The organism is Bradyrhizobium manausense (genome assembly GCF_018129685.1).
Classification (GTDB): Bacteria; Pseudomonadota; Alphaproteobacteria; order Rhizobiales; family Xanthobacteraceae; genus Bradyrhizobium; species Bradyrhizobium manausense_D.
This window is the reverse complement of the sequence record NZ_JAFCLG010000002.1, coordinates 112,716-160,000: the sequence shown is the minus strand read 5'-3', so window position 1 is coordinate 160,000 and position 47,285 is coordinate 112,716. Positions and strand designations below refer to the sequence as shown.

Below are 47,285 nucleotides of genomic sequence, written 5' to 3'. Positions count from 1 at the left end.
ACCACGCTCCCACCGGGTTGTGATCATTCGGCCATGATCGCCCGCTAGCAGGGACGCGCGGAGTTCATACGGAGTTCATTTCGAGTTCCCTAGTTTCGTGAGCGTCCGGATCTTTCACGCCCAATCGTCCGCCACCAAAACCAGCAATCCCCCTTTGGAGGAGACTTCCATGCCCGCATTGCTTCGTCCCGCCCTCACCGCGTTCGGCGTCGCGTGCCTCGTGTCCATCACCGCGCTCGGCTCCTCCGGCGCCGCGTTCGCGCAGGCCAAGCAGCAGCCGGCGCCCGCGCAACAGGCTGCACCTGCGCAGGCGCCCGCGCTCAAGCAGATCGCGCTGACCGACAAGCAGCTCGACGGCGTGCTCGCCGCGCAAAAGGACATGGATGCGATCACCGAGAAGCTGCCGGAGAACACCGCGCCCGATGCGAAGGTGATCGCCCAGCTCGACGGCGTCGCCAAGAAGCACGGCTTCGCCAGCTATGACGAGTACAACAACGTCGTCGACAACATCAGCCTCGTGCTCGGCGGCTTCGATCCCGCGACCAAGAAATATGTCGGCAACGAAGCCGTTCTCAAATCGCAGATCGCGCAGGTCGAGGCCGACAAGAAGATGCCGGCCAAGGACAAGAAGGAAGCGCTCGACGAGCTCAACGAGGCGCTGAAGAACCCGGCGCCCGCGATCGAGAACAAGGCCAACATCGATCTCGTCGGCAAGTACTACGACAAGCTGATTGCCGCGCTGGGCGACGATCAGAACTAAGGTCTTCGCGTGGTAGGCCGACCCGCGCCTTGCTCACAAAGGTGTCGTCCTGGCGGAAGCCAGGATCCATGACCCTAAAGCATGATGTGTTTTGGTGGAATCGATGCGAGCCGCGAACTCGGTTCACCTCTCCCGCAGGGAGAGGTCGGATCGCATCGAAGATGCGATCCGGGTGAGGGGTTTCGGTCTCACTGGGTGCCGCGGCCCCTCACCCGGATTGCTCAGGCGCGCAATTGCGCGCCATAGCAATCCGACCTCTCCCCGTCGGGGAGAGGTGATCCCGGACGCCGATCGAACCTCACTCCACCGCGCTTTAGGGAGCAGTCGTCACGCGAAGTGGTAACCCCGAGTCTTCGCCAAACTGCTCCCTGTGGTCATGGATCCCGGATCGGCGCTCCGCTTCGCGCGCTTGTCCAGGACGACCGCAAGGGGGGTGCTTGAACCGCTTGCCCCAAACAAAAAAGCCCCGGAGAACCCCTCCGGGGCTTTCGTCGTTTCGGCCCCTCCGCGCGACCCGCCCCAAATTGAATTATCCTAACGCCTGGGGCATCCTGATTGCATGATTTTGATTTGTATTCTTGCGGCAGCCATTTCCGCCCTCGCGCTGACCGAACGGAGCGTTGAACATCTGCCGTTTGCGGTCGCAGCTCTTCTCGTCAATGCCGCTTTGCTGCTGCTGTTCCTCGGCGATCTCGAGCGGGCGATCCTGCTGTCCGGAATGCTGGCCGTCGCCATCGCCAGCCTATCGTCAGTCAAATTCAATCACAGCGCGCTCAAGCTGACCGTTCCAGATTTGCCTCTGGCGTTTGCGGGCACCGTGCCCTTTTTCGTGCTGCAATACCCGCGCATGATGCTGGGTGTTCTGGCAGGAACCGCGTTGTTCGCCTGCGCTTGTAGCGCAGTTGTGCTTTACGCTGCCGGCCCTCCGATCCCCGTCGCGCTTCGAATTTCCGTGTTCCTTCTTGCGCTCTTTGGCCTTGTAAAGGCGTCCGCATCAGAGGGCGTCAGGTCTTTGCCGCAGACTTTGTCGCAGGGGCGGTGCTTCTACGCGACCTTCATCGCCTCGCTGGTCGATCCGGTCTGCTGGCGGCAGTTCGGCGGGCTGGCTTTGAGCGACATCGCGAGCGAACCGCTGCCACTGCGGGAAGCCACGCCTGCGCGTTCCGCTGTTTTTCCAGACATTATCGTGATCCAGCACGAGTCCGTGTTCGACCCGCGCATTTTCGGCCTGCCGATCGAGCCTGTCGTCGAAGCCTTCCTGTCCCCGTCGTCAGGGGAATTCGGGTGCCTGAACGTCGACATCTTTGGCGGAGGTTCGTGGCAATCCGAATTCAGCCTGCTGACCGGTCTTTCGAGCGCCAGCTTCGGTTCGAGCGCCTACTACCTCTTCCAGAAGGGCGCCGGCCGTTTTCACAGCAGCCTGCCGCGTTCGCTTGCGTCGCTCGGCTACAAGACGACGCTCATCTCCAGCTGCCGCCGCGCCTTTCTCAGCTACGATAAATTCTATGGCTCCATCGGCATCGAGGAGCGTATCTTTGCCGACGAACTTCCTCCGCCATTCGATCTCAGGCGCTTCGAGGCAACGAACTCCGACGCCGTGTTTCTGGATGCGGTCGTCAATGCCTATGCCAAAAGGGTGGCCCACGACGCGGCCCCGAGATTTCTTTATGCGCTGACCAACTTCAACCACGGTCCGCATGACAGGCAGCTCGTGCCATCGGGTCAATTCGAGAAGGAGCGCGCCTTTGCCATGGCCGGCTTTCCCGATGCTGGATACGCCGAGTACTACGCGCGGCTGGCAGAGACTGCGTCCACCTGGCAAAGGCTGAGGGCCAGGCTGGCAAGCAGCTTCCCCGAACGGCCCGTTCTCATCGTGCACTACGGGGACCATCAACCGGTGCTGACGAAACGGATCGATCGGCAGTTGAAGCGACCAAGCGATGGGCGGCGCCCGTTCCGTACATTCTACGCGATAGAGGCCTTGAATATCCCCGACTTCAGCCCCGGAAGGAGCGCCGACCTCGATATCGCCTTCCTCGGCACTGTTGCTCTGCAGCGGGCGGGCATTGCGCTGGATCCGATCTTTGCCACCCGCGCGAGCCTGCTGGACGATTGCAGAGAAGCCTACTTCGCGTCAGCCTCCGAACGAAAGCGTCGCTTCCATCGCACGCTGGTGGATCTGGGCTTGATCGACCTCGTGCCAAGCGCCCAGATTCAGAGGTAAAATTTATGGATGTCAACCGACGACTCGACGCCCAATTTGGCGAAGTTTTTCGCGAGCCAGTCGTCCGCGCATTTTCGCCCCTGGTCGCGAAGAAACATCAGAAATTCCCAATCGGCGTTGTACTTGCTGGTGGGACTAAGTGCACCCATGAATTCGTCGTCGGCGATGCTGTGGATCAGCACATGTTTCAGCCCTCCATCGACGAGGCGTTTTTGCGTGACGAGATTGGTGACGAAACTGACTGCCCGCATCTCCCGCATGAGCGACGAATTGAAGCTGATCTCGTTGATGCGATTCAAGATATCGACGGCGGTGCGCGGCACCTCGTTACGAAACAACGGATTGATATGAACGACGACAATGTCGGTGCTCTTGCAGTCGTAGATCAGCGGGAAGAGCGCCGGGTTTCCCATATAGCCGCCGTCCCAATACGCTTCGCCGTCGATCTCGACCGCGTGAAACATCGTGGGAAGGCATGCCGAAGCCATCACGGCAGAGATTGAAATTTCCTTCCCGGCGAAGACCTTTACCTTGCCAGTACGGACGTTTGTCGCAGAGAGAAAGAGCTTGACCGGAGAGTCCGGGCGCCTCAGCACGTCAAAATCGATCGATTGCTCGACGACTTCACGAAGTGGATTATAGTCGGTGGGGTTGAACTCGTATGGCGATAGCACGCGCGTAACGAAGCCCATGAGGGAGAACACCGGCGACCATGCCAGCTTGTGGTCCCCGAGCATTCTGTCGATGGGACTTGGTTGCAACGGGCCCAGCCTGGCCGCGTCGCTGACGCGCTTCCAGTAGTCGGCGAGCGCCTTGCGTGCCCCATCGCGACCGCCGATCGCAAGCCCATAGGCAAACACCGCCGCATTCATCGCCCCGGCGCTGGTCGCGCTGAGCCCCTCGAAGGCAAGGCCGTTCTCGTCCAGGAGTCGGTCGAGTACCCCCCAGGTAAACGCCCCGTGAGCTCCGCCCCCTTGGAGGGCAAGATTGATGGTCCTGGAGAATGCCGGTTCGTGATCGGCGCTCCCAGCTGCCTCGGGCGTTTCCGCCGACTTCCGCTCTGAAGTAGCTTCCATTGCCGAACCGCAACCCTGATCGCCCGCAATGCACAAAGAATTCTTGACGACAATTGGAATATTCGCAGGTGCAGAAACGAGCGTCGATCGACGTCAATCACACGAGTACGCATACCACAAATAGACGGCGGCCGACGCGACGCTCGCCGCTATTTTTCCAGGTTGAAGGGCGACAGTCGCTCCCCGTTGGATCGAAGCGATCTCTGGCATGCGCTCGTTGCCTCGAACCCCGTCCATGTAAATGGCGGCCTGGCCGACATCAAACTTCGGCCGAGCCGCAGCGTCCCGAACTGTGGATGCCTGGTTGCTATGTCGCGAATGCCGCCTCCATCGCCTTTCTTGTCCTGATCGTCTCGTCGTTCGCGTCGAACTCCACATCGCTCCAGCGCACGATCTCGCCATGGGCGATGTCGTGCTTCAGCTTGACGCGATGGGCGAGGCCGATCGGCAGGGCGCCGGCCTTCAGGCTCGCGGCCGCCGGCACCAGTCTGCCCCACACGGTGTAGCCGCCTTCGCCGTCGAGCATCTCGCCGGCGCGCAGATTTCGCTTGGCCACGGAGGCGACGTCGCCGCGGAAGCCGTGGGGCTGGCCGGTCGGCTCGCCGCGCAATGCGGCCGACAGGATCGAGATGTTCAGCTCGAGCCCGATCAGATGATAGGGCTTGTACATCGCGGCGAAACAGCCGCTTGCATCGGTCTTCAAGCCGTATTGCTTGAAGCAGTCGGCGGCGTAGTCGTTCGGCGCCTCCAGCACGACATAGACGCCCCAGCGCAAGTCGCGAAACACCGGCCGGCCATCGCGTTCGAGCGAGGAGACGACTTCGACGACACCCGACCGTTCCAGCACGCCGCCTCTGCTGCGCGGCCGCATGATGTGCGGCAGGTCGTCGACGCCGCAGGGCGGAAACAGCAGGCCCTCCGCAGGCACGTCGAGCCCGCAGGCATTCGCGATCGCCGCCATCTCGATCGCGGATTTGGTGCCGTCGAGGAAGGAGTTGAACATCTGCGGATTCATGCCGGCCGACTGCGCTTCGCCGGCGGTGAGCCCGTAATGCTGCCAGACGCCGTCAGGCGTCACGTCGTGATATCCAGGCAGATATTTCGTGCCCTTGCCGGCGGCAACGACGCGAAAGCCGGTGGCGCGGGCCCAGTCCACCATCTCGGCCGTCAGCGCCGGCTGGTCGCCATAGGCGAGCGAATAGACCACGCCCGCCTTGCGCGCCTCCTCGGCGAGCAGGGGGCCCGCCAGCACGTCGGCCTCGACATTGACCATCACCACATGCTTGCCGGCCGCGATCGCGGCGCGCGCGTGGCGGATGCCGACGGCCGGATTGCCGGTCGCCTCCACCACCACATCCATCGCGCCGCCCGCGATGGCGCGTGCGCCGTCATCGGTGAAGACGGTGGCGGCGATCCGCTCGGCGCTCCATCCGACGGTGCGGCAGGCCTCGCGCGCCCGGTCGCGGTCGATGTCGACGATGATGGGGACCTCGAGCCCCGGCGTGTGCGGCACCTGCGCCAGGAACATCGAGCCGAATTTGCCCGCGCCGATCAGCGCGACACGAACGGGCTTTCCGGCGGAGGCGCGGGCCTGAAGGAGACGGAAGAGATTCATGGGGATGTCCGTAATCCAGCGTTGCTGATGCGGCTTGCGTTCACCTCTCCCCGGAGGGGAGAGGTCGGTTTGCGCTCGGAGATGCAAAGCATCGTCCGGAGCAAACCGGGTGAGGGGCCGCAGCTCCGACGAGGGACCATAATCCCTCACCCGGCGCTACGCGCCGACCTCTCCCAATGGGAGAGGTGGACCGCGTCCGGGGCACGAGACCTGTCTTACTCCGCCGCCTGCCGCGGCGCCCGCGCGAGCCGCAGCAGCGCATCATCATCCACGGTCTTGATCGGCGTGAAATCGCGATGCGCGATATATTCGGGGCGCGTCGGGGTGCGGATGTAATTCGAGACCGCGTTCAAGGTCAGATACACGATCTTGCGCGGATAGGGCGTGATGTTGCCGGCCGAGCCGTGCACCAGATTGCCATGGAACATCAGCATGCCGCCGGGCTTACCGGTCGGCGCGACGATGCCGCCCTGCTTGACGAGACGCGTCACCGTGTCTTCGTCCAGCGTCCACAACGGATACGACGTCGTCGAGAGGTCATGCGAGGCCTGGAGGTCGCCGGCATTCTGGCTGCGCGGCACCAGCATCAGGGGGCCGTTGATCGGCATCACCTCGTCGAGGAAGATCGCGATGTTCATCGCGCGCGGCTCCGGCATGCCGTCGTCGCGCTTCCAGGTGCCGTAATCCTGGTGCCACTGCCAGACGTCGCCGGTGAAAGCCGATTTCGCGTTGATCTTGAACTGATGCATGTAGACGGGCTCGCCGAACAGCTGCTCGACCGGCTCGATCATGCGCGGATGCGCGCCGAGAATGCCGAAGGCCTCGTTGTAGAGATGCGCGGCAAAGGCCGTGCGCGGCGCGCCGCTCTTCTCGCGCCAGACTTCCGGCCGGTTGGCGTCATAGATGCCGACCGCCTCGCGCGCGAGGAGGTCGACCTCCTCTTGGGCAAACAACTCGGGGAGGAACAGCCAGCCCTCGCGATGAAAGAACTCCAATTGCTCCTGAGACAGTTTCATGGGTCGTCCTCCTCGGTTTGTTTGTTTTGTCTTCTCTCTCGTCATGCCCGGGCTTGTCCCGGGCATCCACGTTCTTCGAGCGTCGAATAGAGACGTGGATGGCCGGGTCAAGCCCGGCCATGACGGCGCGGGCGCAAACGATTAAGCCGCCACCTCGTCCGTCGCCCTCAATCTCTCCTCAGTCATCCGTCCGGCCGTCTGCGCATGGACCAGCGCGGCGCGCTCGGCAGCATCGGCGTTGCCGGCGAGAATGTGCTTTGCGATATCGGCGTGCTCGGCCCAGGCGCTGCCGCGATAGTCGAGCTCGGAGAGCACCGTCGCCATCGAACGGCGCATATGCGGCCATTGCGGCGTGATCGTTTCCTCGATCACGGGATTGCCGGCGAGGTGGTAGATGGCGCAGTGAAATTCGACATCGAGCGCAATCAGATCAGCGAGCGCGGTCTTGCGATCGATGCGACGGCCCGCGGCGAGCGCCGCCTCGAGCCGCGCGCGTCCAGCCGCATCGGTTGCGGCACGCATGGCGGCGAGCCGCGCCGCGAGCGCATCGATGGCGCCGCGCACCTCGTAGAGCTGACGGATGCGCGCGGGATCGAGCTGGGTGACTTCAAAGCCGCGCTTGCCGCTTTCGGCCACCAGACCCTGACGGTGCAACAGGTGCAGCGCGTGCGACACCGGCTGGCGCGACACGCCGAGCTTGTCGGCGAGCTCGTTCTGCCGGATGCGCTGGCCGGGCTGCAACGTGCGATCGGAGATCGCCTCCAGGATCCGGGCATAGACCTGGTCGATCAGGTTCGGCAGCGGGTCGAGAGGGATCACGCCGGCAGCTCCGAAAAGAGAATACGGAATTCCGTATTCGACGCTATGGCGATGCGCCTGATGGGTCAAGAACTACTCAAGTACCGTTAGGCCACTCTAGGTTCGAGCGGCCTAAGCCATTGATATTGCTCAGGCCGGCTACTGTGCATGGGGTTGTTTTCGCTGATGTGAGGCAGGCACCCGGCCAGCTACTCCGCCAGGAACCGGTTCACGACCTCGCCGAACTCCTGCGGCGCCTGCTCGAACATCCAGTGTCCGGCATTCTCGATCACCGCCGTCCTGCTGCCGGCGATGTGCTGCGCGAGCACGCGCCAGATCACCGAGAGGCTGCCAGTGGTCGCGCCGCCGCCGATCAACAGCGTCGGCGTCTTGATCGCTTGCGCATCCGCCAGCGTGTAGGGCCGCCGCTGCTCGTTGATCTGGCCGAGGAAGGTGAGCGTGTTGTCGCGCAACTGCTGCTTGGCCGCGGCCGGCACGCGCCGCCACGCGCCGTCGCCCTCGATGCCCTCGTAGAAGGTCCGCAGCGCGCCCTCGACATCGCCGGCGCGGATCAGCTCGACCGCGCGGATCGTCTTTGCGGCGAGCGGAGGATGCGACGGCGTGCCCTCCGGCAGCGGCAGGCTGGCATCGAGATCGCCGCCCGGCTCTGCCAGCACCAGCTTGCGCAGCAGATCCGGCCGCGCCTGCGCGACGCGAAACGCGATGTGGCCGCCGCGCGAGTGGCCCATCAGGTTGACCGGCCCGGGCGTGACCTGCGCGATGAAGGCGATCGTGTCGGCGACGTGCTGCGCCATTTTGTAGTCGTCACCGATGGCGTCCCAATGTTCGGGGAAGAAGTGCCGCAGGCTGACCGAGATCACGCGATGGTTCTTCGAGAGCGGGCCGAGCACCGAATACCAGGTGCGGAAATCACCTAACGTGCCGTGCACGCAGACCAGCGGATCGCCCTCGCCGATTTCGAGATAGGCCATGTCGTAACCGTTGACGCGAAAGCTCTGCATGATCAGCTCGCCAGGAAATCCAGCACCACTTCGGAATATTTCTGCGGCGCCTGCTCGAACATCGGATGCGTCGCGTTCGGGATGATCGCCGTCCTGGAATAGGGTACGTGCGCGGCCAGCGCATGCAACACCTTCGGCAGCAGGCCCTTGGTCCGCTCGCCCAGGATGAACAGCGTCGGCATCTTGATCGCTTCCGCATCCGACTTCGAGAACGGCGGACGGTTGTCGCGGACCTGACCGATCAGGGTGGTGGCGTTGTCGCGCAGGTTCTGCTTCACCATCGCCGGCAGCCGCGGCCATGTGCCGGCGCCTTCCAACGTGTCGACGAAGACGGCAAGCCCGCCATCGACATCGCCTGCCGCGATTTTTTCGGCCGAGGCCGTGAACCGGGCCAGCAGCGGCGAGGGGCCGCCAACATAATCCGGATCGAGGCTCGCATCGAGCTCGCCGCCGGGCTCGGCAAGGATGAGCCGGCGGAGCAGGTCCGGTCGCTGCTGCGCGACGCGGAAGCTGACGTGCCCGCCGCGGGAATGTCCCATCAAATCGACCGGACCGAAGTCGAGCTTCTCGATGAAGGCGATGACGTCGCTGACATGCTGTGCGATCGAATAGGTGTCGCCGACACCGTCCCACTGCGCCGGGAAGAAGTGCCGGAGGCTCGGGACGATCATCCGGTGCCGCTGCGACAGCGGCCCGAGCAGGCAGCCCCAGACGCGGAAATCATTGAGCGAGCCGTGCACGCAGACCAGCGGCGGGCGGCCCCGGTCTTCGCCCACGTCGAGATAGCGCATGTCGTATCCATTGACGTGGAGGCTTTGCATTCTTGGCTCTCGGAAGTATTGGATCGCGGAAAGGTGTGCGGAACTCCTGTGCAAGATTCCCGGAAACCGGGTGGATCGCAACTATTTCCAAGCCTAGATTTGCACCGAGATCACAATGGGGGCATGCGAAGGCGCCAGTCCAGGAACCCAGTCATGACCGACCAGCATTTTGCCCTGTTCGACACCAGGATCGGCCTCTGCGCCATCGCCTGGGGCCCGCGCGGCATCAACGGCACGCAGCTGCCGATGGGCGGCGAGCAGAAGATCCGCACCCGCATCAGCCAGCGCCATGCCGACGCGACCGAGGCCGAGCCGACACCCGAGGTGCAGCAGGCGATCGATCGCATCGTCAAGCTGCTTGCGGGCGAGCCCGATGACCTCACCGATATCCCGCTCGATCTCGACGGCGTGCCCGCGTTCAACCGCGGCGTCTACGAGATCGCGCGCGCGATTCCGCCCGGCAAGACCATCACCTATGGTGATATTGCAAAACAGCTCGGCGGCGTCCAGCTCTCGCGCGACGTCGGCCAGGCGCTCGGCCGCAACCCGTGCCCGATCGTCGTGCCCTGCCATCGCGTGCTTGCAGCCGGCAACAAGCCCGGTGGCTTCTCGGCGAATGGCGGCGTGGTGACCAAGCTGAAAATGCTCGAGATCGAGGGTGCGCTGGTGAACCACACGCCGAGCTTGTTTGATTGAGGCCTTAAATCTTCGCCGCCGTCTTCGGCCAATATCTGTCGCGCAGATGCCGCTTCACCAGCTTGCCGGTCGGCGTACGCGGCAACTCCGCTTCGAAATCGATCGAGCGGGGACACTTGATCGCTGACAGCCGCGTCTTGCAGTAGGCGATCAGGTCCGCTTCCAGAGCCTTGCCGGCGCGCTTCATGTCGTGCGGCTGCACCACCGCTTTCACTTCTTCGCCCATCTCCTCGTTCGGCACGCCGAACACGGCGACGTCGGCGATCTCGGGGTGGGTGATCAGCACGTCCTCGGTCTCCTGCGGGTAGATGTTCACGCCGCCCGAAATGATCATGTAGGACTTGCGGTCGGTGAGGAACAGAAAGCCGTCCTTGTCGAGATAGCCGACATCGCCGAGCGTCGACCAGCCCTTGGCGTTGTAGGCCTTCTTCGTCTTTTCAGGATCGTTGTGATAGGTGAAGGCAGGCGCATCGGCGAAGTACACGGTACCGATCTCGCCGACGGGCTGCTCCTCGTCATTCTCGTCCAGGATTTTGATCTTGCCGACCACGGCGCGGCCGACGCTGCCACGATGCTCCAGCCATTGCTGCGAGTTGCAGACGGTGACGCCGTTGCCCTCGGAGCCCGCGTAATACTCGATCAGGATCGGCCCCCACCATTCGATCATTTTTGCTTTCACATCGACCGGGCAGGGCGCGGCGGCGTGGATCGCGCCTTTCAGCGTCGAGACGTCGTAACGGCTGCGGACCTCGTCCGGCAGCTTCAGCATGCGCACGAACATGGTCGGTACGAGCTGGGACTGGGTGACCTTGTGCTTTTCAACCAGCCTCAGGAAATCCTCGGCGTCAAAATGCTCCATGATGATGGATGTGCCACCGAGCACGATCGCCATCATGTTGAAGCGCAGCGGGGCCGCGTGATAGAGCGGCGCCGGCGACAGATAGATGCTCTCGGCGTTCATTCCGCACATGTCGGCGCAGAGCACGCGCAGGAACGCGTTCGGCACGTCGATGGCGTTGCCTTCGAACGCCTTCTTGATTCCCTTGGGACGGCCGGTGGTGCCTGACGAATACAGCATGTCGTAGCCGGCGACCTCGTCCGCGATTGGCGTTGTCGGCTGGGCGGCAGCTTCCTTGTCGTAGGAGCGGAAGCCGGGCAGAGGTTCATCGACCATGTAGAAGATCGGCTCGTCCGGCGCGCCCTTGACCAGGTCCTTGATCTGGTCGGCGCATTTCGGCGTGGTGATCACGACCTTGGCGCCGCAATCGCCGATGATGTAGTCGATCTCGTCCTGCTTCAGATAGCGGCTGATCGCGGTGTAATAGAGCCCGCTGCGTTGTGCGGCCCAGCAGATCTCCATGAAGGCAAGGCGGTTCTCCATCAGCAGCGCGATGTGATCGCCGGCCTTCAGGCCAAGCGAACGAAACAGGTTTGCGCCCTGGTTGGAGAGCTCATCGAGCTCGCGATAGCTGATCGCCTTGCCGGTCCCGGCCATCTGGTAGGCGATCTTGTCGGGCGTGGTGCGGGCGTGGATAGAGGGGTGGGTCATGAAAGTTGGTCTCGCAAAACCAAAGGTGTCATCCCGGCGAAGGCCGGGATCCATAACCACCGAGTCGGATTGTTGAAATGCGATGTCGCCCCAGCTCGCCCTAACCACAAACATTTGTGGCTATGGATCCCGGCCTTCGCCGGGACGACACCTTCAGTGTGGCAACGCCTGTGCGATGCAACGACAGCCTACAGCCGCTCCACGATCGTCACGTTGGCCATGCCGCCGCCTTCGCACATGGTCTGAAGGCCGTAGCGCTTGCCGCGCTGGTGCAGGGCGTGGACCAGCGTCGTCATCAGCTTGGTGCCGGAGCCGCCGAGCGGATGGCCGAGCGCGATGGCGCCGCCATTGACGTTGAGCCTGCTGGGATCGGCGCCGGTGGTCTTCAGCCAGCCGGTCGGCACCGAGGCGAAGGCCTCGTTGACCTCGAACAGGTCGATGTCGTCGATCTTCATGCCGGCCTTCTCCAGCGCCTTCTTGGTGGCTTGCAGGGGAGCGTCGAGCATGATGACGGGGTCGCCGCCGGTCATGGTCATGTGGTGAATGCGCGCGAGCGGCTTCACGCCGAGCTGCTTGAGGCCGCGCTCGTTGACGACCATCACGCCGGAAGCGCCGTCGCAGATCTGGCTGGCGCTGGCAGCAGTGAGCTTGCCGTTCTCGGCGATCAGCTTGACGCCCTTGATGCCGTCGAGCGTGACGTCGAAGCGGATGCCCTCGTCGATGTGGTGGGTGTCCTTGCTGCCGTCGGCCCTGACGATCTCGAGCGGCACGATCTCCTTCTTGAAGTGGCCGGCCTGCGTCGCCGCGATCGCACGCTGATGGCTGTTGTAGGAGTATTCGTCGAGGTCGTCCTTTGACAGGCCATACTTCTCCGCCATCATCTCGGCGCCGGTGAATTGGCTGAACACGATATTGGGATACTTCGCCTCGATGCCCGGGCTCTTGTAGGTGCCGAAACCGTTCTTGGCGGGCAATTGCGAGGACAGTCCCATCGGCACGCGCGTCATCGATTCCACGCCGGCGGCGATCACCACGTCCATCGTGCCTGACATGACGGCTTGTGCCGCGAAGTGCAGCGCCTGCTGCGAGGAGCCGCACTGGCGGTCGATCGAGGTGCCCGGCACGCTCTCGGGCAGTTTCGATGCCATGATCGCGTTGCGCGCGACGTTGTTGGACTGTTCACCGACTTGCATCACGCAGCCCATGATCACGTCCTCGACCAACGCGGGATCGACCTTGGTGCGATCAACCAGCTCGTCCAGCACCTTCGCGGCGAGATCGGCCGGATGCCAGCCGGCGAGGCGGCCCCCCTTGCGCCCGCCCGCGGTGCGCGCAGCGGCGACGATATAAGCCTCGGCCATTTCGGTCTCTCCCATGATTGTTCTGAATTGGGTTGTCGGAGTTTTAAGGGCCTGGATATCGTTTAGTCAATCGATCAATTAACTCTTGTGGGGAGGCGCTGCTTGGGCTTATCTGCGAGCCGCTTCAAGGCGAGAACAAGGGATATCCGTGACGACCAGCGTACCGAACCGGCTCCCCAGCGGAAAGAATTCCACGGCAGAGAAATTGCTCGTGGCCGCGAGTGAGCTGATGATCGAACGCTCCTCGATCGAGATTTCGCTCTCCGACATCGCCCAGAAGTCGGGCGCCAACGCTGCGCTGGTCAAATATCATTTCGGCAACAAGGACGGGCTGCTGCTGGCGCTGCTCGCGCGGGATGCTGCGACCGAAATGTCCAACCTCGAATATCTGCTGGCGCAGCCGATCACGTCGACCGCGAAGCTGAAGCTTCACATCGCGGGCATCATCCGCGCCTATCACCGGTTCCCCTACATGAACCGGCTGATCCACTATCTCCTGCACGAGAGCGTTGCGGGCTCGGCGGACGAAGTCTCGAAGTTCTTCGTCGCGCCGCTGCTCGACTTTCATCGCCGTCTGCTTGCCGAAGGCGTCAGCCGCGGCGAGTTCCGCCAGACCGATCCGGTACTGTTTTACACCAGCCTGATCGGCGCCTGCGATCACCTGTTCTTCGGCCGGCACGCAATGTCTCGCGCGACCGGCGTCGGCCCGGTCACCGACGAAGTCTGCCGGCAATACATCAAGCACATGGAAACGCTGATCTGCGGCGGCATCCTCGCGCAAGCCGAGGACGCCGTCGTGGCCGGATAATCCGGCCGAAGCACTACAAGTCTAGAGAAGAAACGCCCAAGGAAAGGTTGAAGCGATGGAATTGAAAGACGTAGCCGTTCTCATCACCGGTGGTGGTTCGGGCCTCGGTGAAGCCACCGCCCGCGCCATGGCCGCCAAGGGCGCCAAGATCGGTGTGATCGATCAGAACAAGGAGAATGCCGAGAAGGTCGCCGCCGAAGTGAAGGGCATCGCGCTTCACGCCGATGTCACCAGCGAAGAGCAGATCAAGGCCGCGATCGCCAAGGCGGAAGGCGCGCATGGTGTTGCCCGCGTGCTGATGAACTGCGCCGGCATCGGCGGCTCGCAGCGCATCGTCGGCCGCGATGGCGTCTATCCGCTCGAAAAGTTCGCGCGCATCATCAACGTCAACCTGATCGGCACGTTCAACTGCCTGCGTCTGTTCGCCGAGCGTCTCGTCACCATCGAGCCTGTCGGCGAAGAGCGCGGCGTCATCATCAACACCGCTTCGGTCGCCGCCTACGAAGGTCAGATCGGCCAGATCGCCTATTCGGCCTCCAAGGGGGGCGTCGTCGGCCTGACCCTGCCGGCCGCGCGAGACCTCGCCAGCCAGAAGATCCGCGTCAACACCATCGCGCCCGGCCTGTTCTTCACGCCGCTGCTGATGGGTCTCAACGAGGAAGCCCGCAAGAGCCTGGGGGCCCAGGTGCCGCATCCTTCGCGTCTCGGCGATGCCAAGGAATACGGCGCGCTCGCCGTGCACATCGTCGAGAACGCAATGCTCAACGGCGAGACCATCCGCCTCGACGGCGCGATTCGTATGGCTCCGCGGTAGGCGGTGGCTTTTCACCCTCCCCTGGAGGGGGAGGGTCGGCGCGAAGCGCCGTGGTGGGGTGATCTCTCCACTCGGGCACTGTTCGATGGGGAAACACCGTCACCCCACCCCGCTCGCGCTGCGCGCGATCGACCCTCCCCCTCCAGGGGAGGGTGAAAGACCGGCGCCAGACTCGCATAAAGGACGCTCGCATGTCCCAACCGCTGCTGATCGAGCATCACGACGGCGTCGACCGGGTGACGCTCAATCGCCCTGACAGCCTCAATGCGCTCGATCCTGCGCTGATCGATGCGCTCAACGCTTATTTCCAGGGCCTCCAGCGCAACCGCGATACGCGCGTTGTCGTGTTGAAGGGGGCCGGCAGGAATTTTTGCGCAGGTCTCGACCTCAAGGCCGCGATGGCGCGCCGGGCCGGGCAGCAGGAGCCGCCAGGCGTGACCGAGTCGCTCGATTCACAACGTCGCATCGCCGACATCGTCATGCTGATGCGGCGCTGTCCGCAGCCGATCCTGTCGCTGGTGCAGGGCGCGGCGGCCGGCGGCGGTTTTGCGCTGGCGCTTGCTTCCGACATTCGCATTGCCACGAGGTCGGCGCGGATGAATTGTGCCTTCATCAAGCTCGGCCTTGGCGGCTGCGACATCGGCACCAGCTACTTTCTGCCGCGGCTCGTCGGCGTCTCCGTGGCCTCCGAACTGATCCTCACCGGGCGCTTCATCGGCGCCGAGCGCGCGCTTGCGGTCGGGCTTGTCTCCGAAGTTGTCGACGAAGACAGGCTCGACGAAGCTGCCGAGCCCTATGTCGACGCAATGATGACGGCCTCGCCCGTGGGACTGCGCCTGTCAAAGGAATGTCTCAACATCAGCGTCGATGCGGGGTCGCTGGAAGCCGTTATCGCGATGGAGGACCGCAACCAGGTCCTGTGCAGCCGCTCCGAGGAATTTTCTGAAGGCATCAGGGCCTTCCTTGAGAAGCGAAAGCCTGTCTATATCAAGCGCTGAACAACGAAGATCCGCAAAGGACACTAATTCCGGGAGACGCAAAATGAGTGGAAGCGCGGCGGCGGTGATGGCGAAGCCCGCCTTTCGCAAGGTCGAGTGGCTCGCGCGCGACATCGATGTCGCGCGGCGCGCTGATGGCACGGTGGTGCTGAAGTCGCGCATTCCCCTGCAGGCATATGAGAGGCATCTTCCGGCTTCGCTCGCGAAATGGGCCAGGCAAGCGCCTGAGCGCATCTGGCTTGCACAGCGCGGCGGTCCCAACCGCGAATGGCGCAAGGTGTCCTATGGCGACGCCAAGCGCGCCGTGGATGCGCTGACGCAGGCGCTGCTCAATCTCAAACTCGACGGGCGTCCGGTCGCGATCCTCTCCGGCAATTCGATCGAGCACGCGCTGATGACGCAGGCTGCGATGCAGGCGCGTGTCCCGGCGGCGCCGGTGTCGCCGGCCTACTCCTTGATGAGCCACGATCACGTCAAGCTGAAGTATCTCTTTGATCTGATCAAGCCGGCCGTGGTGATGGTGCAGGACGGCCCGACCTTCGAGAAGGCGCTGAAGGCGCTCGATCTCACCGGCGTCACCGTCGTTCACGTGGTTCGGCCCTGCGATGGCATCAAGAGCGTCAGCTTTGCCGATCTGGCGGCGACGCAGGTGACCAACGACGTTGAGGAGTCGATCGCGAGGATCACGCCCGACACCGTCGGCAAGCTACTGTTCACGTCGGGCTCGACCGGCATGCCCAAGGCCGTCATCAACACGCAACGCATGATGTGCGCCAATGCGGCGATGATGATGCAGGTGCGGCCGCGCACGCCTGGCGGCCCGCTGCCGGTGGTGCTCGATTGGATGCCGTGGAATCACACCATGGGCGGCAACGCCGCATTCCATCCGGTGCTGGTCGACGGCGGCACGCTTTACATCGACGACGGCCGGCCGATGCCGGGCCAGCTCGAAGAGACCATCAGGAATCTGCGCGAGATATCGCCGACCTATTACGCCAACGTGCCGGCCGGCTACGCCGCGCTTGCGGCCGCGATGGAGAAGGATGACGCGCTGTGCCGTTCCTTCTTCAGGAACCTCGCGATCATGGCCTATGGCGGTGCGCGATTGCCCGACGATCTCTACGACCGCATGCAGGCGCTCGCCGTGAAGACCACGGGTGAGCGCATCGTGTTCTACACCGGCTGGGGCTCGACCGAGACCGCGCCGACCTCAACAGGCACTTACTGGGACACCGAGCGCGTCGGGCTGATCGGCCTGCCGTTCCCCGGCGTCGAGTTGAAGATGGTGCCGTGCGGCACGAAATACGAGCTGCGGCTGCGCGGCGTCAACGTCACGCCCGGCTATTTCGGCCAGCCCGATCTGACCAAGAAGATGTTCGACGAGGAAGGCTTCTACTGCATCGGCGATGCAGGGATCTTCGTCGACGAGACCGATCCGGTGAAGGGCATCATCTTCGCCGGTCGCGTTGTCGAAGACTTCAAGCTCACCACCGGCACCTTTGTCCATGTTGGATCGCTCCGCACCGACGCGATCGCGGCTGCGACGCCCGTCGTGCATGACGCGCTGGTCGCAGGACAGGATCGCGCCTTCATCGGCCTCTTGGCGTGGCCGAATTTGCATGCCTGCCGGCAACTCGTCGGAAATCCCGAGCTGAGTTTCGAGGATGCGGTGAAGCATCCCGAGGTCATCGCCTGCTTCAGGCGCGGGCTGGAGGCCCACAACAAAGAATGCGAAGGCGCCAGCAGCCGCATCATCGCCCGCGCGATGCTGATGGCGGAGCCGCCTTCGATCGACGGCAATGAGCTCACCGACAAGGGCTACATCAACCAGCGCGCCGGCCTCGAACGCCGCGCCGCGCTGGTGGAGCGGCTTTATGCGGACAAGCCGGATCAGGATGTGATCGTGCTGCGATGAAAACGACTGAATTCGTCATTCCGGGGCGCCGCGTAGCGGCGAACCTGGAATCCCGAGATGAGTGAATGACTTCTAGATTCCGGGTTCGCGACTGCGTCACGCCCCGGAATGACAGCAAGAAAAAGGTAGCCCGCCATGAACTTCGATTTCTCCGACGACCAGAAGCAGCTCCGCGACCAGGCGCGCAAATTCCTCGCCGAGAAATGCCCGCCCAAGGCGGTGCGCGTCGTGCTCGATGGCAAGGCGCCCTACGACAAGGAGCTTTGGAAGGGCCTCGCCGAGATGGGCTTCCTCGGTGTCGCGATCCCCGAGGAGTTTGGCGGCGCGGGCGCCGGCCACCTCGAGCTCTGCGTCATCGCGGAAGAGATGGGGCGGGCGAATGCGGCGGTGCCGTTCTCTTCCACCGTCTATCTCGCGGCCGAAGCGCTGCTGATCGCCGGCAGCGATGCGCAAAAGAAGAAGTGGCTCCCCGCGATCGCCTCGGGCGAAGCGATCGGCACGCTGGCGCTGTTCGAGGGCAAGGGCAATCCGGCGCCCAAGAACGTCAAGCTCACGGCGGCCAACGGCGTGCTCAACGGCGTCAAGAAGCCGGTCGCCGATGGCGCGATCGCCGACTTCGCGGTGGTCGCGGCGCGCACGGGATCGAGCGGACGCGACGGTGACATCTCGCTGTTCCTGGTCGATCTCAAGGCCGGCGGTGTCGAGGTGAAGAGCCTCACCAATCTCGATCCGACCCGCGGACAGGCCGAGATTACCTTCACGAACTGCAAGGCGGAGCCGCTCGGCGCTGCGGGCGAAGGCTGGAGCATCCTCACGCAGGTGCTCGATCGTGCTGCGGTGCTCTGCGCCTTCGAGCAGGTCGGCGGCGCCGACCGCGCGCTGGAGATGGGCCGCGATTACGCGCTGGACCGCATCGCCTTCGGCCGCCAGATCGGTTCGTTCCAGGCGATCAAGCACATGCTCGCCGACATGTATGTCTCGGCGACGCTGGCGCGCTCTAACAGCTATTACGGCGCCTGGGCGCTTTCGACCAATGCGGCCGAGTTGCCGGAAGCTGCCGCTGCCGCGCGCATCAGCGCGACGCAGGCGTTCCAGCACTGTGCCAAGAACAACATCCAGGTTCACGGCGGTATGGGTTTCACCTGGGAGTTCGACTGCCATATGTACTATCGCCGCGCCAATGCGATGGCGCTCGGCCTCGGCAGCCTGTCCTATTGGGAAGACCAGCTGATCGACCGCATGCGCAAGAAGAACGCGGCGTAATGACAGATGCGTAAGGTGGGTTAGCCGAGCGGATTGCGCGCAGCGCAAACCGCTTGGCGTAACCCACCGTCGGCCGGCAATGCTCGATAGAATTGGTGGATTACGCCTTCGGCAACTCCACCCTACGGAAGACAGAGAAGCATCATGAACTTCGACGACACCCCGCAGGAAGCCGAGTTTCGTGCCACTGCGCGCGCCTGGATCGACGCCAACGCGCCCAAGCAGTACGAAGAAGAGCTGCGCAAATCCTCGCTCGGCCGCACCGTGCTCAAGAACGCTGACATTCTCGAGGTGGCAAAGGCCTGGCAGAAGAGGAAGGCCGACGCCGGCTGGGCCTGCCTGCACTGGCCGAAGGAATATGGCGGCCGCGGATCGTCGCCGATCGAGCGGGTGATCTGGCAGCAGGAAGAGGGGCCGTACGGCCAGCTCTCCCGCATGTTCATCATCGGCCACGGGATGTGCGGGCCGACCATGATGGCGTTCGCGCGCGAGGAGCACAAGCGCACCTATCTGCCGCCGCTCGCATCCGGCGAAAAGGTCTGGTGCCAGCTGTTCTCGGAGCCGGCCGGCGGCTCTGATGTCGCGGGCCTGCGCACGCGTGCCGAGAAGGATGGCGACGAGTGGGTGATCAACGGCCAGAAGATCTGGACCTCGGGCGCGCATTATTCCGATTACGGCATCCTGCTCACGCGAACAGATCCAACCGTCCCCAAGCACAAGGGCCTCACCATGTTCTTCCTGGACATGAAGAGTCCTGGCGTCGAGGTGCGGCCGATCAAGCAGGCGAGCGGTGCCTCCGACTTCAACGAGGTGTATTTCACCAACGTCCGCATTCCCGACCACCAGCGTCTCGGCGAAGTCGGTGACGGCTGGAACGTCTCGCTGACCACGCTCATGAACGAGCGCAGCGCGATCGGCGCGGCCGTCTCGACCGGTTTCCCGGAGCTGTTCGAATACTGCTCCAGCCTGATGCTCGACGACGGCCCGGCGATCGAGGATCGCGCGGTGCGCTCGAAGCTGGCGAATTGGGCAGTGAAGGCGAGCGGGCTGAAATACACCAGCATGCGTGCGATCTCCGCGTTGTCGAAGGGCGAGCGGCCGGGACCGGAAAATTCCATCGGCAAGCTGGTCGCGGGTTCGATGATCCAGGATGTTGCGGCTTATGCTCTGGACTTGCAGGGCGCGAGCGGCGTGGTCAGCGGCGAGGATGCCGAGCTCGCCGGCCGCTTCCAGGCGATGCTGCTGCGCGCGCCGGGCACGCGTGTCGAAGGCGGCACCGACGAGATCATGCGCAACATCATCGCCGAGCGGGTGCTGGGCCTGCCCGGCGATATCAGGGTCGACAAGGACGTGCCGTTCAACAAGATACCGACGAAGGGAAGATGAATCGTAGGGTGGGTTAGCCTCGCGGATGCGCGAAGCGCAATCCACCAAGCGTAACCCACCATTGGCTGCAACGACGCGCAACAGAAGTGGTGGGTTACGCCTTCGGCTAACCCACCCTACGTACCGAGCAAGGATTGAGAGGTTCGCCATGAATTTCGACGACACCCCGCAGGAAGCCGCATTCCGCGAAACCGCGCGCAAATGGATCGCCGCCAACGCCCCGAAGCAGTTCGAGCAGGAACTGTCGAAGTCTTCGCTCGGCCGCATCCGGCTCGCCAATCACGACATGGTCGAGGTCGGCAAGGCCTGGCAGAAGAAGAAGGCGGAAGGCGGCTGGGCCTGCCTGCACTGGCCGAAGGAATATGGCGGCCGCGGCGCGACGCCGATCGAGCGGGTGATCTGGCAGCAGGAAGAGGGCGTTTACGGCAAGCTGACGCAGCCGTTCCAGATCGGCGAGGGCATGTGCGGCCCGACCGTGATGGCCTGGGGCAGCGAAGATGCCAAACGCCGGTACTTACCGAAGCTGGCTGCGGGCGAGGAAATCTGGTGCCAGTTGTTCTCCGAGCCCTCGGCCGGCTCCGACGTTGCGGGCTTGCGCACGCGCGCTGAGAAGCAGGGCGATCATTGGGTCGTCAACGGCCAGAAGATATGGACCTCGGGCGCGCATTATTCCGATTACGGCCTGTTGATCGCGCGCACCGATCCCAACGTGCCCAAGCACAAGGGCCTCACCATGTTCTTCCTGGACATGAAAAGCCCGGGGGTCGAAGTGCGGCCGATCAAGCAGGCCAACGGCATGCAGGAGTTCAACGAGGTCTATTTCACCGACGTGGTGATCCCTGACAGCCAGCGGCTCGGGGCCGTCGGCGAGGGCTGGAGCGTGTCGCTGACCACGCTGATGAACGAGCGCATGTCGATCGGCGCGCGGCTTGCGACCGGCGTGCCCGAGATGTTCGAGTTCTGCTCGAACCTGATGCTGGAGGACGGGCTCGCCATCGACGATCCCGCCGTGCGCTCCAGGCTTGCGAGCTGGGCCGTGAAGTCGAGCGGGCTGAAATACACCAGCTACCGCGCGATCTCGGCGTTGTCGAAGGGCGAGCGGCCAGGGCCGGAAAATTCCATCGGCAAGCTGGTCTCCGGCATGATGCTGCAGGACATCGCGGCCTATGCGATGGATCTGCAGGGCGCGGCCGGTGTTCTCACAGGCAGCGACGAGGAGACGGTGCACGGCCAGTTCCAGCAGATGCTGTTGTCCTCGCCCTCGATGCGCATCGCCGGCGGCACCGACGAGATCCTGCGCAACATCATCGCCGAGCGCGTGCTGGGCCTGCCCGGCGACATCAGGGTCGACAAGGACGTGCCGTACAACAAGATCCCGACCAAGGGGCGTTGATCTCGTAGGGTGGGCAAAGGCGCGCTCTTCGCGCGCCGTGCCCACCTCTCCTTTCGAAAATGTACAAGGTGGTGGGCACGCTCCGCTTTGCCCACCCTACGAAGAAGGCAGCGCCATGGATGCGAAGTCGCCCAACACTCACTCAACCGAAGACCGCATCGGCGTGCTCGAAGAGCTCCTCAACGAGCGCTACTCCGTTCGCGCCTTCCTCCCCAAGGAGGTCGATCGCGCCACCATCGAGCATGTGCTCACCACGGCGCAACGCACGGCGTCCTGGTGCAACAGCCAGCCCTGGCAGGTCGTCATCGCCAGCGGCGAGGCCAAGGAACGCTTCCGTCAGCTGATCTACAAGGAGGCGTCAGGCGGCCTCGGCGACGATTACGATTTCACGCCGCCGCGCGAATATGTTGGGGTCTATCTCGAGCGCCGCCGCGAAAGCGGCTTTCAGCTCTACAACACGCTCGGTATCGCGCGTGGCGACAGAAGCGCTTACGCAAAACAGGCGCTGGAGAACTACAATTTCTTCGGTGCCCCTCATGTCGCGATCATTCATACCGCCGAGCCGCTCGGCATCTACGGTGCGATCGATTGCGGCGCCTATGTGTCGAACTTCATGCTCGCCGCCCAGGCGCTTGGGCTGGGCACGATTCCGCAGGCCGCGCTCGCGCGCCATTCCGGCCTGATCCGCCGCCACTTCAATCTGGCCGATGACCGCCGCGTCGTCTGCGGCATTTCGTTCGGCTACGCGGACAACGCCCATAAGGTCAACAGCTACCGCACCTCGCGGGCGTCAGTCGCCGACACGGTGACATTCGTCGAGACATGACCGGGCGAGCATCGCCTGGCCACACGCGTGCGACGGCGGCCGCGCGAACGGCCGCCTTCGCGAGCTGTCCCTTCGGTCGATTGACCCGCTATCCGCCGCTGCCGCCGATCACGGCGCGCACGGTCTCGTCGGGCCCGAAATCCTCGGCGCCGTCGACATAGAGCAGCGCGGCGAGCTTCGAGCGCGCGCGGTTGACGCGGCTCTTGATGGTGCCGACGGCACAGCCGCAGATCGACGCCGCGTCCTCGTAGGAGAAGCCGGACGCGCCAACCAGGATGAGCGCTTCGCGCTGGTCCTGCGGCAGCTTCTCGAGCGCGGTACGAAACTCCTCGAACTCGAGATGGGCGTTCTGCGAGGGCTGCGTCTTCAGCGTCTTGGCGTAGTTGCCCTCGGCGTCCTCGACTTCGCGCCGACGCTTGCGATAGTCGGAACGGAACAGATTGCGCAGGATCGTGAACAGCCACGCCGGCAGGTTGGAGCCGGGCTGAAACGAGTCGATGTTGGCGAGCGCGCGGAGCAAAGTCTCCTGCACCAGATCATCGGCGCGGTCCGCATTGCCGCTGAGCGAGATCGCGAACGCGCGCAAGCTCGGTACTGCCGCGAGGATGTCGTCACGCAGGGAGTTCGTGAGAGGCATTAGTCCCTCCCATGGTTGTTGTCGTTGGAGCCCCCGGCACCATTTTCATCCTGAGATCCGCCTCCCGGCGCATCAAGTTTCTTGATCAGTTCCGCGAACCGGTCGGGGACCCCCTGCCGTACGACGTCGTCGTACATGGCGCGCAATTGGTGCCCGATCCGGGATTGGATCTCCGGAGTGAGGCCTCCCTTGCCGGGGGTCGTGCTTTTGCTGGCTTGAGACTTGAGATCTTTCATGACCTGTTCCACGTTTCCCCGAGTTAAGTGACTGCAAAATAGAGAAGTTTTCTCAACCGGGAGCCGTTCCCTGGACAATCTCAATTCCAGCTTCGACAAAAAGTTCCCCCACCCAGGGAACTTTTCTTGAGCTGGGGCGTCATCAGCCCCAGTAGGGGAACCCGGGCCTCCTCTCGCAGTTCCTGATTTTGATGGTTTGGCCTGAAATGAATGGAGTGGGGATGTCCCGTTCACAGCTCGTTGCTGAACACTTGCCATTGTTGCGCCGGTATGCGCGCGCCCTGACGGGCAGCCAGGCCTCCGGCGACGCCTATGTCGCAGCCATGTTGGAAGCCATGCTGGGAGATCCCTCGGTGCTCGACGAGAGCCACGGGCCGCGGGCCGGCTTGTTCCGGCTGTTCACCCAGATCTGGAATTCGGTCTCGGTCAATGACGATGCCGAAGTGGCAACCCTGCCAATGCCGCCGGAGCGGCGGCTCTCGAACATCACGCCGCTGCCGCGTCAGGCCTTCCTGCTGCTCTCGCTCGAGGGCTTTTCGGAAGAGGAAGTCGCCTTTGTCCTCGGCACCGATGTTGCCGAGACGCGCCGGCTTGCCGATGCCGCCGGCCGCGAGATGGCGGCGGAAATCGCTACCGACGTCCTGATCATCGAGGACGAGACCTTCATCGCCATGGACCTCGAGAGTCTGGTGAAGAATCTCGGCCACAATGTCGTCGGCGTCGCGCGCACCCACGCTGATGCGGTGGCGCTGGCCAAGAACAAGCGGCCGGGCCTGATCCTCGCCGACATCCAGCTCGCCGACGGCTCCTCGGGCCTGGATGCCGTCAACGAGCTGCTGCGCACCTTCGAGGTGCCGGTGGTGTTCATCACCGCCTATCCCGAGCGCTTCCTCACCGGCGAGCGCCCCGAGCCGGCATTCCTGATCTCAAAGCCGTTCCAGCCCGCGATGGTGTCGGCGGTGGCGAGCCAGGCGTTGTTCTTCCAGCGCAACTCGCGCAACCGTGCGCCGAAGGCGCCGGCGGCGTAAAGCGCTGGCGAACCAAATCTTGCGACAACGATAATCCGGCGTGCTGAAAGGCGCGCCGGATTTTTCTTGGCCGTTTCTTGGCCGTTTCTTGGCCGTTCGAGCCGCTTGACGGGCGTCTCGTTCGCCACTCATACCTTGCGCATCGCCCCGACGTGGAGATGTGCCCATGGACCAGCAACTGCTCGACCGCCTCGCCATTCGCGATCTCGTCGAGAACTGGGCGGTGTGGCGTGACGCCGGTGACTGGGAGCGCTTTGCCACCGTCTGGCATGAAGAGGGCTGGATGTCCGCCACCTGGTTTCAGGGGCCGGCGCGGGATTTCATGCGCGTCAGCCAGGAAGGCTTCGCCAAGGGCGTGCGCATCCTGCATTTCCTCGGCGGCACCAGCATTGACCTTTCAGGGGAGCGGGCCATTGCGCAGACCAAGATGACGATCTCGCAGCGGGCCCTGGTGCACGACGTGCTCTGCGACGTTGTCTGCACCGGGCGCTTCTATGATTTCCTGGAGAAGCGGCAGAACCAATCAGGTATTGGCCAATGGGGCATCGTCCGCCGCCAGCCGATCTACGAGAAGGACCGCATCGACCCGGTCGATCCCGCAGCAGAGCTTCGCCTCGACAGCCAAGCGCTCGCAGCGCTGCCCGAAGGCTACCGCCATCTCGCCTATATGCAGGAGCTGATCGGCTACAAGGTCAAGCGCGACATGCCGGGCCTGATCGGCCCCGAGGTCGAGAAGCTCTACGGCGAGGGGCGGGAGTGGCTGGCTGGGAAGGGAAAGTGAGCCCCAGACAAAAGTAAGGCGCGACTGGCATCACCACAGTCGCGCCCTACGTCGCCGGCTTATGGGGCAGGGGGAATAGCCGGCTGCTGAGACGACTCCCGGGCGCGGGAGTCGTTCCAGGCGCCTGCAAAATTTTTCTGGAGCGGTGTCTTTTTCGCACACGGTTAAGTGATCTTAACGCCTGGGAAACTCGGGGCCTCCCTTCACGTTGTTCCCGCGATCGCCATGGGGCGAGGGACCGACAACCATGCTGCAGATTCAAAAGGTATTCTTTGGTGCCGTCGCCATCGCTGCGACGCTTGGCGCCGTTCAGGTGGGCGCCGTCCAACTGGCCTCCGGGCACGATCTGGCCGACCGCTGGGAAGCGCTGGCTGATCAGCCGGGCCAGACCTCGGGTCGCAATGTGGCAAGTCATAACGTCAATCGCACCGGCAAGTCCGACCGCCTTGCCGAGATGAAGCCTTCAGCGGTTCCCACCCGCACCGTCTCGATGCGGCTGAACGACCTGCCCGATACGTCGGTGCTGCTTCGCGTCCAAGGGGCCATCGAGACCGGTAATGCCAAGCCGGCGCCGACGCTGCTGAAGACGGGCCGCAAGCCGACGATCGCCTGCGAGCCGATGGTCAGCTCCCTGACAGAGGTGGCAAAACTGCTGCAGCCCGGCCGCTGCGTGACCTGATCCGCGTCGGCCTTCGCGCAAGAGCGCTCTCCCCTGAGGACGGCGAATTTGCGTGTCCACTTGATCCCCTATCCCATCGCGCTATATCCGGGCTTTCTCCCATTGATTGACCGGGTAAACGCATGACGACGTCCGATACGGCCACGCATACGCAGCCTTTCCAGGCCGAGGTTTCCGAACTGCTGCACCTGATGGTGCATTCCGTCTATTCGGAGACCGACATCTTCCTCCGTGAGCTCGTCTCCAACGCCTCTGATGCCTGCGACAAGCTGCGCTACGAGGCGATCGCCAATCCGGCCCTGCTGGGCGAGGGCGACGCGCTCAAGATCCGCATTACCCCGAACAAGACAGCTGCGACGCTTGTCATCGCCGACAACGGCATCGGCATGGAGCGGCAGGAGCTGATCGACCATCTCGGCACCATCGCCCGCTCCGGCACCAAGGCCTTCGTGTCGAAGCTGAAGGAGGCCAAGGACGGTCTCGGCCTGATCGGCCAGTTCGGCGTCGGCTTCTATTCCGCCTTCATGGTCGCCGAGAAGATCGTCGTCATCAGCCGCCGCGCCGGCGAAAGCGACGTCTGGACCTGGACGTCGTCAGGCGGCTCCGGCTTCGAGATCGCGCGTGCCGGCGAGGACGAGGCGGCACGCGTGGCACGCGGCACCGAGATCATCCTGCACCTGAAGGATGACGCGAAGAAATATCTCGAAAAATACGAGATCGAGCGCATCGTCAGCGCCTATTCCGACAACATTCTCTTCCCGATCGAACTGGTGCCGGAAGAGGGCGAGCCGCGCCAGATCAATTCGGCGAGCGCGCTGTGGCAGCGTTCGAAATCGGAGCTGACGGCGGAAGACTACAAGAAGGCCTATCAGCAGATCGCCTCCGCCTTCGACGATCCCGCGATGACGCTGCATTATCGCGCAGAGGGGCGTTATTCCTACGCCGTGCTGCTGTTTGCGCCGTCGACGAAGCCGTTCGACCTGTTCGAGCCGAACCGCAAGGGCCGCGTCAAGCTCTATGTCCGCCGTGTCTTCATAACCGACGATGCGGACCTTTTGCCGGGCTATCTTCGTTTCATCCGCGGCGTCGTCGACAGCGAGGACCTTCCGCTCAACATCTCGCGCGAGATGCTGCAGAACAACCCGCAGCTGGCGCAGATCCGCAAGGCGGTGGCGACCCGCGTCGTCAACGAGCTCGAAACCCTCGCCGAGAAGGACGCCGAGAATTTCACAAAAATCTGGGACGCCTTCGGTGCCGTGCTGAAAGAGGGCATCTACGAGGATTTCGAGCGCCGCGAGAAGCTGCTGGCGCTGTCGCGCTTCACCACCACTTCAGGCGAGAAGCGCGCGCTCAAGGACGTCGTCGCCGATTTCAAGCCCAACCAGACCGAGATCTATTATCTGGTCGGTGAGAGCATCGAGCGGCTGAAGTCCAGCCCGCGGCTGGAAGCCGCGGCCGCGCGGGGCATCGAGGTGCTGCTGCTGTCCGATCCGGTCGACGCCTTCTGGACTTCCATGCCGACGGAGTTCGAGGGCAAGCCGCTGAAGTCGCTCAGTCAGGGCGACCTCAATCTCGACCTGATCCCGCGCGTCGACGACAAGGACGAGGCGAAGAAGGACGAGCCCGCGGCAGACGAGGCCGCCACCATCGCCGTCATCAAGGCGGCGCTCGGCGAGCGCGTCAGCGATGTCAAGGCCTCGACGCGCCTGACCAGCTCCGCCTCCTGCCTTGTCGCCGACAGCCAGGGTCCGAGCCGCGAGCTCGAGCGCATCCTGGCGCAGCAGAACCGCGGCATGCGTACCAAGCCGATCCTGGAGATCAATCTGCGCCACCCGATGGTTGCGGCGATCACCAAGGCCCAGGCGGGTTCCAAGACGGTCGACGATCTCAGCCTGCTCCTGCTCGAACAGGCGCAGATCCTGGATGGCGAACTGCCGGAGGATCCGGCCGCATTTGCTGCGCGGCTGAACCGTCTCGTTCTGCAGGGGCTGGGCGGCTAGCCGGTGCAGTGCACTCACCTTGCCGTCATTGTCCTCAGGAACAGTCGCTTCCGCTGTGGTGTTGTGTCATAGGAGGCCGTCGGCGGCAGATCCGCCGGCGCCACGAATGCGAGGAAATGTCCGATGCGCCTGCCTCTCCTGACCCTTGCCGCCGTTGCCACGCTGCTCGCGGCGGCAGATGCCAGTGCACAGACCTATGATCCGCGCTACCCGGTTTGCATGCACAGATATTCGGGTGGCGGTGGCGGCTTGGGTGGCGGTGGTGGCGGCGGCTATTTCGACTGCTCCTTCACGTCGCTGGAGCAGTGCCGCGCCACGGCATCGGGCCTCGCGGCCAGCTGCGACGTCAATCCCTACTACGCTTTCGACGAGCACCAGCCGCGCAGGCGTCAGAGAAGGGCGTACTGACCCGGCGTGATCAGGTTTCCGGCGCGGTCTTTTGCGCGCAGGAGCCGCCTGCTATTCCTTCTTGATCCCCGCCAGCGATACCACCTTGCGCCAGCGTTCGGTCTCGGCGGCGAGCATGCGAGCGAACTCGCCGGCATCGCCGTGCAACGGGATGGCGCCGAGCTCGGCAATGCGCGCCTTGATCTCGGCGTCGGATAGCGCCGTATCGATCTCGCGATTGAGCAGGTCGACGATTTCGCGCGGCGTGTCGTAGGGCGCGCCGACGCCGTAGAAGGACGATGTCTCGTAGCCGGGCAGCGTGTCCGCGATCGGCGGCACGTCTGGCAGGGTGTCCGAGCGCTCGCGTGTGGTGACGCCGAGCGCACGCAGCTTGCCGGCGCGCACCAGCTCGAAGGACGAGGTGACGTTGTCGAACATGCCCTGGATCTGGCCGCTCATCACGTCGGTCAAGCCCGGCGCGGAGCCGCGATACGGCACATGGGTGAACTGCACGCCGGCCATCGATTTGAACAGCTCGCCGGAGAGATGCAGCGACGTGCCGATGCCGGAGGATGCGATCGACATCTTGCCGACATTGGCCTTGGCGTAGGCGATGAAGTCAGCGACGCTTTTCACCGGCAGATCGGTGTTGACGACCAGCACCAGTGGAATCCGCGCAACGCCGGCGACCGGTGCGATGCCTTTGGCAAAGTCATACGGCAGCGTGGGATCGAATGAGGCGTTGATCGCATTTGCAGTCGAGGTGAGCAGCAGCGTGTAGCCGTCCGGCGCGGAGGCGATCACCGCCTGCGTGCCGATATTGCTGCCGGCGCCGGGCTTGTTCTCGACGACGAAGGTCTGGCCGAGCCGGTCGGAGAGCCGCTGGCAGATCAGCCGCGACAGCACGTCGGTGGCGCCACCGGGTGCGTAAGGCACCACCCATTTCACGCTGCGCGAGGGGTAGGACGTATTGCCGAGCGCAAAGGCACGCGGCGCCGCGAGCGCGGCCGCGGCGCAAGTCGCGGTCTGAAGGAAATATCGCCTGGTGATCATCGTGGCCTCCAATTCATCTCGCGCGAGGCGAGGGGCTGCGCGCGCCGCGCCGTATTGCCGGATTTGCTATCGCAAGAATCGCGCCGGGCCGCACGCCGTTCCCGCCTGTTTGGTAAAGGATGATCGCAGTTGATGGAGAGCTAACCGGGTTTTACCTTGTCTCTTAACACCTGGGCAGGGCCCGCGGGCTAAGCTGCCCGCAACAAGCAGATACCGCTCGAAAGCATCAACGGCATGACCACCGGCGTCGTCGACCAAGCCCAAGCCCAAGCCCAAGCCCAAGCCCAAGCCGTGCGCGCGCCGTCGGCTTCAAAGATCTGGCTGAAGGCCATCGAGCTGACGGCGCGGATCGAGACTTTGCCCCGGCGCCTGTTCGCCGACGTCGTCGACGATTGGGCAAGGCGCCAGCCGGACCGCGTCGCGCTGGTCATGGATGACGCAACCCTCGACTATGACGGTCTGTCGAAGCGCATCAATCGCTATGCGCGCTGGGCGCGCTCGGTCGGCATCGCCAAGGGTGATACCGTCGGCCTGATCATGCCGAACGGCATCGACTACGTCGCGGCCTGGGTCGGTATCAGCCGCGTCGGCGGTGTGGTCGCGCTCCTGAACACCAGGCTGGTCGGCCAATCGCTCGCGCATTGCATCGATGTGGCAGGGCCATCGCATATCATCGTCGCGCATGAGCTTGCGCAGACGCTGGCAGGTGCAACTCCGCATCTGAAGACCGAGGCAAAAATCTGGACCCATGGCGACGCCCGCAGCGAGCGCGCGATTGATGTTGCGCTCGCCGCGCTTGATGACGGGGCGCTGTCGCCGGAACAGCGCGGCGATGTCACCATCGACGACCGCGCCTTGCTGATCTACACGTCAGGCACGACCGGATTGCCGAAGGCTGCCAGCATCAGCCACCGCCGCATCCTCAATTGGGGCTTCTGGTTCGCCGGCCTCACCGGCGCGACGCCGCAGGACCGGCTCTATGATTGCCTGCCGCTGTTTCATTCGGTCGGCGGCATCGTCGCGCCCTGCAGCATGCTCGCCGCCGGCGGCTCGGTGGTGATCGCGGAGAAGTTCTCGGCCTCGAACTTCTGGTCCGATGTCGTGCGGCACGATTGCACGCTGTTCCAGTATATCGGCGAGCTCTGTCGCTATCTGCTCAAGGCGCCGCCGTCGGAACACGAAAACCGTCATCGGCTGCGGCTCGTCTGCGGCAACGGCCTGCGCGGCGACATCTGGGAGGATTTCCAGGGCCGCTTCGCCATTCCCCGCATTCTCGAATTCTATGCCGCGACTGAAGGCAATTTCTCGCTGTTCAACGTCGAGGGGCAGCCCGGCGCGATCGGCCGCATCCCGCCGCTGCTCGCGCATCGTTTCCCGGCCGATCTCGTCAAGCTCGATCCCGATAGCGGCGTGCCGCTGCGCAACGACGAGGGCTTCTGCATTGCCTGCGCGCGCGGCGAGGCGGGCGAGGCGATCGGCCGCATCGGCACGGCGGATCAAGGCGGTGGCCGTTTCGAGGGCTATACCGATGCCGGCGAGACCGAGAAGAAGATCCTGCGCGACGTGTTTGCCAAGGGCGATGCCTGGTTTCGCACCGGCGACCTGATGCGGCGCGACGACAAGGGCTTCTTCCATTTCGTCGATCGCATCGGCGATACCTTCCGCTGGAAGGGCGAAAACGTCGCGACATCGGAGGTCAATGATGCCGTGCGCGATTTCACCGGCGTCGTCGATGCCACCACCTATGGCGTCAGCGTCCCCGGCGCCGACGGCCGCGCCGGCATGAGCGCGATCGTCGTGAACGAGGGTTTTGATATCCAGGCGTTGCCCGCGCACCTCGCGCAGCGCCTGCCGGCCTATGCTCGCCCCGTCTTCATCCGCATCTCGCGCGAGCTCGATGCGACCGAGACGTTCAAGCAAAAGAAGGGAGAGCTCGCGCGCGAAGGCTTTGACCCCGGCGCGTCCGCCGATCCGGTCTTCATGCTCGAGCCGAAATCCGGTGCCTATGTGGCACTCGATTCCGCGCTCTTTGCGCGGATCGGGGATGGCACGATCCGGCTGTAACGGAACCAAAATCGACAGATAGGTCCAATTTTATCTGAATTGTCCAAGAGCCCATTTACTTCTCTCCGGTAAGCAAGCGGCCATGGGAGGCGGTCATCAAGAGCCGCCGCAAGAAACACGATTGATTAACTAAGCAAGAGGCGAGTCAGCCATGTCGGTACGGTCCAAGGTCATCGAAGCGATCCAGCAGATCGCCAAAGAGCAGCACGTCACGCTTCCGCCGCTCTCGGACGATCTGTCCCTGCACGAGACCGGCTTTGACTCGCTCGCTTTCGCGATCCTCGTTGCGCGTCTCGAGGACGAGACCGGCGTCGACCCCTTCACCATTGCCGAGGACGCGGCGTTCCCGTCCACCGTGGGCGATTTCGTGCGGGCCTACGAAAATGTCCCCGCGTGAGATCTTCGCGCTCCGCGACCATCTCGGCGCGGAGCTGAAAGGCCGTACGCTATCGGATGCGCACGATGTCGTGTCGCTGACCGGCATCCTGTCGCAGACGGTCCTCGGTGGCCGGCTGCATGAGCTGTCCGGCCGCGCCGTCCTGCTGAAACTGTCGGACCAGCTCCGCTCCGGCATTGCCATGATCGAGCTCGACGGCATCGCCCGTCGCATGCTGCTGTGCCCGCCCGATCTCAACCCGGCGCATCTGGACGCATTGATCGCGGATGCCGGGATCGATGCGGTCGTCACAGACGCGCCCGCTTCCTGGGCCGAAACCGGCGTGTCGCTGGTCGTCACCGCGCAATTGCCGCTTCAAGCCGCAGCGCCTGCCAAGACCGAGCGCGCCACCGAATGGCTGATGCTCACCTCGGGTACGTCAGGTGTGCCGAAGATCGTCGGCCACACGCTGGAGGCGCTCACCGGTGCCATCGTCGCCGAAGGTCCTGCGCAGGGACCCGCGCCGGTCTGGGCCACGTTCTACGACATCCGGCGCTATGGCGGCCTGCAGATCTTTCTCCGCGCCATCCTCTCCGGCGGCTCGATGGTGCTGTCCGATCCGCATGAAGCGCTCGCCGATCACGTCGCGCGGCTGAAGGCGCGCGGTGTGTCCCATATCTCCGGCACGCCCTCGCATTGGCGCAAGCTCCTGATGAGCGGTTCTGCCGCGCAGTTCGCGCCGGGTTACGTTCGCCTCTCCGGCGAGATCGCCGACCAGGCGGTGCTCGATGGCCTCAAGGCCGCCTTTCCCAATTCCTCCGTCGGTCATGCCTATGCCTCGACCGAGGCCGGCGTCGGCTTCGCGGTCAATGACGGTCTCGAAGGCTTTCCGGCCAGCTATCTCGGCGACCGCAATGGCGTCGAGATGAAGGTCGTCGACGGCTCGCTGCGTATCCGTTCGACGCGCACCGCGCATGCCTATATCGGCCGCAATGCGGCGGCGCTCACCGATGGCGACGGTTTCGTCGACAGCGGCGACATCGTCGAATTGCGCGGCGACCGCTATTATTTCGTCGGCCGCCGCGGCGGCATCATCAATATCGGCGGGCTCAAGGTTCACCCCGAGGAGATCGAGGCGGCGATCAACCGTCACCCCGACGTGCGGATGTCGCGGGCAAAATCGCGGCGCAGCCCGATCACCGGCGGCATCGTCGTCGCCGACGTGATCCTCGCAGACGGCACCGACCAGGCGCGGGTGAAGGAGATCCGCGACCAGATCCTGGATCAGTGCCGCGCGCAGCTTGCCTCGCACAAGGTGCCCGCGGTGATCCGCTTCGTCGAGGCCCTCGACGTCACCCCGGCCGGCAAACTGGCGCGCACCGATGCATAATGTCCTCGTCACCGGCGGCAGCCGCGGCATTGGCCTTGCCATCGGCAAGCGTCTGGCTGGTGCCGGCTACAACGTCATTGCGGCCGCGCGGCGCGAGAGCGACGAGCTGACGGCCGCGATCGCCGAATCCCAGGGGCGCCTGCATTTCCGTGCCTGCGACCTCGCGGTGGTCGATGCGCTCCCCGCTTTCGCCAAGCTCGTCCGCGACGAGTTCGGTCCGACCTACGGCCTCATCAACAATGCCGGCCTCGGCACCGAGGGCCTGCTCGCGACCATGCACAATTCCGAGATCGAGGCGCTGGTGCGGCTCAACGTGCTGTCGCCGATCATCCTCACCAAATATGTCGCGCGCCAGATGATGGCCGACGGCGCCGGCCGCATCGTCAACATCTCCTCGATCATCGCGACCACAGGCTATAACGGCTTGTCCGTCTACGGCGCGACCAAGGCGGCGGCGACCGGCTTCACCCGCTCGCTCGCGCGCGAGGTCGGCAAGCTCGGCATCACCGTAAACGCGATCGCGCCCGGCTTCATCGACACCGAGCTCACGCACAATCTCTCCGACGACGGCCGCAAGCGCATCGCCGGACGCAGCGCGCTGCGCCGCCTGCCGGAGACCGACGACGTCGCGCGCATGGTGGAATATCTGCTCGGCGAGGGCGGCCGTAACGTGACCGGCACGGTGTTCACCATCGACGCGGGGAATACCGCCTAGGGCGGAAACAGCCGCCACAATTCCGTTGATCCGGCGCAATGACATCCAGGCGGGTTTGGTCGTAAGATGTCGCCTGATCGATTGAGTTACGTCAATCGAGCTGCCCTAAAGGGAGCAGTCCATGGCCTCTCAAACTATGGCAACGCCGAACATCGACATTGCGCGCAAGGGTCAGACCTTGACGGAGCCATCGTCCGCAAAACTGGACGATATCCGCTGCCCGCCAATGTCGCATCAAAACTCAGGCAGCCACGGCCACGAAATGTATCCGCAGCAATTCGTGCGGCTGGTCGGCTGTCATGGCGCGCCGTCGCCAGGCGTGCGCAAGCGTCAGGACGAGAAGCTGCACTGACGCAGCCGGTGCTCACGGCTGATGTTTTGGCAGGTCAATCCGCTCGTGCGAGAATTCCGGAGGTCCCTCGGTCAGGCGGCGGATGCGGCGCTCGCGCTCGTCCGCGGTCAGAGCGGGATCGAGCAGGCTCTCGATTTCATGCACCGCGATTTGTTCGATCCGCGTGGCGTCCGACGCGATCGCGCGCGTTGATGCCGGCGCCGCGGGCGCAATCTTGAGGCCAAGGTCGACCAGCCTGCAGATCGCGTCGGCGCGCGACAGATGATGCGCCCTGCCCCAGGCGTCCACGGCCGCGGTCAGCGGCTCCGGCATCCTCACCGCGCTGACGATATCGCCTCCCGTGCGCGGGGGCACCGGAGCTGTGGAATCCTCTTTGCCGAAGTCAGACACCCCGATCGTCCCGCGTACCCAAAAGTGATCCAAACCATAAGCGTGATCCCCGGCCGGCAGTTTGATGCCGATCAATGACGGGGGCCGGCATTGCGGCGCGGCGCGACCTTGTCGTCCGGTGTCATTTCGGCCAAAGATCGAGGCCTCGAACGGGACGCCCAAGGGGGAGCCAAAGGGGGGACCCAAAGGGGGACACCCACGCGAACCCCGATCGATCCTGCCCCGTATCTCGTTCGGACGCGTCCCAACCATCCGGCATCGTCAGATGATCTCAGGTGAATCCTTTTACGGCAGCATCCCTGTCTTCCGCGGCTTCACCAGCCTGATGGACCCCGAGCTCTATTCGCCGCTACCGGAGGACTGGAGCATCGGCGTCGCCGACATCGTCGATTCCACCAAAGCGATTGCGGCGCAGCGCTACAAGGCGGTCAACATGGCCGGGGCCGCGGTGATCGCAGCGGTCACGAATGCGCTGGAGGGACGTGAGTTTCCGTTCGTTTTCGGCGGCGACGGCGCGAGTTTTGCTGTTGCGCCTGATGATCTCGAATTGGCGCGCGAAGCCCTGGCCGCGACCGCGACCTGGGTGCGGGAAGACCTTGATCTGAAAATGCGCGTCGCGTTGGTGCCCGTCAGCGCCATCCGCGCCAAAGGACTCGACGTGCGCGTCGCGCGCTTCGGCCCGTCCGCCAATCTGTCCTATGCGATGTTCTCCGGCGGCGGGCTGGCCTTCGCCGACGCGGCGATGAAGCGCGGCGAGTTCGCGGTGACCGAGGCGCCGGCCGGCACGCAGCCCGATCTTTCCGGCCTGTCCTGCCGCTTCGAAGTGATTCCGGCCTCGCGCGGCTTGATCCTCTCGGTGCTGGTGATGCCGGCTGCTGGCGCCGACCCGCTGGCCTTCCGCAAGGTGATCGAGGACATCATCCATCTCGTCGAGCGCAGTCCGGATGCGGGGCGTCCCGTGCCGCCACAGGGGCCGCCGCTGAAATGGCCGCCGCGGGGGCTGGACTATGAGGCACGGGCGATGCGTGGTGGCTCCTTGTTCAAGCGCCGCGTCAGCCTGCTCGCCTTTACGTTTTTCGCCTATGTCCTGATGCGCTTCGATATCAAGGCCGGTGGCTTCCTGCCGAAGGTCTACAAGCGTCAGGTGGTCGAGAATTCCGACTTCCGCAAATATGACGACGGCCTGCGCATGATCCTCGACTGCACGAGCGAGCTCGAGCGCGCCTTGAGCGATCGCCTCGCGGCCGCCGCGCGCGACGGCATCGTGCGCTACGGGCTTCATCAGCAGGACGCTGCGATGATGACCTGCTTCACGCCCTCGGCGCTGCGCAGCGACCACGTGCACTTCATCGACGGCGCGCGGGGCGGCTACGCCTCGGCGGCGACGGCGCTGAAGGCCGCGGGCTAAATTAGAGTCGGATGACTCTTGGTTGAATCGCTGCGAGCCCCGAACTCGGATTACCTCTCCCCGCTGGGGAGAGGTAAGCTGCCGATCGAACTTGATTTCATCGCGCTTTAGCGGCCCGCCCGCGTCCAGGTCTCGCCGCCGCAGAGCGCGCCGACGCAGCCTTCGACCCGCAGCGTCTCTGCGCCCGTCAACGTGATGCTGCTCGCATAGGTGCTGCCGTCGTCCGCATTGTAGATCTGGCCCGACCATTTGTTCGGCCCCGCGGGCTTCATGCCGGAGAACAGCGGCAGTCCGATCATCGGTCGCTTGGCGAGCGCGGGATTGGGATTCTTGCTGTCGGTCGCCGGCTTGCCGGTGGCGGTGTCCATGGGCTCCTTGAGCCAGACGATCACGCCGCAGATGCCGCCGCCGCATTTGCTGATTTTCACGCGGGCATCGCCCGCCTGGGTCAGCCAGGTGCCGCTCGCCTCGGCGCTCTGCGCATGGGCAGTCGTCGCGCCAAGCAAGGCAGCCAGAAGGACGGTGAGAACGGCAAGTCTGCGGGACATGGGAGGACCTCGAACTGGAGGCGTCTCCATAGCAGCAAATTACGATCGTGCAACGCCTGATGGAATCAAATTCCTGCGCTGATCTGTCCGGTGAACCTCACCAGGGCAGGCCGCACAGGTCGATGGTGCCGAGCGTCGGTGCGCGAACGATGTTGAAGACGTAGGGCGCCATGTGATCGAAGCGGATTCGCCCCTCCGGCTGCTCGCAATAGACCTCGCCATTGAAGGGCAGCCAGCTGCGGGCCTGGTAGAAAGCGAAATTGTGCGGCTCGCAGAACAGGATCGCAAAACGAACCGCCTCGTTGGCGCGCATGGTGTGCACCGCCGCGTCGATCGCCATGGTCGCATAGCCGCGGCCACGACGATCCTCGCGCGTGCAGACACCGCCGATCCCGCCGGCATGCACTTTCTGTCCATTCCAGGTGATGGTGCGGAAATAGATGCCGACATGGCAGACGAGACCGTCCTCGGGCGTCTCGATCAGCACGCGCAGATCGGCATTGGCCCATTTGACGTGAGCCCAGGGCTTGCCCGCAATCTGCTGCGGGCCCCAGACCGCCTGATGCAGCGGCTCCGCGATTCGCCACGAGGCGTCGCCGTTCAGGATGTCGATCTCGATGCTCATCGCGCGCTCTTCCGTATCTCCGCGTCGTGGTGCGTTCGTTCTGCCATAACCGCCTCAAAGGCAATGATATTTTGCGGCAGGTCGAATCGCCCTGCCTGATGCGTCGATTTTATGCAATCAGCCCCCGCGACCGCATCGCGGCTTTTCGCAAATTGGCGGTATTTAACGGCGCCGGAACCTTCTATAAGGGGTGACCGTTAGAACACGTTCCCCACCAGTTGCGGACAAGAACCCATGACATTCACGCTGCCCCCCCTCCCTTACGCCTATGACGCCCTCGGCCAGTTCATGTCCAAGGAGACGCTGGAATTCCACCACGACAAGCATCATCAGGCCTACGTCACCAACGGCAACAACGCGCTCAAGGGCACCGAATGGGAAGGCAAATCCCTTGAGGAGATCGTCAAGGGCTCGTTCGGTAAGAACCCCGCGGTGTTCAACAATGCCGGCCAGCACTACAACCACATCCACTTCTGGAGCTGGATGAAGCCCAATGGCGGCGGCACCAAGCTGCCGGGCAAGCTCGAAAAGAAGATCAACGAAGACCTCGGCGGCTTCGAGAAGTTCAAGACCGACTTCCAGGCGGCTGGCGTCGGCCAGTTCGGCTCCGGCTGGTGCTGGCTCCAGGTCAAGAACGGCAAGCTTGAGATCTCCAAGACCCCGAACGGCGAGAATCCGCTGGTGCACGGCGCCACCCCGATCCTCGGCTGCGACGTCTGGGAGCACTCCTACTACATCGACTATCGCAACCGCCGCCCCGACTATCTCAAGGCGTTCGTCGAGAACCTCGTGAACTGGGAATACGTCGAGTCCCTGTTCGACAAGGCGTAAGCCGTCATTCCGGGGCGCGCTTAGCGCGAGCCCGGAATCCATTTATCCATTCGGGTTGACGCCCGATGGATTCTCAGGTGCGCAATTGCGCACCATAGCTCGGCGCAGACGCGCCGCCCCGGAATGACAAATAGGCGGTCGCTCACGCGGCCGCCTTTTTGCTGCGCGGAATTTCGACATTACATTCATGCAGTGGGCGGGCTGGGGCGGTCCACCTCTCCCCAGCGGTGAGAGGTCGATTTGCCCCCGGCGATGCGAAGCATCGTCCGGCGCAAATCGGGTGAGGGGGCGCTGTGCCACACGAAGACCGTAAACCCTCACCCGGATTGCTCAGGCGCGCGATTGCGCGCCAAAGCAATCCGACCTCTCCCAAGGGAGAGGTGAAGTCCCGCTGCCGCGCCGGTTGGCCCGATCTCCAGCCCCGAACCGGCCGTGGACATCTGTAATGTTATAATATAACGTCCTTGCCATGGTTCCCGCCGCGTCCCACGCCCATCATGACGACAAGGCTGGTGGTCACTCCCACGGCCATGCCCACGACCACGGGCATTCGCACGGGCACGACCACACCCACGCTCACGTCCACGATGCAGCCTCGCCGCATCCGGCCCAGGACGCGCCCTGGTCGATCCTGCGCATGACCATGGCCGGGCGCCTGGCGGCCGCCGTCGCCGTCTGCACCGTGCTCTGGGGCATCGTCTGGCTGGCGATGAGGTGACGATGGCCCAGCTCGCATTCCGCAACGTCACGCTTGGCTACGACCGCCATCCGGCCGTGCACCATCTGAGCGGCGAGGTCGCATCCGGCGCGCTCGTCGCGGTGGTCGGCCCGAACGGCGCCGGCAAATCGACCCTGCTGCGTGGCATCGTCGGCATCCTGAAGCCGCTTGGCGGCAGCATCCATCTCGGCGGGCTGGATGCCCGCGACATCGCCTATCTGCCGCAGAGCGCGGACATCGACCGCAGCTTCCCGATCTCGGTGTTCGATTTCGTCGGCACCGGCCTGTGGCGGGCGACCTCCCTGTTCGGCGGCATCGGCAAGGCCGCGCGAGGCAAGATCCTGCGCGCGATCGCCGCGGTCGGCCTCAACGGTTTCGAGAACCGCCCCATCGGCACGCTCTCGGGCGGGCAGATGCAGCGCGTGCTGTTTGCGCGCGTGCTGCTGCAGGATGCGCGCCTGATCGTGCTCGACGAGCCCTTCAACGCCATCGACAGCAAGACCACGGCCGATCTGCTCGCATTGGTGAAGCAATGGCATGGCGAGGGCCGCACCGTGCTCGCCGCGCTGCACGACATGGAGACGGTGCGGACCCATTTCAGCGAGACGCTGGTGCTGGCGCGCGGCCCGGTGGCCTGGGGCCCGACATCAGAGGTGCTGACGCCCGAGAACCTGATGGTCGCGATGCGGATGTGCGAGGCCTTCGACGACAGTGCCGCGGCCTGTGCCGAGGACGGACGCTCGCGGGCGGCGTGATTGCAGATGATCCATGACGCGCTGATCGGTCCTTTCACCGAATTCGAGTTCATGCGGCGGGCCCTTGCCGCCGTGATCGCGCTGTCGCTGGCGGGGGCGCCGATCGGCGTGTTCCTGATGCTGCGACGGATGAGCCTCGTCGGCGATGCCATGGCGCACGCGATCCTGCCCGGCGCCGCCGTCGGCTTCCTGCTCTCCGGCCTCAATCTGTTCGCGATGACCGCCGGCGGCCTGATCGCGGGCTTTGCGGTGGCGATTCTCGCCGGCGTGGTCGCCCGCTCGACCGGGCTGAAGGAGGACGCCTCGCTCGCGACCTTCTATCTGGCCTCGCTGGCGCTCGGCGTCACCATCGTCTCGATCAAGGGCACCAATATCGACCTGCTGCACGTGCTGTTCGGCAACATCCTCGCGATGGACGACCAGACGCTGCTGGTGGTTGCCTTCAACGCCACGGTCACGCTGCTGGTGCTCGCGGTGATCTATCGCCCGCTGGTGATCGAGAGCGTCGATCCGTTATTCCTGCGCACCGTCAGCCGCGCCGGCGGCCCCGCGCATCTCGCCTTTCTCGCGCTCGTCGTGATCAACCTCGTCAACGGCTTTCAGGCGCTCGGCACGCTCCTGGCGGTCGGCCTGATGATCCTGCCGGCCGGCATTGCGCGGTTCTGGTCGCGCGATCTCACCGTCATGATCTGCATCGCGGTCGTCGCAGCGGCTCTCTCGGGCTACGCCGGTCTCGTGCTGTCGTTCCAGACCCGTGTGCCCTCGGGTCCTGCGATCATTCTGGTCGCGACGGGGCTCTATATCGTCTCCGTCCTGTTCGGCCGTGTCGGCGGCATCATCAGGCAGATGTTTCCCGGCCGGCATCTGGAGGCGTGACGATGCGGCGTCTCCTGCTTTGCGTGCTCCTGCTGATCGCATCGCCGCTGCACGCCGCCGAACGGCTCAATGTCGTCGCGAGCTTTTCGATCCTCGGCGATTTCGTCCGCAACGTTGGCGGCGACCGGGTCAACGTCACGACGCTGGTCGGTCCCGACAGCGACGTCCATGTCTACACCCCGGCGCCATCCGATGCGAAGCGGATCGCGGACGCGAAACTCGTCATCGTCAACGGGCTTGGGCTGGAGGGCTGGCTGCCCCGTCTCGTGCAGTCATCCGGAGCCAAGGCAACGGTCGTGACCGCGAGCGCCGGCATTGCCCCGCACAAGCTCGGCTCGGGCGCCGATCCGCATGCCTGGCAATCGGTGCCGAATGCCAGGGTCTACGTGACCGACATAGCCAACGCGCTTGCTGCGGCCGATCCTGACGGCGCCGACGTCTTTCGTACCCAGGCCAAAGCCTATCTGGACAAGCTCGATGCGCTCGACCGCGAGGTTCGCGAGTCCGTTGCCACCATCCCGCCCGAGCGGCGCAAGGTGATCTCGACCCACGACGCGTTCGGCTATTTTGCTGCCGAATACGGTATCCAGTTCATCGCCCCCTTGGGCGTTTCGACCGAAACCGAGCCCAGCGCGCGGGACATCGCGGCCATCATCGGCCAGATCAAGGCCCAGAAGATCCCGGCCGTTTTCCTCGAAAATATCAGCGACGACCGCCTGATCCGGCGGATCGCGGCCGAGACCGGCGCCAAGGTCGGCGGGACCCTGATTTCGGACGGTTTGACCGGCGAAAAGGGGCCTGCACCCACTTACATTGACATGGTCAGGCACAATATAAAGGCCCTGACGAGCGCGCTTGACCATTAGGGCAGGGGGCCACCCCGCCTCGCGTCGCGCGACCAGCCTATGTCCGGAGTTCTCATGTCTGAAGCGACCGCCGCCAAAATTCCCGTGACCGTCCTGACCGGCTATCTCGGTGCCGGCAAGACCACGCTGCTCAACCGCATCCTGTCGGAAAACCACGGCAAGAAATACGCCGTGATCGTCAACGAATTCGGCGAGATCGGCATCGACAACGACCTCATCATCGGTGCCGATGAGGAAGTGTTCGAGATGAACAACGGCTGCATCTGCTGCACCGTGCGCGGCGACCTCGTGCGCATCATGGACGGCTTGATGAAGCGCAAGGGCAAGTTCGACGCCATCATCGTCGAGACGACGGGCCTTGCCGATCCCGCGCCGGTCGCCCAGACCTTCTTCGTCGACGAGGACGTGCAGAAGAACGCGCGCCTCGACGCGGTCGTCACGGTCGCCGATGCCAAATGGCTGTCCGACCGTTTGAAGGACGCGCCCGAGGCCAAGAACCAGATTGCGTTTGCCGACGTCATCGTGCTGAACAAGACCGATCTCGTCACCAAGCCGGAGCTCGCCGAGGTCGAGGCCCGCATCCGCGCCATCAACCCCTATGCCAAGCTGCATCGCACCGAGCGCTGCTCGGTCGCGCTGGCCGACGTGCTCGACCGCGGCGCGTTCGACCTCGACCGCATCCTCGACATCGAGCCGGATTTCCTCGTGGCCGACGATCACGACCACGATCATGATCATCACCACCATCACGGCCACGACCATCATGATCACGGCCACGGCCTGAAGCACTATCACGACGAGGACATGCAGTCGCTGTCGCTCAAGACCGACAAGCCGCTCGATCCGAACGTGTTCATGCCCTGGCTCCAGAATCTGGTGCAGGTCGAGGGCGGCAAGATCCTGCGCTCCAAGGGCATCCTCGCCTTCCACGACGACGACGACCGCTACGTGTTCCAGGGCGTCCACATGATGCTGGAGGGCAACCACCAGCGCAAATGGAAGGACGGCGAGCCGCGCGAGAGCCGCCTCGTCTTCATTGGCCGCGAATTGCCCGAAGATCTCATTCGTTCGGGCTTCGAGAGCTGCATCGTCTCGTGATGAAAGAGTTTACGCCGGCGCCCGATTCCGCCTCGATCGTCTCCGTCACCGACCGCGTCAAGCCTGTGACGCTCGGTATGGGCGTGACATCGGTGCATTTCCTCGGGCCCCGCGCCGCCTTCGTCGGCGGCGAGGAGAACGTCGCGTTCGTCGACGACAAGGGTGAGATCGCCTCCGTGGCCGTGCACAGCGGCGGCATTCTCTCGGCCGCCTCCGACGGCAAGCGCCTCATCATGGGCGGCGACGACGGCAAGGTCGTCTCGCTCGATGCGAAAGGAGAGGTGACGCTGCTCGCGACCGATCCCAAGCGGCGCTGGATCGATGCGGTGGCGCTGCATCCGGATGGTGCCTATGCGTGGTCGGCCGGCAAGACGGCGACCGTCAAAAGCGGCAAGACCGAGGAAAAGTCGCTCGACGTGCCCTCGACCGTCGGCGGGCTTGCGTTCGCGCCGAAAGGCCTGCGGCTCGCGATCGCGCATTACAACGGCGCGACGCTGTGGTTTCCGAATATGGAAGGATCGGCTGAATTCCTGCCTTGGGCCGGCTCCCATCTCGGCGTTACCTTCAGCCCTGATAACAAGTTCCTGGTGACCTCGATGCACGAGTCGGCGCTGCATGGCTGGCGGCTCGCCGATAACAGGCACATGCGGATGACCGGCTATCCCGGCCGCGTCCGTTCGATGTCCTGGAGCGCAGGCGGCAAGGGGCTCGCGACCTCGGGTGCCGACACCGTCATCATCTGGCCGTTCGCCAGCAAGGACGGCCCGATGGGCAAGGAGCCCGCGATGCTCGCGCCGCTGCAGGCGCGCGTCACGGTGGTCGCGTGCCACCCCAGGAACGACATTCTGGCCTGCGGCTACAGCGACGGCACCGTGCTGATGGTGCGGATGGAGGACGGCGCCGAGATCCTGGTCCGCCGCAACGGCACGCCGCCGGTCGCCGGCCTCGCCTGGAACGCCAAGGGGACGCTGCTCGCCTTCGCCGACGAAAATGGGGACGGCGGCCTGCTGGAGCTTTAAATTGTCATCCTCGAGGCCGTAGGGTGGCAAAGGCGCTCTTGCGCCGTGCCCACGATCTGTTTGCGTTGACGGGAGTCGTGGGCACGCTTCGCTTTGCCCATCCTACGGCAGCTCACATTCATGCGATTTCTCACGACCTTCCAGCTTGCTGATTTCGCCGACACGCTGATCAGCCTGTTCACGGCCTTCGTGCTGGGCACGCTGATCGGGGCCGAGCGGCAATACCGGCAGCGCACTGCGGGCCTGCGCACCAACGTGCTGGTCGCCGTTGGCGCCGCGGCCTTTGTCGATCTTGCCATGCATCTGGATGGTGCCGGTGGTGCCGTGCGGGTGATCGCCTATGTCGTCTCCGGCATCGGCTTCCTGGGGGCCGGCGTCATCATGAAGCAGGGCATGGACGTGCGCGGCCTCAACACCGCGGCGACGCTGTGGTCTTCGGCCGCGGTCGGCTCCTGCGCCGGAGCCGACATGGTTGCGCAGGCGGTCGCACTCACCGTGTTCGTCATCGCCGGCAACACGCTGCTGCGCCCACTGGTCAACGCCATCAACCGCATTCCGCTGGACGAGAAGTCGATCGAGGCGACCTACTATTTCAAGCTTGCGGTTGCGCTGGACGCCTTGCCCGACATGCGCGACCGGCTCATCGACAGGCTCGAAGACGCAAAATATCCGGTGGCCGATGTCGAGATTGTCGAGACCGGCGACGATCTGATCGAAATCGTCGCCGAGCTGGTTGCGACCGCGGTCGATCCGAACGAGCTCAACGCGGTGGCGACCGAGCTCCAGCACCTGCCAGGTGTGCGTCACGCCACCTGGGAAGTCAGCACCACGGATTGAACGCGCCTGCTTCGCCGCGAGCCACTGTTCCCGCCTCGGCGCGACGGAACCGCAATGGTGCAACTTCGTTGATCCCGTGGACAAAGGCGGTGATCGACATGCCCGGCCAGGATGACACGCGCAGACTGAAGCTCAACTTTGCAATCGCCGGCTCGCTGTTCGCGGCAGGGGTTGCGGTGTCGGTGATGTCGCTCGCGCAGATCCGCGCGGAGAGCCGGCTGGAGCTGGCACAGGCGACGCAGCCGCTCCAGGGCACGCCGTCCGGCGATCAGGGCAAGGCGCCTGCGGAAGCCAAGCCCGGCGGGATGCGTCCGACCACGCCGGCCCCGGAGCCCGCGCGCCCCGATCCGCAGACGCAAGGTGCAGCCGGTTCTGCCCAGCCGGCATTGCCGCCGGCCCCGGCCGAGAAGATCGCCCCGCCGATCAAGGACAAGCCGTAGACGGCACACGACTTTTTGTCGCACGCGCGCAATGGAATGCCATTGCGCCGTCTACTGTGCATGGGGTTGTTTTCGCCGTTTTTGCAGCGAGCCCCTCACCGCACCAGGATATTCTTGAACTGCCAGGGGTCGCTGGTGTCGATGTCCTCGGGAAACAGGCCCGGACGATCCGTCAGCGGCGTCCAGTCGGTGTAGAAACCCTTCACCGGGCCGAGATAGGGCAGCTGGATTTCCAGCAGGCGATCGAAATCCATTTCGTCGGCTTCGACGATGCCCTCGTTCGGGTTTTCCAGCGCCCACACCATGCCGCCGAGCACGGCGGAGGTCACCTGCAGGGCGGTGGCGTTCTGATAGGGCGCCAGCGCACGGGTCTCCTCGATCGAGAGCTGCGAGCCGTACCAATAGGCGTTGTTGTCATGGCCGAACAGCAGCACGCCGAGCTCGTCGATGCCGTCGACGATCTCGTCCTCTTCGAGGATATGGTGCTTTTCCTGCATCTTCCCGGCGCGGCCGAACAGTTCGTGCAGCGACAGCACGGCGTCGTCGGCCGGATGATAGGCATAGTGGCAGGTCGGCCGGTAGACCGCCTTGCCCGAGGCGTCGCGCACCGTGAAGTAATCGGAGATCGAGATCGACTCGTTGTGGGTGACGAGGAAGCCGTATTGCGCGCCGCGGGTCGGGCACCAGGTGCGCACGCGCGTGTTGGCGCCGGGCTGCATCAGATAGATGGCGGCGCCACAGCCGGCTTCGTGGGTATGCGCATTCTCGGGCATCCATTTCTCATGGGTGCCCCAGCCGAGCTCGGACGGCTGCATGCCCTCAGACAGGAAACCCTCCACCGACCAGGTGTTGACGAACACGTCGGGCTCCTTCGGCTTCTTGGCGCGCTGGGTATCGCGCTCGGCGATGTGGATGCCCTTGATGCCGGCCTGGCGCATCAGATCAGCCCATTCAGCCTTGGTCTTCGGACGCGGCGCGTTGAGCTTCAGGTCGGCGGCGACGTTGAGCAGCGCCTGCTTGACGAAGAAGGAGACCATGCCGGGATTGGCACCGCAGCAGGACACGGCCGTGGTCGAGCCCTTGGGGCGCGCCCGCTTGGCAGCCAGCGTCACTTCGCGCAACGCGTAGTTCGAACGCGCCTCGGGGCCCTTCGATTTGTCGAAATAGAAGCCGAGCCAGGGCTCGTTGACGGTGTCGATATAGAGCGCGCCGAGCTCGTTGCAGAGCTCCATGATGTCGGTCGAGCCGGTGTCGACCGACAGGTTGACGCAAAAGCCCTGGCCGCCGCCTTCGGTGAGCAGCGGGGTCAGCAATTCGCGATAATTGTCCTTGGTCACGGCCTTCTGGATGAAGCGCACGTTCTGCTTCTCGCAATGCGCCCTGCGACCCTCGTCCTTGGGATCGATCACGGTGACGCGCGACTTGTCGTAATCGAGATGCCGCTCGATCATCGGCAAAGTGCCTTTGCCGATGGAGCCGAAGCCGACCATGACGATGGGACCAGTGATCTTCGCGTAGATCTGCGAGGGAGGGCTCATGGGATGGTTCTCCGGAACGTGCTTGTGGACAATGGGTGGGAGTTGATCAGGCGCTGCGGCGCTTGTTAGAGGCTGCGGCGCTTGGCGGTGACTTCGATCTCGACCTTCATCTCGGGCTTGAGCAGCGCCGATACGATGAGAAGCGTTGCGGCCGGGCGGATCTCGCCGAGGACTTCGCCGCAGACAGCGAAATGGGCGTCGGCGTCCTTGGCATCCGTGAGGTAGTAGGTCGCGCGGACGATGTCGGCCATCTCGAATCCGCCCTCCTTCAGGGCCGCTGCGATGGTCTTGAAGCAGTTGCGTGACTGGTTCGTGACATCCGGTGGCATCGTCATCGTCGTGTAATCATAGCCGGTGGTTCCCGCGACGAAGGCGAACTCGCCGTCGATCACGGCACGGCTGTAGCCGGCGGTCTTCTCGAAGGGGGAGCCGGTGGAAATCAGGCGACGGGACATGGGGTTCGGCCTCGACTGAAGGGGGAATTGCGTGGGTTTAAAGGGCGTTTCCGGGGCTCGCGCAACCCCAAAGGAGCTGGCTTGGAAACGGGCTGAGCAGGCGCGGCCGCGCGTTGCCGCTGCATGCGGCTTCGGTCGTCGCCATCATGGCTATCCCTTAGGCCGCGTGCGCCTCGAGGGCACGAACCACCCTCCGTTTAGGCAGGGCGGTGCCTGTGGGGACAATCATCCCCTCGGCGCCTTCAAGTGCGCCGTCGGTAAATTCGATCGCCAGCAGGCGGTCGCGCGCGAACGGGCCAGGCAGCATCAACGCGCCCGTCTTCTCGGCCGAGAAGCCGAAACGAACATAGTAAGGCGCATCGCCGAGCAGGATCACGGCTTCATGCCCGCGCGCCCGGGCGGCGGCCAGCGCTTGTTGCATCAGCGCGGCGCCGATCCCGAGCTCGCGGCAGGCAGGGTCCACCGCCAGTGGTCCGAGGACCAAAGCGGGCCTGCCGCCGGCGCTGACGTGCCACAGCCGCACGGTTCCCACGAGCTTTCCCTCGCGCACGGCAGCCAGCGCGAGGCCGGCGGCAGGGGCGCGTCCGTCGCGCAGGCGCTGGCAGGTGCGGTCATGGCGGTCATCGCCAAAACAGGCATCCAGCAGCGCTTCACGGGCGGCGACGTCGGCAGCACGTTCGCTGCGGATCGCGAACGGAGCGGCCTTCGAGGTGAGGGCGACTTGTGGCTTCCGAAAAGCAGTCATGGCGCATCAGTCCCCGCTTGAGACCTGCGTGCGCACAGCACACCGGTCCAAGGCGTCGTCAGAAATCAGAGATGATGGGTTAAGGAGCCGGCAAGCC

The 47,285-nt window shown here is 64.3% G+C and carries 48 protein-coding genes; 31 read left to right on the top strand and 17 right to left on the bottom strand.

Annotated elements, in window-relative coordinates; genetic code table 11:
* The first annotated feature begins 169 nt into the window (after nt 1–169).
* Together JQ621_RS08365 and JQ621_RS08360 are read left to right on the top strand one after the other, a co-directional pair.
* On the top strand, nt 170–760 hold the full coding sequence (locus tag JQ621_RS08365; protein ID WP_212233971.1) for a hypothetical protein: 591 nt from the start codon (nt 170–172) through the stop codon (nt 758–760).
* Nucleotides 761–1,319: 559 nt separating this feature from the next.
* Nucleotides 1,320–2,984, top strand: coding sequence for a sulfatase-like hydrolase/transferase (locus JQ621_RS08360; RefSeq protein ID WP_212233970.1), 1,665 nt, complete (start codon nt 1,320–1,322; stop codon nt 2,982–2,984).
* Here JQ621_RS08360 and JQ621_RS08355 read toward each other — a convergent pair.
* The 6 genes from JQ621_RS08355 to JQ621_RS08325 form a co-directional block, all read right to left on the bottom strand.
* The gene (locus tag JQ621_RS08355; protein ID WP_212233969.1) at nt 2,975–4,060 is read right to left on the bottom strand and encodes a patatin-like phospholipase family protein; all 1,086 of its coding nucleotides are present in this window, start codon (nt 4,058–4,060) and stop codon (nt 2,975–2,977) included. The two genes, JQ621_RS08360 and JQ621_RS08355, sit on opposite strands and share 10 nt — an antisense overlap.
* Nucleotides 4,061–4,367: 307 nt before the next feature.
* Nucleotides 4,368–5,675: an NAD(P)H-dependent oxidoreductase gene (locus JQ621_RS08350; RefSeq protein WP_212233968.1), complete on the bottom strand. Its 1,308-nt coding sequence runs from the start codon at nt 5,673–5,675 to the stop codon at nt 4,368–4,370.
* A 215-nt stretch (nt 5,676–5,890) separates the two neighbouring features.
* Nucleotides 5,891–6,691: a phytanoyl-CoA dioxygenase family protein gene (locus JQ621_RS08345; RefSeq protein ID WP_212233967.1), complete on the bottom strand. Its 801-nt coding sequence runs from the start codon at nt 6,689–6,691 to the stop codon at nt 5,891–5,893.
* A 141-nt stretch (nt 6,692–6,832) separates the two neighbouring features.
* Nucleotides 6,833–7,510 (bottom strand): GntR family transcriptional regulator, encoded by a 678-nt coding sequence (locus JQ621_RS08340; RefSeq protein WP_212233966.1) that lies wholly within the window; start codon nt 7,508–7,510, stop codon nt 6,833–6,835.
* 188 nt (nt 7,511–7,698) lie between these two features.
* Nucleotides 7,699–8,511, bottom strand: coding sequence for an alpha/beta fold hydrolase (locus JQ621_RS08330; protein ID WP_212233965.1), 813 nt, complete (start codon nt 8,509–8,511; stop codon nt 7,699–7,701).
* Between the two features lie 2 nt (nt 8,512–8,513).
* Nucleotides 8,514–9,332 carry an alpha/beta fold hydrolase gene (locus JQ621_RS08325; RefSeq protein WP_212233964.1) on the bottom strand — a complete coding sequence of 273 codons (819 nt, stop codon included), beginning with the start codon at nt 9,330–9,332 and terminating at the stop codon, nt 8,514–8,516.
* 153 nt (nt 9,333–9,485) lie between these two features.
* Between JQ621_RS08325 and JQ621_RS08320 the strand changes: the two genes are divergently transcribed.
* Nucleotides 9,486–10,028 carry a methylated-DNA--[protein]-cysteine S-methyltransferase gene (locus tag JQ621_RS08320; protein ID WP_212233963.1) on the top strand — a complete coding sequence of 181 codons (543 nt, stop codon included), beginning with the start codon at nt 9,486–9,488 and terminating at the stop codon, nt 10,026–10,028.
* A gap of 4 nt (nt 10,029–10,032) precedes the next feature.
* Here JQ621_RS08320 and JQ621_RS08315 read toward each other — a convergent pair whose 3' ends face one another.
* Both JQ621_RS08315 and JQ621_RS08310 read right to left on the bottom strand, forming a co-directional pair.
* The gene (locus tag JQ621_RS08315) at nt 10,033–11,577 is read right to left on the bottom strand and encodes an acyl-CoA synthetase (RefSeq protein ID WP_212233962.1); all 1,545 of its coding nucleotides are present in this window, start codon (nt 11,575–11,577) and stop codon (nt 10,033–10,035) included.
* Nucleotides 11,578–11,765: 188 nt separating this feature from the next.
* Nucleotides 11,766–12,938, bottom strand: a complete 1,173-nt coding sequence (locus JQ621_RS08310) for an acetyl-CoA C-acetyltransferase (RefSeq protein WP_212233961.1) — start codon at nt 12,936–12,938, stop codon at nt 11,766–11,768.
* A 205-nt stretch (nt 12,939–13,143) separates the two neighbouring features.
* Here JQ621_RS08310 and JQ621_RS08305 point away from each other — a divergent pair, with 205 nt between their 5' ends.
* From JQ621_RS08305 to JQ621_RS08270, 8 genes are all read left to right on the top strand, one after another.
* On the top strand, nt 13,144–13,746 hold the full coding sequence (locus JQ621_RS08305) for a TetR family transcriptional regulator (protein ID WP_249125063.1): 603 nt from the start codon (nt 13,144–13,146) through the stop codon (nt 13,744–13,746).
* Between the two features lie 55 nt (nt 13,747–13,801).
* Entirely contained in the window at nt 13,802–14,560 is a 759-nt protein-coding gene (locus JQ621_RS08300; RefSeq protein ID WP_212233959.1) for an SDR family NAD(P)-dependent oxidoreductase, read from the top strand.
* A gap of 191 nt (nt 14,561–14,751) precedes the next feature.
* Nucleotides 14,752–15,558, top strand: a complete 807-nt coding sequence (locus JQ621_RS08295; protein WP_212233958.1) for an enoyl-CoA hydratase/isomerase family protein — start codon at nt 14,752–14,754, stop codon at nt 15,556–15,558.
* A 43-nt stretch (nt 15,559–15,601) separates the two neighbouring features.
* Nucleotides 15,602–17,473, top strand: coding sequence for an AMP-binding protein (locus JQ621_RS08290; RefSeq protein WP_212233957.1), 1,872 nt, complete (start codon nt 15,602–15,604; stop codon nt 17,471–17,473).
* Nucleotides 17,474–17,608: 135 nt separating this feature from the next.
* Entirely contained in the window at nt 17,609–18,736 is a 1,128-nt protein-coding gene (locus JQ621_RS08285; RefSeq protein ID WP_212233956.1) for an acyl-CoA dehydrogenase family protein, read from the top strand.
* Between the two features lie 144 nt (nt 18,737–18,880).
* Nucleotides 18,881–20,122: an acyl-CoA dehydrogenase gene (locus JQ621_RS08280; protein WP_212233955.1), complete on the top strand. Its 1,242-nt coding sequence runs from the start codon at nt 18,881–18,883 to the stop codon at nt 20,120–20,122.
* A 148-nt stretch (nt 20,123–20,270) separates the two neighbouring features.
* A complete protein-coding gene (locus JQ621_RS08275; RefSeq protein ID WP_212233954.1) occupies nt 20,271–21,515 on the top strand; it encodes an acyl-CoA dehydrogenase in 1,245 nt (414 codons plus the stop codon).
* 115 nt (nt 21,516–21,630) lie between these two features.
* On the top strand, nt 21,631–22,341 hold the full coding sequence (locus tag JQ621_RS08270; RefSeq protein ID WP_212233953.1) for a nitroreductase: 711 nt from the start codon (nt 21,631–21,633) through the stop codon (nt 22,339–22,341).
* 88 nt (nt 22,342–22,429) lie between these two features.
* Here the strand turns inward: JQ621_RS08270 and JQ621_RS08265 are convergent, their stop codons facing one another.
* Together JQ621_RS08265 and JQ621_RS08260 are read right to left on the bottom strand one after the other, a co-directional pair.
* Complete coding sequence (locus JQ621_RS08265; protein WP_128954138.1) at nt 22,430–22,978, bottom strand: sigma-70 family RNA polymerase sigma factor; 549 nt, start codon at nt 22,976–22,978, stop codon at nt 22,430–22,432.
* Nucleotides 22,978–23,214 (bottom strand): NepR family anti-sigma factor, encoded by a 237-nt coding sequence (locus JQ621_RS08260; protein ID WP_212233952.1) that lies wholly within the window; start codon nt 23,212–23,214, stop codon nt 22,978–22,980. The genes JQ621_RS08265 and JQ621_RS08260 overlap by 1 nt, the downstream gene beginning before the upstream one ends.
* Before the next feature lie 221 nt (nt 23,215–23,435).
* Between JQ621_RS08260 and JQ621_RS08255 the strand changes: the two genes are divergently transcribed.
* The 5 genes from JQ621_RS08255 (at nt 23,436) to JQ621_RS08235 (ending at nt 28,110) form a co-directional block, all read left to right on the top strand.
* Complete coding sequence (locus tag JQ621_RS08255) at nt 23,436–24,242, top strand: response regulator (protein WP_164933682.1); 807 nt, start codon at nt 23,436–23,438, stop codon at nt 24,240–24,242.
* 166 nt (nt 24,243–24,408) lie between these two features.
* Nucleotides 24,409–25,023: a nuclear transport factor 2 family protein gene (locus JQ621_RS08250; protein WP_212233951.1), complete on the top strand. Its 615-nt coding sequence runs from the start codon at nt 24,409–24,411 to the stop codon at nt 25,021–25,023.
* A 247-nt stretch (nt 25,024–25,270) separates the two neighbouring features.
* Nucleotides 25,271–25,702 carry a hypothetical protein gene (locus JQ621_RS08245; protein WP_212233950.1) on the top strand — a complete coding sequence of 144 codons (432 nt, stop codon included), beginning with the start codon at nt 25,271–25,273 and terminating at the stop codon, nt 25,700–25,702.
* 122 nt (nt 25,703–25,824) lie between these two features.
* Nucleotides 25,825–27,702 carry a molecular chaperone HtpG gene (gene htpG, locus JQ621_RS08240; protein WP_212233949.1) on the top strand — a complete coding sequence of 626 codons (1,878 nt, stop codon included), beginning with the start codon at nt 25,825–25,827 and terminating at the stop codon, nt 27,700–27,702.
* A gap of 123 nt (nt 27,703–27,825) precedes the next feature.
* Nucleotides 27,826–28,110: a DUF3551 domain-containing protein gene (locus JQ621_RS08235; protein WP_212233948.1), complete on the top strand. Its 285-nt coding sequence runs from the start codon at nt 27,826–27,828 to the stop codon at nt 28,108–28,110.
* A gap of 51 nt (nt 28,111–28,161) precedes the next feature.
* Here the strand turns inward: JQ621_RS08235 and JQ621_RS08230 are convergent, their stop codons facing one another.
* On the bottom strand, nt 28,162–29,142 hold the full coding sequence (locus JQ621_RS08230; protein ID WP_212233947.1) for a Bug family tripartite tricarboxylate transporter substrate binding protein: 981 nt from the start codon (nt 29,140–29,142) through the stop codon (nt 28,162–28,164).
* Nucleotides 29,143–29,367: 225 nt separating this feature from the next.
* Here JQ621_RS08230 and JQ621_RS08225 point away from each other — a divergent pair, with 225 nt between their 5' ends.
* The 5 genes from JQ621_RS08225 (at nt 29,368) to JQ621_RS08205 (ending at nt 34,039) form a co-directional block, all read left to right on the top strand.
* A complete protein-coding gene (locus JQ621_RS08225; RefSeq protein WP_212234299.1) occupies nt 29,368–31,206 on the top strand; it encodes a long-chain-acyl-CoA synthetase in 1,839 nt (612 codons plus the stop codon).
* Nucleotides 31,207–31,357: 151 nt separating this feature from the next.
* Nucleotides 31,358–31,603, top strand: a complete 246-nt coding sequence (locus JQ621_RS08220) for an acyl carrier protein (protein WP_212233946.1) — start codon at nt 31,358–31,360, stop codon at nt 31,601–31,603.
* Entirely contained in the window at nt 31,590–32,972 is a 1,383-nt protein-coding gene (locus JQ621_RS08215) for a class I adenylate-forming enzyme family protein (RefSeq protein ID WP_212233945.1), read from the top strand. The genes JQ621_RS08220 and JQ621_RS08215 overlap by 14 nt, the downstream gene beginning before the upstream one ends.
* Nucleotides 32,965–33,687 (top strand): SDR family NAD(P)-dependent oxidoreductase, encoded by a 723-nt coding sequence (locus tag JQ621_RS08210; protein WP_212233944.1) that lies wholly within the window; start codon nt 32,965–32,967, stop codon nt 33,685–33,687. Before JQ621_RS08215 ends, JQ621_RS08210 begins: the two co-directional genes overlap by 8 nt.
* 121 nt (nt 33,688–33,808) lie before the next feature.
* Nucleotides 33,809–34,039, top strand: a complete 231-nt coding sequence (locus JQ621_RS08205) for a hypothetical protein (RefSeq protein WP_409334196.1) — start codon at nt 33,809–33,811, stop codon at nt 34,037–34,039.
* A gap of 12 nt (nt 34,040–34,051) precedes the next feature.
* On the opposite strand, the gene JQ621_RS08200 is transcribed toward JQ621_RS08205, so the two are convergent.
* Nucleotides 34,052–34,435: a hypothetical protein gene (locus JQ621_RS08200; RefSeq protein WP_409334212.1), complete on the bottom strand. Its 384-nt coding sequence runs from the start codon at nt 34,433–34,435 to the stop codon at nt 34,052–34,054.
* Between the two features lie 259 nt (nt 34,436–34,694).
* Here JQ621_RS08200 and JQ621_RS08195 point away from each other — a divergent pair, with 259 nt between their 5' ends.
* Nucleotides 34,695–35,837: a DUF3095 domain-containing protein gene (locus JQ621_RS08195; protein ID WP_212233942.1), complete on the top strand. Its 1,143-nt coding sequence runs from the start codon at nt 34,695–34,697 to the stop codon at nt 35,835–35,837.
* Nucleotides 35,838–35,944: 107 nt separating this feature from the next.
* On the opposite strand, the gene JQ621_RS08190 is transcribed toward JQ621_RS08195, so the two are convergent.
* Both JQ621_RS08190 and JQ621_RS08185 read right to left on the bottom strand, forming a co-directional pair.
* A complete protein-coding gene (locus tag JQ621_RS08190; RefSeq protein ID WP_212233941.1) occupies nt 35,945–36,385 on the bottom strand; it encodes a DUF2147 domain-containing protein in 441 nt (146 codons plus the stop codon).
* Nucleotides 36,386–36,482: 97 nt separating this feature from the next.
* Nucleotides 36,483–37,010, bottom strand: coding sequence for a GNAT family N-acetyltransferase (locus JQ621_RS08185; RefSeq protein WP_212233940.1), 528 nt, complete (start codon nt 37,008–37,010; stop codon nt 36,483–36,485).
* Between the two features lie 234 nt (nt 37,011–37,244).
* Between JQ621_RS08185 and JQ621_RS08180 the strand changes: the two genes are divergently transcribed.
* The 9 genes from JQ621_RS08180 (at nt 37,245) to JQ621_RS08140 (ending at nt 44,450) form a co-directional block, all read left to right on the top strand.
* Nucleotides 37,245–37,841 (top strand): superoxide dismutase, encoded by a 597-nt coding sequence (locus tag JQ621_RS08180; RefSeq protein ID WP_014491764.1) that lies wholly within the window; start codon nt 37,245–37,247, stop codon nt 37,839–37,841.
* A 469-nt stretch (nt 37,842–38,310) separates the two neighbouring features.
* On the top strand, nt 38,311–38,559 hold the full coding sequence (locus tag JQ621_RS08175; protein WP_212233939.1) for a hypothetical protein: 249 nt from the start codon (nt 38,311–38,313) through the stop codon (nt 38,557–38,559).
* A 2-nt stretch (nt 38,560–38,561) separates the two neighbouring features.
* On the top strand, nt 38,562–39,314 hold the full coding sequence (locus JQ621_RS08170; protein WP_212233938.1) for a metal ABC transporter ATP-binding protein: 753 nt from the start codon (nt 38,562–38,564) through the stop codon (nt 39,312–39,314).
* A 6-nt stretch (nt 39,315–39,320) separates the two neighbouring features.
* Nucleotides 39,321–40,190, top strand: a complete 870-nt coding sequence (locus JQ621_RS08165; RefSeq protein WP_212234297.1) for a metal ABC transporter permease — start codon at nt 39,321–39,323, stop codon at nt 40,188–40,190.
* A 2-nt stretch (nt 40,191–40,192) separates the two neighbouring features.
* On the top strand, nt 40,193–41,056 hold the full coding sequence (locus JQ621_RS08160) for a metal ABC transporter substrate-binding protein (protein WP_212233937.1): 864 nt from the start codon (nt 40,193–40,195) through the stop codon (nt 41,054–41,056).
* A 54-nt stretch (nt 41,057–41,110) separates the two neighbouring features.
* Nucleotides 41,111–42,154, top strand: a complete 1,044-nt coding sequence (locus tag JQ621_RS08155) for a CobW family GTP-binding protein (RefSeq protein WP_212233936.1) — start codon at nt 41,111–41,113, stop codon at nt 42,152–42,154.
* On the top strand, nt 42,154–43,173 hold the full coding sequence (locus JQ621_RS08150) for a WD40 repeat domain-containing protein (protein ID WP_212234296.1): 1,020 nt from the start codon (nt 42,154–42,156) through the stop codon (nt 43,171–43,173). The genes JQ621_RS08155 and JQ621_RS08150 overlap by 1 nt, the downstream gene beginning before the upstream one ends.
* Nucleotides 43,174–43,293: 120 nt before the next feature.
* Nucleotides 43,294–44,010: an MgtC/SapB family protein gene (locus JQ621_RS08145; RefSeq protein ID WP_212233935.1), complete on the top strand. Its 717-nt coding sequence runs from the start codon at nt 43,294–43,296 to the stop codon at nt 44,008–44,010.
* A gap of 98 nt (nt 44,011–44,108) precedes the next feature.
* On the top strand, nt 44,109–44,450 hold the full coding sequence (locus JQ621_RS08140; protein WP_212234295.1) for a hypothetical protein: 342 nt from the start codon (nt 44,109–44,111) through the stop codon (nt 44,448–44,450).
* A 95-nt stretch (nt 44,451–44,545) separates the two neighbouring features.
* Here the strand turns inward: JQ621_RS08140 and JQ621_RS08135 are convergent, their stop codons facing one another.
* From JQ621_RS08135 to JQ621_RS08125, 3 genes are all read right to left on the bottom strand, one after another.
* Nucleotides 44,546–45,988, bottom strand: coding sequence for a homospermidine synthase (locus JQ621_RS08135; RefSeq protein ID WP_212233934.1), 1,443 nt, complete (start codon nt 45,986–45,988; stop codon nt 44,546–44,548).
* 65 nt (nt 45,989–46,053) lie between these two features.
* Complete coding sequence (locus tag JQ621_RS08130; protein ID WP_212233933.1) at nt 46,054–46,443, bottom strand: RidA family protein; 390 nt, start codon at nt 46,441–46,443, stop codon at nt 46,054–46,056.
* A gap of 157 nt (nt 46,444–46,600) precedes the next feature.
* A complete protein-coding gene (locus tag JQ621_RS08125) occupies nt 46,601–47,188 on the bottom strand; it encodes a GNAT family N-acetyltransferase (protein WP_212233932.1) in 588 nt (195 codons plus the stop codon).
* Nucleotides 47,189–47,285: the final 97 nt, after the last annotated feature.

Excerpts from the sequence above, each read along its gene's own strand:
- JQ621_RS08265 (WP_128954138.1), bottom strand. The coding sequence starts at position 22,978 with ATGCCTCTCACGAACTCCCTGCGTGACGACATCCTCGCGGCAGTACCG.
- JQ621_RS08235 (WP_212233948.1), top strand. The coding sequence starts at position 27,826 with ATGCGCCTGCCTCTCCTGACCCTTGCCGCCGTTGCCACGCTGCTCGCG.
- JQ621_RS08255 (WP_164933682.1), top strand. The coding sequence starts at position 23,436 with ATGTCCCGTTCACAGCTCGTTGCTGAACACTTGCCATTGTTGCGCCGG.
- JQ621_RS08310 (WP_212233961.1), bottom strand. The coding sequence starts at position 12,938 with ATGGCCGAGGCTTATATCGTCGCCGCTGCGCGCACCGCGGGCGGGCGC.
- JQ621_RS08195 (WP_212233942.1), top strand. The coding sequence starts at position 34,695 with ATGATCTCAGGTGAATCCTTTTACGGCAGCATCCCTGTCTTCCGCGGC.
- JQ621_RS08345 (WP_212233967.1), bottom strand. The coding sequence starts at position 6,691 with ATGAAACTGTCTCAGGAGCAATTGGAGTTCTTTCATCGCGAGGGCTGG.
- JQ621_RS08245 (WP_212233950.1), top strand. The coding sequence starts at position 25,271 with ATGCTGCAGATTCAAAAGGTATTCTTTGGTGCCGTCGCCATCGCTGCG.
- JQ621_RS08230 (WP_212233947.1), bottom strand. The coding sequence starts at position 29,142 with ATGATCACCAGGCGATATTTCCTTCAGACCGCGACTTGCGCCGCGGCC.
- JQ621_RS08125 (WP_212233932.1), bottom strand. The coding sequence starts at position 47,188 with ATGACTGCTTTTCGGAAGCCACAAGTCGCCCTCACCTCGAAGGCCGCT.
- JQ621_RS08315 (WP_212233962.1), bottom strand. The coding sequence starts at position 11,577 with ATGACCCACCCCTCTATCCACGCCCGCACCACGCCCGACAAGATCGCC.
- JQ621_RS08140 (WP_212234295.1), top strand. The coding sequence starts at position 44,109 with ATGCCCGGCCAGGATGACACGCGCAGACTGAAGCTCAACTTTGCAATC.
- JQ621_RS08180 (WP_014491764.1), top strand. The coding sequence starts at position 37,245 with ATGACATTCACGCTGCCCCCCCTCCCTTACGCCTATGACGCCCTCGGC.
- JQ621_RS08325 (WP_212233964.1), bottom strand. The coding sequence starts at position 9,332 with ATGCAAAGCCTCCACGTCAATGGATACGACATGCGCTATCTCGACGTG.
- JQ621_RS08220 (WP_212233946.1), top strand. The coding sequence starts at position 31,358 with ATGTCGGTACGGTCCAAGGTCATCGAAGCGATCCAGCAGATCGCCAAA.
- JQ621_RS08280 (WP_212233955.1), top strand. The coding sequence starts at position 18,881 with ATGAACTTCGACGACACCCCGCAGGAAGCCGAGTTTCGTGCCACTGCG.
- JQ621_RS08165 (WP_212234297.1), top strand. The coding sequence starts at position 39,321 with ATGATCCATGACGCGCTGATCGGTCCTTTCACCGAATTCGAGTTCATG.
- JQ621_RS08360 (WP_212233970.1), top strand. The coding sequence starts at position 1,320 with ATGATTTTGATTTGTATTCTTGCGGCAGCCATTTCCGCCCTCGCGCTG.
- JQ621_RS08130 (WP_212233933.1), bottom strand. The coding sequence starts at position 46,443 with ATGTCCCGTCGCCTGATTTCCACCGGCTCCCCCTTCGAGAAGACCGCC.
- JQ621_RS08135 (WP_212233934.1), bottom strand. The coding sequence starts at position 45,988 with ATGAGCCCTCCCTCGCAGATCTACGCGAAGATCACTGGTCCCATCGTC.
- JQ621_RS08155 (WP_212233936.1), top strand. The coding sequence starts at position 41,111 with ATGTCTGAAGCGACCGCCGCCAAAATTCCCGTGACCGTCCTGACCGGC.
- JQ621_RS08170 (WP_212233938.1), top strand. The coding sequence starts at position 38,562 with ATGGCCCAGCTCGCATTCCGCAACGTCACGCTTGGCTACGACCGCCAT.
- JQ621_RS08215 (WP_212233945.1), top strand. The coding sequence starts at position 31,590 with ATGTCCCCGCGTGAGATCTTCGCGCTCCGCGACCATCTCGGCGCGGAG.
- JQ621_RS08210 (WP_212233944.1), top strand. The coding sequence starts at position 32,965 with ATGCATAATGTCCTCGTCACCGGCGGCAGCCGCGGCATTGGCCTTGCC.
- JQ621_RS08150 (WP_212234296.1), top strand. The coding sequence starts at position 42,154 with ATGAAAGAGTTTACGCCGGCGCCCGATTCCGCCTCGATCGTCTCCGTC.
- JQ621_RS08320 (WP_212233963.1), top strand. The coding sequence starts at position 9,486 with ATGACCGACCAGCATTTTGCCCTGTTCGACACCAGGATCGGCCTCTGC.
- JQ621_RS08145 (WP_212233935.1), top strand. The coding sequence starts at position 43,294 with ATGCGATTTCTCACGACCTTCCAGCTTGCTGATTTCGCCGACACGCTG.
- JQ621_RS08355 (WP_212233969.1), bottom strand. The coding sequence starts at position 4,060 with ATGGAAGCTACTTCAGAGCGGAAGTCGGCGGAAACGCCCGAGGCAGCT.
- JQ621_RS08295 (WP_212233958.1), top strand. The coding sequence starts at position 14,752 with ATGTCCCAACCGCTGCTGATCGAGCATCACGACGGCGTCGACCGGGTG.
- JQ621_RS08290 (WP_212233957.1), top strand. The coding sequence starts at position 15,602 with ATGAGTGGAAGCGCGGCGGCGGTGATGGCGAAGCCCGCCTTTCGCAAG.
- JQ621_RS08365 (WP_212233971.1), top strand. The coding sequence starts at position 170 with ATGCCCGCATTGCTTCGTCCCGCCCTCACCGCGTTCGGCGTCGCGTGC.
- JQ621_RS08185 (WP_212233940.1), bottom strand. The coding sequence starts at position 37,010 with ATGAGCATCGAGATCGACATCCTGAACGGCGACGCCTCGTGGCGAATC.
- JQ621_RS08350 (WP_212233968.1), bottom strand. The coding sequence starts at position 5,675 with ATGAATCTCTTCCGTCTCCTTCAGGCCCGCGCCTCCGCCGGAAAGCCC.
- JQ621_RS08270 (WP_212233953.1), top strand. The coding sequence starts at position 21,631 with ATGGATGCGAAGTCGCCCAACACTCACTCAACCGAAGACCGCATCGGC.
- JQ621_RS08275 (WP_212233954.1), top strand. The coding sequence starts at position 20,271 with ATGAATTTCGACGACACCCCGCAGGAAGCCGCATTCCGCGAAACCGCG.
- htpG (WP_212233949.1), top strand. The coding sequence starts at position 25,825 with ATGACGACGTCCGATACGGCCACGCATACGCAGCCTTTCCAGGCCGAG.
- JQ621_RS08330 (WP_212233965.1), bottom strand. The coding sequence starts at position 8,511 with ATGCAGAGCTTTCGCGTCAACGGTTACGACATGGCCTATCTCGAAATC.
- JQ621_RS08190 (WP_212233941.1), bottom strand. The coding sequence starts at position 36,385 with ATGTCCCGCAGACTTGCCGTTCTCACCGTCCTTCTGGCTGCCTTGCTT.
- JQ621_RS08205 (WP_409334196.1), top strand. The coding sequence starts at position 33,809 with ATGGCCTCTCAAACTATGGCAACGCCGAACATCGACATTGCGCGCAAG.
- JQ621_RS08175 (WP_212233939.1), top strand. The coding sequence starts at position 38,311 with ATGGTTCCCGCCGCGTCCCACGCCCATCATGACGACAAGGCTGGTGGT.
- JQ621_RS08260 (WP_212233952.1), bottom strand. The coding sequence starts at position 23,214 with ATGAAAGATCTCAAGTCTCAAGCCAGCAAAAGCACGACCCCCGGCAAG.
- JQ621_RS08300 (WP_212233959.1), top strand. The coding sequence starts at position 13,802 with ATGGAATTGAAAGACGTAGCCGTTCTCATCACCGGTGGTGGTTCGGGC.
- JQ621_RS08250 (WP_212233951.1), top strand. The coding sequence starts at position 24,409 with ATGGACCAGCAACTGCTCGACCGCCTCGCCATTCGCGATCTCGTCGAG.
- JQ621_RS08285 (WP_212233956.1), top strand. The coding sequence starts at position 17,609 with ATGAACTTCGATTTCTCCGACGACCAGAAGCAGCTCCGCGACCAGGCG.
- JQ621_RS08160 (WP_212233937.1), top strand. The coding sequence starts at position 40,193 with ATGCGGCGTCTCCTGCTTTGCGTGCTCCTGCTGATCGCATCGCCGCTG.